This window comes from Sorangium sp. So ce590, from assembly GCF_051521365.1.
Classification (GTDB): Bacteria; Myxococcota_A; Polyangia; order Polyangiales; family Polyangiaceae; genus Sorangium.
Genome location: NZ_CP150346.1, coordinates 5,484,779 through 5,542,449 on the forward strand (window position 1 = coordinate 5,484,779; position 57,671 = coordinate 5,542,449).

Below are 57,671 nucleotides of genomic sequence, written 5' to 3' on the forward strand. Positions count from 1 at the left end.
TGCTCCACGCCGCGGCCGAGGACACGGCAGCTCAGCAGGAAGGTATCGACGACGAGCCGATCGGCCTCACGGTGCGCGATCGTCACCCCGACGAGCCCGTGCTCCCCGAACCGGTCGCTGACGTGCGTGACCCAGCACCGGTGCGTGCCCGCCTCGAGCAGAGCTCGGAGCTCCGCCTCCGACCGGCGGATCGTCGAGAAATTGAACTGATTGGTTCGTTGGGTCAGCTGCGCGGCCCGCGGCAGCTCGGCCGGACCCACCTCGGCGATACGGACATCCAGGTTGAGCCGCTCGATGAACTCGTGGAAGCTGCTCGACGACCGCTCGAGCGCCTGCCGCGCCCTGTTCTGCCGGTAGAGGAGCGTCCGCGTCCGGTCCTCTTCCGTCACGAGGAGCCGATCGAACGCCCAGACGTGCTCCAGGAAGGCCGGGATCCTGGCCGGGTCCTTCGGAAGGCAAAGGGCGAGCACCTCCGGGCACGCAGCCTCGACCTCCGCGACCTCGACCGGGTTGTCGTCGATGAAGACGAAGCTGTCGAGCCCGAGGTTGAGCTCCCTGGCGAGAGACCGCAGGTTCTCGGACTTGGGCTGCCAGTTGATCCGGTGCGCCGTGATGTGATCGAGCGTGAGCGGCATGTCGCGCCGCTCGGCGAAGACCTTGATGACGTCCTCTTCGACGTTCTTGCTGCAGAGGCAGAGCAGCATGCCCTGCGACTGCTGCTGGATCGCCGCCTCCTGCAGCGCGCGGAACGCCGGGCCGATCTCGACGCCGCCCGGGCCATCTTCGCCGCAAACGCCCTTCCACAGGGTGTTGTCGCAGTCGAGCACGAGCACCTTGGACGGGGGCGCGACGAGGCTGTGCAGCATGCGGGCGACGAGGGTGCCGAGCACGCTGAAATAGCGGGGAGTATAGGGGATATGCCCCATCTCGTCCCGCGTCTCGTCGTGGTAGTTGGCGAGCGGATAGGCGTGGGCGTAGCTCGACGCGCGGACGAGGTGGACACCGGCGATGCCCTGGACGCCGCGCTCCAGCAAAGCCTCCATCTCGCGCAGGAGGGCGGCGTGGCCGTCGCGGATCAGCAGCGCGGGCGACGGGGGGCAGAGGAGGACGAGCAGCGGCGGCGCGCCCCGCGACGTGTGATCCCGGAGCGCAGCGATCAGCTCCTCGACCGTCTGCCCGAGCTTCTCCTCGAGCTCCGCGAGCGGGCGATCGAGCGCGCGGCGAGCGCCCTCGTCCTCGTGATCGCCGTACCGGAGCCAGTCCTCGACGCGGATCAGCGCGAGGTTGACGCCGCCCGCGTTGCCGTGGAACAGGCTCGATGGAGCGAGCAGCTCCTGGAAGAGCTGGTTGTAGGGGCCGAACTGCACGGCGAGCTCGAGGCCGAGCTCCTCGCTCCAGAACTCGAGGCTTTGCCGCAGCGGCTCTGCGGTGAAGGTCGCAGCGATCGCCAGCGTCCGCGCGCGGCCAGGAGAAGGAGGAGGGCGGCCTCGCCCCGACGCCTCGGCCTCGCCCCGGCCCTCGACGTCGACGGGCGCTGCTGCGGCCGGCGCGCCGGCCGGAGCGAACTCCTCCAGGACGACCATCTCGCCGCGGGGGCGCTCGCCGAAGAGACGCCGCACGATGCTCGCCGCCACCACCTCGGGCTCCAGCGGCTCCTCCCTGGCCAGCGTGGTCTGGGTGAGATCGGTCCGCAGCCGCGGCGGGCGCGCGACGAGGAAGCCGACATCAGGGTACTGGAGCGCGGCGGTCCGGGTGAGCCCCTCGACAGCGCACTTGGCGCTCACGTAATGTGGCCACTCGGCGAGCGGGCTCCGCACCGCCGCCGACGACAGCACCACCGCCCAGCCGCCGTGTCGGCCCACGAGCGCGAGGAAGCACGACAGCGGTGCTTCCACCAGGGCGAGGCTCTGCTCGACGTACCCGGCGACCCGAGCGCCCGGCCCGGGCTCGAGCCAGAGCGGCTGAATCGGCAAGCAAGCGCTGCAGATCAGGAAGTCGAGGCGGCCGTGACGTTCGAGGATCTCGGCGCGCGTCCGGTGACACCACGCCGGGTCTCCACCGTCGCCCTGGATCGGACGAACGCCGGCAGACTCACCGCCGAGCGAGGCCGCGACCGCCTCAGCCTCGTTGCGGCTCTGCAGATAGCCGAAGTACACCGTGCACCCCTGGCGCGAGAGCGCGTGAACCAGCGCCGCACCGAGGCCTCGGCTGCCGCCGATCACCAGCGCCACCTTGCCCGTGAGCGCCCGGGAGTCGGGGAGCAGGCGGGCCATCGCCGCGACCGACACGGGCGGCGCCTCGGGGCGCACGAAGGCGCTCAGGCTCATCCGGGCCATGACCCCGGCGCTCGTCGAGACGGCGGCACGCAGCTGGACGAGGCCGAACTGCGGCTCGACGGACTTGACCTCGGCGCGGTAGCGCAAAGCCGCATCGCCGGTGACAGCGGACGTCTCGAGCTCGGCCTCGAGCCGGGAGAACAAGGAGCGTCGGCCTGGCAACTCCATGCCGATTAGGTAGCTGGTCCAGGCGAGCGCCGCGGCCTGCTGCGCGTCCACGCCCCGCTCGCCGAGGCGAAGCTGCTCCCAGAGCGCCAAGAGCTCCGCCCACCGTGGCGCGTACGCGCCGTCCAGCGCCTGCCCCTGGTGGATCGCATCGATCCCGAGCTCTGCCGGCCCCGCGCGCCACCCGACCGGCTCCGCGTCCCCGGGCGGCTGCGCCCGCTCCCCTGCGCTGAATCGCGCCGCGAGGCCGAGGAGCTGCCTCCTGCCGTCGACGATCGACAAGGTGAGCGCTTCGGGCGAGTCGTCCTCGATGACGACCTCGTACGATCGATCCAGGAAGACGGGGTTCACGAAGCGCAGCTCCAGCCGGCCGAGGCGACGCCCGCTCCGCTCGGAGGAGCAGCCCAGCGCGGCGAGCGCGCACAGCACCCCGTGCGCGATGCGCGCTCCGTACGGCGTCCTGCGGGCATACGACGCCGACAGGTGCAGCGGATTCGTATCGCCGCTCGCGCGAGCGAAGCGCTCTACCAGAGCCTCATTGAACCGAATCTCGAGCGTCTTCACCGTGTCTTGCATACAGCGTCGCCTCGCCGGTAGCCCTGGACGGGATTCACTCTGTCACGCTGGCGGACCGGGAACGGCAGGGCGCGGCACCGCCACGGGAGCCGCCGTCACGAGGCCAGCGCGCCCTCGACCGGCTGCGCTCTCATGGTGCTTTGCTGGATCTGCTTGAACAGCCCGGACAGCACGCGCCCCGGTCCGACCTCGTGGAATTCGGGCGAAGGGTGCCCCAGCAGGTACTGCACGCTTTGCGTCCATCGCACCGGGTGCGTGATGTGCTTGGCCAGCGCCTCGGCGATCTCCCCCTCTTCGTGGGGCCTGGCGCGCAGGTTCGAGATCACCGTGATCTTCAGCCGCGAGAAGTGATGGCGTGACAGGAACTCCGCGAACTGCGCCCCGGCGTCCGCCATGTAGCGCGAGTGAAAGGCCGCGCTCACCTTCAGCGGGACGACCATCCGCGCGCCCTCCCGCTCCAGGATCGGCTTGGCGGCGCGGAGGTCCTCCTGCAACCCGGAGATGACGATCTGCTCCGGGGAGTTGAAATTGGCGATATCGATCGCGCCGAGCTCGAACGTGGCGAGCACGTCCTTGATCCTCGCGGGCGCCATCCCCATCACGGCGGCCATCCCCCCGCAGGACACCTCGCCCATCAGCGCGCCGCGCATCTTGACGAGCTCGAGACCCGTGAGAAAATCGAAGGCGCCTGCCGCGAAGAGCGCATTGTACTCGCCCAGGCTGTGGCCCGCGAGGAGATCCGGCACGACCCCCGTCTCCCTCACCTTCTGCAGGTACGCGAGCGCATTGACGACGTACAGCGCCGGCTGCGTGAACCTCGTGTTGTTCAGCCGCTCGATGGGCCCTTTCAGGCATAGCTCCTCGACGGACCAACCGAGGGTGGCGTCCGCCAGCCGGATCAGGTGGGGGTACTTCGGAAACAGCTCCTTCCCCATCCCGATGGACTGAGATCCCTGCCCTGGAAAAACATAGATGGTCGTCATGAACCTCCGAGTAAAAGCTGTCGACCGCACCCCCGCGGTCAGGGTGGCTCACGCGGAGCACGTCCCGTCGAGCGCGGCGAACCGCTGGGAGAGGAGCTCTGCAGTCCTCGTCATGATAAGCTCTGCTACCTCATCGACATGGCGGTTACGCCATGACTCCATCGCCGTGCCCTTCACGTACTCGTTGAAGGCGCCCATGGCCGGACCGCACTGGATCTGGTAGTCGACCCTTTGATCCTGCGATCCCTTCATCGCCAGCCGCGTCGAGTGGACGAAGTACCACTTGAAGACCAGGGCCATCTTGTGCTTGGGATTCGCCTCTGCCTTCTGCACCTCGCCGGGCATGTGCGTCAGGTAGTAGCGTCGCGTCTCGTCCCACACCTCGGCGAAGCTGCGCTTGAAGAACTTGCTCTGGATCTGGTCGCGCGTCTTCTCGTCGATCTCGTCGAGCGATTCGCAGCGGCGGTACAGCTCGTGGAGCTTGTTCGCGCGCGCCGGGAAGAACAGCCCACGCCGCAGGACCTGCACCTTCGCCCCGATCTCGAACATGTCCCCGGCCGGCGCCAGGGTGGTATCCTGGACGCCGGCCTGCTGGAGGAGATCCTTGGCGGCGTCGCTCGTCCCGGCCTCCACCGTGCACTGGTTGATGCTGCCGGTGAGGACGAAATCGGCGCCGAGGACGAAGGCGGCCGCCGCCGCGTGCGGCGTTCCGATCCCTCCCGCGGCGCCCACGCGGATCTTCTTCTTGAATCCATATTTTCGCGCGAGCCGATCCCGGAGCATCAGCATCATCGGGATCAGCACGAACGCGACGCCCTGATCGGTGTGGCCGCCCGAGTCGGCCTCGGCGCAGAGATCGTCGGAGATCGGAACCGCCGCGGCCAGCGCCGCCTCGTCGGCCGTGATCCTGCCTGCCTCGAGCAGCTGCTTCAGGATGCGCTCCGGCGCCGGGCTCAGGAACGCCTCGGCGACCTCGGGGCGGCTGACCTTGGCGAGGATCCGATTCTCGGCGACGATCGACCCATCGGGCCGCCTGCGCAGCCCCTTGCAGCGGTACCGCACGACGCTCGGGGTCATCTGCATATAGGCAGCGGCCTCGATCCGGCGCACCCCGTACTTCAGGTACAGGTCGACGACCTCGTCCTCCTGCGCCGGCCTGTCGAGGTTGCAGAGCAGGTTGGCGCCGTACGGCGCATCCGGGCCGAGCTGCGCCTGGATGTTCCGGAGCGCCGCCTCGACACGCTCGGAGCGCAGCCCGCCCGTACCCAGGAAGCCGAGCAGGCCCGCCTTGCCCATGCGAATGACGACCGCTTCGGAAGCAATGCCCTTGTACATCGAGCCCGTGATGTAGGCGTACCTGACACCATGATCCTTCTTGAGCTCGGGACACCCCAGCGACGCGGCGGTGATCGAAGAGCCGGGGCCATGTCTGCTCGTCATCGTCCCCTTCTCCCCGAGGACAACGACGCCGGCCGCCGGAAGCGGCGGGAGATCGTGTTGCGGCGTAACCCTGGATGACGATGAAACAAAGAAGATACCATCCCTAGCATGGTTCGTTCCCGTGCGCTCTCATCCTTGTGGCCGCGCAGGGGCCGGGCTGCGGCGTTCGGCGAGTTTCCCTCTGGTTTCCCTCTAGTTTCCCTCGACGCGCCGCTTGAGCGCCGCGTTCATCGCCTCGAAGCTGCTGACAGCGCTCTGTCGCATCTTCGCGGGAAGGAATCGCACGAGCACGCCGCTGAAGCTCTCGCCTTGCTCCACGACGACCCGGTCTGGGCCGAGCTCCCTGATGCAGAGATAGTGCTCGCTCTCGAACATCCGCGGCACCGGCAGGCCCGATGTCCAGCGCAGCTCCCTGGGCTGGTCAACCGTCTTGACACGAACCTGAAACGTTGTTGAGCGCTTCCCTTCCTGCCCCACCTTCACGGTCAGCTTCGCGCCGGGGTGCGCGGCGCCGCTGACCTGCTGCAGGAATGGATTCCATTCGGCATAAGCGCCGAAATCGGCCAGCACATTCCAGACGCGCTCGGCGGACGCATCGATTTCGATTTGGGTGTGCAGACGGACGTGGCTTGATGGAAAAATCTTGCGGAGGCGGATCAAGCGCTACAACTCCCCTGCTAGACGACGGCCGGCACAGGCTCAGGACATGGGCATCCCAGCGATCCTCGCCGGCCTCGCTCGAACACACCTGGGTCCTCCAGGCCTACGTAGAGCAATCCGGCAGATCGCGTTGGATCCTGAGTGCGCCAATAGTCCGCAGCTATAATGAGCCATTGTATCCTTCACGGGTAAATGAAGTCAACCCTGATTTCGCACGGCGTGATGCGGCCGTGGGCCGGTCCTTGATTCGAGCGGTTCTCTGGCCTAGCTTTGCTAGCTTTGCTTGCGTTGAACGGTCGATCTCGGTACGGTCCGCCCGCGCCTCGGGACGGTAAAGCCGCCTGCCCGCGGCGATTCCGCGGAGCTCGGTGAAAGACCCGGCAACCATCCATGAGCCGCGTTCCCGCTTCGAGCTGCCTGGCGGCGCCGTAGCGCGAGCTGCGGCCATCGCGCGGCCCAGGCGGAGGATTCAACAGCATGATCGACGTATCGAACCTCATTTTCCGCTACCCGGGCGCCTCGGAGCCCGTGATCCGCGGCCTCTCCTTCAACGTCAAAGCGGGCTCCATTTTCGGATTTCTCGGTCCGAGCGGCGCTGGCAAGAGCACGGTCCAGAACTTGCTTATCCGCCTGCTCCGGCCGGAGAGCGGGACCGTTCGCTATGATGGAGAGGATCTCCAGAAGCTCGGCCACGACTTCTTCGGGCGCATCGGCGTCTCGTTCGAGCACCCGAACCTGTTCCCCAAGCTCACGGGCAAGGAGAACCTGACCTGCTTCGCCGGCCTCTATGCGGGACAGCACGAGGATCCCGACGTCCTGCTCGATCGGCTCGGGCTGGGCGCTGACCGGGACAAGCCCGCGGGCGCGTACTCGAAGGGCATGAAGCAGCGCCTCGTGCTGGCGCGCTCGCTTTTCCACCGACCCGATTTCCTGTTCCTGGACGAGCCGACCTCCGGGCTCGACCCGGGGACGATGCTGACGGTGCTCGATCTCCTCGAGGAGCAGCGCAAGCGCGGCGCAAGGATCCTCTTGACGACCCACGACATGGCGGTGGTCGATCGGCTCTGCGACGAGGTGGCGTTCCTGCACGACGGGAAGATCGCCGCCCAGGGGGCGCCGCGCGAGCTCAAGCTGTCTCTCGGGGAGCGGGCCGTGAAGGTGGAGCGGCGGGCGTCGGGCAAGCTGGAGAGCGAGATTTTCTTCATCGATCAAGAGGAGCAGCGGGCGAATCTCGCGCGTGTCCTGGCGAGCCCGGGCGTCGAGACGGTGCACTCCCAGGAGGCCACGCTGGCCGAGATCTTCGTGCGGCTCACCGGGCGGGGGCTCTCATGAGCGCGGCAGCTCCAGCGTTGTCCGGGGATCGACGCTCGCCGCCCCCGTCGAGGCGCCGCCCGCTGCTCACGCTGCTCGCGCTGGACGCGCGCGTCGTCCTCCGGCACCGGTTCGTGCACATCGTCGTGGCGATGGCCGTTCTCTTCGGCGGGCTGGTCGGCTTCGCGCTTCCGGAGCGCGTGGGCGGCGAAAAGCAGGCCTTCGTCTTGAGCCGCGCCCCGGTCGCCGGGGGCGCGCCGTCCGGCATTCAGCGGGTCGACGACGAGGGGGCGCTTCGCGAAGCGCTCGCCAGAGATCGGGAGGCGCTCGGCGTGGTCATCGACCGCTCGGGCGACGTTCAGGCCCTGGTGCGCGGGTACGAGAGCGCGCGCGTGCAGAGCCTCGAGGTGGCGGCGGCGCGGGTGGCCGCGAGCCGCGTGCGCGGCGACGAGGTCGAGCGCACGTACACGGTCAGCACGCTGCGCGCGCCATCTCCGACGCCGCCGTTCAATGGCACGATGCTGCCCATCTTCTATGCGGTCGACATCGCGATCATCGGCTTCCTGTTCGGCGCGGTGATGGTCCTGCAGGAGAAGACATTCGGGACGGTCCGTTTCTACCGGATCGCGCCGGGCGGGCCGCTCGTGTACATCGCGTCCAAGCTGCTCGTGAATGCGGGCCTCGCGGCGCTCGGCACGCTGGTGCTCACCGGGTTCGGGCTGCCCTCGGCCCTGCTCAACCTGCCTGCGCTCGCCCTGGTGATCGGGGCTGCGGCGGGGCTGACGCTCTTCGGCGTCGGGCTGTCGGTCTTTTTCGCGAACCTGTCGGCGTTCTTCTATCCCCTGGTGCTGGTCGGGATAGGGCTCTCGGTGCCGATGGCGGCCTATGAGCTGCCGTCGCTCGATATGCCGTTGCTCCGGCTCCTGCCCACGTACCATGTGATGTTCGGCACGCGGGAGCTCTTGTTCCCGTCGGGCAAGGAGGCCGTCGTGCTCGATGCGGCGCTCGGCATCGGCGGGTTTTTCGTGGTCGCCGCGCTCTTCGCCTATGTGGCGGTCTCGCGGCGTCTCATGCGGGAGGTGCGGTGATGTTCGGAAGGATCGCAGCCATCCTCGCGAAGGACTTCAAGGTCGGCCGGCGCGAGAGCATCATCACGTACCTCGTCATCGGTCCGTTCCTGCTTGCGATGCTGATGCGGCTGATGGTGCCGCTGATGGATGGGGTACCGCTCACGTTCGCGGTCACGCCGGATCTGTCCCCTGCCCTCCTGGCCTCGCTGAGGGACAAGGGAGAGGTCGTGGTGCTGCCGGATCGGGCGGCGGTGGTCCGACGGGTCGAGGTCATCGACGACGTGCCTGGCTTCGTTCTCAAGGACGGCGCCACGGAGATCGTGTTCGAGGGCAATGAGGCGGGGTATGTCGTGCAGCTCGCGCAGCTCGTCGCCGACGCGACCGATCTGGCCGCCGCGCCGGGGGCTCCGCAGGTCACGGTGGCGTCGCTCGGCGAGGAGCGCCCGCCGACGCGATCCATGGCGGCGTCGCTGCTCGCCTTTTCGGTGCTGCTCGTCGCGGGGCTCGCGGTGGGCTTCTCCATCCTCGACGAGAAGGAGAGCGGGACCCTGCGCGTCTACGTGGTGACGCCGTTGCGCTTCGCCGAATACCTGACGGCGAAGCTCTCGGCGGGCGCCCTGCTCGGCGTCACGCTCGCCATGACATCGACGCTGCTGGTCACCGGGATCGACGTGCCGTTCGGCCCCCTGTTACTGGCGGTCGCCGCGGCGCTCCCGGTGGGGCTCGTCCTGGGGCTCATCGTGGGGACCTTCGCGGCCAATCAGCTCGGCGCGATAGCGATGCTCAAGGGGCTCCTGTTCTTCTTCACGACGGTCCCGGTGGCGGGCTTCGTCTTGAAGGGCCCGCTCGCCTGGGTGCTCGCGCCGCTACCGAACCACTGGGCGGTGCAGGCGATCTTCGCCGCGCTCACCGGCGGGCCGCTCCTCGTGCGGGCGGCGCTCGCGTTCGGGCTGGGGCTCGTGGTGCTGATAGGGACCGTTGCGGTGATGCACCGCCGGCTCGGCTTCGCCGAGCCGAACGCCGCCGGGCTGGGGCGAGAGGCGCACCGGCCGGCGGAGGAGTGAGCGGGCTGGCGGAGGAGTGAGCGGGCTGGCGGGGGGGATCGCCAGCTCGCACCGACGCGTGGCTGGCTTGCGTGCCGACGCGCAGCCGCCTCGCCGTGGAGCAGCAGCTCCTCATCTTCTGCACCTGGCCGTCGGAGCGGCGTGGCATGTACCACCCTGCCCGCCAGGGAAAGCCCGGAGCGCTATGCGACCGGCTGAACGGCGCCGCCTTGCAGCAATCGGCGCACCACGTCGAGAGCGTCTACGCGCGGCACGCCGTCGCGAAAGGCTCGGTCTACTGCGCGAGCCCGCTGGCCCGCGTCTCGAAGCCGATGTCGAGGTGCGCGAGACGCTGAAGGTGCTCGTCGGCCTGCGGTATGGGCAGTGGAGGCTCTGCTCTCCGTCGACGATCCGGAGCTTCCTCAGCCGCTGCCTCCTGGATTCAACAGCCGGCCCGCTGTTCAAAGCCCCAGGCGTGGATGCGGACGCGAGGGCGAGCCTGGAACAGCTCGAGGAACCCGCACCGCACGACGACACGCGGCAACGTCGTGCTGCCATGCTGATGTGATCAGCCACAGCGCACGCACCGAGACCGCGGTCGAGCGGAGGGTCACCTGGGGAATCCCCTCAAATAATGCCGAAAATCTCGCGAAAGACGGCGTGCTCCCGGACGATGCGATCGAAGGCCGTCATGAGAGGCCGAAGCCAGTCCTCGCGCAGGGTGGGAATGCAGTCGTACCAGTAGAGCCCCTGGCGGTAGAGCGAATGTGTGCGGCGCTTGACGGTGTTGACCTTCAGATACCGATCGAGGCCGGCCTCCTCGCTCGCAGCGCCGAGCAGCGTCAAGAGTGCATGGGCGATGGCCGCGAGCAGCAGCAGGCGATCGCGCCGGCCGGCGTTGTGGATGTGCGTGGCGGAGAGGCCCATCCCGAAGTGGTTGTCCTTGATGTCTCGAAACGTCTCCTCGATCGTGAACCTCTTGCCGTAGAGCTTGACGATATCGCCCGCCTTGCGGCCCGAAAGCGTTGTGGCCAAACACCACGGCTCCTTCATCTTCGGCGCGTGGACAAGGACGACGGCCGGGACCTTCGCGCGGTCGGCGGTGACGCGCACCTCGCGCAGCATCGTGGCGCGGCGGCTCGCCGGCACCCACGCGCTGGCGGACCTCGCTTCCCCGGCCGCGTTCTCGACGACGATACCCCCGCGGAAGCGGATTACGAAGTCCCAGCCCATGAACTCCAAAAAGTCGTAGAGCTTGCGATCGCCGAAGCCCCGGTCGGCGAGCAGAATGACCTCGACCGTCTCGTCGATGGCCGCGTGGAGCCACTCGATGAGCTCGTATTCGTGGTCCTTCTGAGTGCCTTTCAACGCGGACTTCTTCACCGTCTTCCATGCCAGCGGCGTGGCACGACCATGCCGCGTCACAAGGTAGGCGCAGAGCGTCGTGTGATCGTCCTTCTCGAAGTCCGTCCAGTCCAACGCGACAACGATCTCTTTGCGGACCCCGATCACGAACTCTACCCACGACTTCAGGGAATGGAACACGTCGATGCCGGTATTGCCCAGCAGCCGGTCGACCTGCTTGACTCCACTCTTCGGCTTGACGTTTGCGACCTTCGCATATGCTTGGCCGATGGCATGGATGGCCAGCACCGCCGCGTGCAGGACGCCAACGACGCCGTTCGCGAGCGACAGGACGCGCATCGCGTGCAGGTCATCGCCGAACAAATTCTCGACGAAGGTCTGGATGTACTTCGGGTCGACTTTCGGGCGACTGGTCTGCGTAGATGGCGCAGGTGCGGAGTCATGTGTGGCAGGCTGATGCGCGTTCTTCGCGAAAGTCGTCATGATGTCGCTCGGACCAACGGCGCATGCGCTAGGCTCGCTGGTCGCCTCCTGCCAATATATATTCCGGTCAGCGACGACGATTTCTCACTCGCACGGCACAATTATTCGTTTCGAGGTCCATGAAGCTCGAAGATTTCGATGACTCATGTCACCAATGGACCTACGCATGCCGACCGTGGAGCAGTTCTCTGCGACCACTAATTTCCGCCACGAAAATGAGGGGATCCCTCAGGTGACGAACGACTCACCCAGCGCTCGGGCTGTCCGGAATTCCGCGGTTTGCAGCGAGCGTCAACAGCTGGCTTCTCCGCAACGCGGATACGACATCTCTGTCTCGACGACGCTGCGTTCGATGGGGTTCGCGGCGTGAGGTGTCCCTCCCCGCTATTTATACATGGGCGGCATTCTCCATCTTTGATGGGAATTACCGAGGTGCCTCCTGCCGATCAGCCCACGTAAGCTTGCGGTTGGCTGGTGCCCGGTCTCCCGCGCTCTTCTCCGGGCGACGGCATGCCGTCGACACCAGCCGCCGCGCCGTCCTCGCGCCTGTCACCAGATGCCTGGGTGGCGCGGTCGCTCGAGCGCTCTCTCCCTGGCCACAGCTGCGTCTCCACGCACGTCGACAGCTCTCGTGCCAGGCTCGCAGGATCATCCAGGACGAGCGAGTGCGTGCCGTCGAGGTGGCTCATGACAAAGCCTCCTGTCGTCACCTGACGCCACGCCTCGATGGATGACGCATCTGGGATGATCTCGTCCCTCGTCGCTGCCACGGCGAGGACAGGGACGTCCAGCAGCTTTTCCTCGGCCCACCGATAGCTCATTCCAAGCCGCGCATCCGCACGGAACGAGGGGAGGAGCGCCGCACGAAGCTCGCCGTCGTCCAGGGCTGCCTCCGGCCATGCCCCGACCGCGGCCATTCTCTTCACGACGGTGTCGTCATCCTCCTCGATCCCCACTTGCATCGTGCTCTGTCGTGCGTCGGACGGCGGGCTCATGCAGGCGACGGCGAGGCCGAGCGGCGCACGATGCACGCCACGAGACAAGGCTCCGCACAGCACCGCGTAAGCGGTCCATGTCCCGAAGCTGTAGCCGAAGAACAGCGTGGGCAAGTCGAGTCGCTCGCGCAGCGCATCGCACACCTCGCTGACGAAGACGCTCATGTCCGTGACCGGCGTCTCTGCGAGCCGATCGCCCCGAGCCGGGGCCTGGATCGCCACGAACTCCACGTCATCGGCCACATGCTGGGCGAGGGGCAAGAACAGAGAGGCTGCCCCTCCAGCGCCCGGGAAGCAGACGATCCGGACGGCGGGGACGCGCGGCGACCTGAGGATGCGAAGCCACTTGCCGGCGACCTTGTCGTTCCCCGGAAGCGAGCGCTCCCCGGCCGAAGGGAGCATGTCGAGGAGGAAAGCACCGATGGACCTGGAGTCCGGACGTGTGAAGGCCACGGTGACGGGGAGCGTGGCGCCGATCAGGCTGGAGAGCCGGTTTCGAAGCTCCACCGCCATCAAGGAGTCCATTCCGAGCTCCAGCAGGGGCTGGTCGGCCCGGATAGCAGCCGCTCCCTGCAACCCGAGCACCGCGGCGACCTCGGCTTGAACCAGAGCGACGAGCGACTTCAACCGCTCCTGCTCAGGCAGCGCCACGAGACGCTCGCGAATCGCCGAGGTGCCCTGTGATGCTGAGGAAACCCGGCGCAGGCCCGGGCGCAGCAAGGCCAGGAACAGCGGAGGCAGCGCGCCGCCGGTGTCGAGCTTGCGCTGGAGCGTCGCCAGATCGAAGCGCACCGGGGCCAGGCTCGCCTCGGGGCGCAGGAGCGCGGCATCCAGCAGCGAGAGGCCCTCCTCGATCGACATCGGCACAAGCCCTGCGCGCCGGATGCGTGACAGCTCGGCCTCGCCCAGGTGCGCTGTCATGCCCACACCCGCTTGCGCCCAGAAGCCCCACGCCAGGCTCGTCGCCGCGAGCCCGCGGCTGCGGCGGTGCGCCGCGAGCGCGTCGAGGAAGCTGTTGGCCGCCGCGTAGTTGCTCTGGCCCGACGTCCCGAGCGTCCCGGCCGCCGACGAGAACAGCACGAACGCCGAGAGGTCGAGCTCCAGCGTCAGCTCGTGCAGGTGCAGCGCCCCGTCCACCTTCGGCGCGAACACCCGTGAAATGCGCTCAGGCGTCTGCGACGACAGCACGCCGTCGTCGAGCACGCCGGCCAGGTGCAGCACCGCGGTCAGCGGGTGCGCGGCCTCGATTCCGGCCAGCACCCGCGCGACCTCCTCCCGCTCCGACACGTCACACGCCGCCACCGTCACGGTCTCGGCGCCGAGCTCCTCGAGCGATTGCACGAGCTCCCGGGCCCCGGGCGCCTCCAGCCCACGGCGCGACGTCAGCACAAGGTGCCGCACTCCGTGCTCGCGCACCAGATGCTCCGCAACGGCCTGACCCAGCTCGCCTGTTCCCCCGGTCACCAGGACCGTGCCCGTCGGGTCCAGCCCACGAGCCGGCGTGAGCGTCTCCGCTGCCGCCTGCACGCGCACCAGGCGCGCGGCCAGCGCCGCGCCGCCACGCAGCGCAAGCTCAGGCTCCGTCGTCATCACCAGCGCGCGCGCCAGCAGCTCGCCGTCCACAGCCTCGGTCCCGACGTCGATCAGGCGCAGCCGGCGCTCGGGGTGCTCGTTGCGCGCCGTGCGAACAAGCCCCCACAGCGGCGCGTGCGCCAGGTCCTGGACACCGTCGCCCGGACCGGCGCTGACCGCATCCCGCGTCACCCACACCAGCTCCACCCCCTCGAGCCAGGGCTCCGACACCCACGCTTGCAGCAGCGACAGCGCCTCTCGTGTCGCCTCGTGCGACGCCGCCACCACGCCCGACTGGCTGAGAGCGGCAGCAGTGACATCGACCACCACCCGCACAGGCGCGCTCGCGCCCTGCTCGAGGCGCGCAACCAATGCATCGAGGCTCGCGACCGCCTCCGCTTCCAGGATCTCGGCCAGTTGCCCTCGCCCCTCCGGGACCATGACAAGCATTGGCGGGGCCGGCTCCGACAAGCCGGCCACGAGGCGCACAGGGCGGAAGTCCACCCGATACAGATGCTGCGCCTCGGTACGGATCGCCGCCCTCAGCTGCTCGGCCGTCGCCCAGCGCAGCTGCAGCTCGCCGACGCTCGCCACGGGCTGGCCGGTCGCATCTGCAACGGACAAGGAAGCCGTGATCTGCCTGGAGCCCCCAGTCTCCTGGAGCTCCATCCGGACCCGGAGCTCGCTCGCTCCCATGGCGTGCAGCACCACGTCCGACCAGGCGAACGGCAGGAGCACCTCGTTCGCTCCTGGCCTCTCGGAGAGGGCCGCAACCATCGTGTGCAGCGCGGCGTCCATCAGCGCCGGATGCACGCCATAGTCCTCGGCGCTGTCCCCCGCGGCCTTGGGCAACACCACGCGGCCGAACAACGTCGTGCCTCGACGCCACAGCTCCACGAGCCCCTGGAAGGCCGGGCCGTAGTGGAGTCCACGCACCTCCAGCCGCTCGTAGAAGCCGGAGAGATCCACCGCCTCGGCGCCGGGCACTGGCCACGTCGTCAGCTCATCGAGCTCGCCAGGGGTGCCGAGGGGCTCGTCGGTCAACACGCCCGTCGCGTGCTGCACCCAGGGGGCGTCTTCCGGCCCCTGCTCCGGCTGGCTGTACAGCCCGAACTCACGCCGGCCCGCGGCGTCGGGCGCCCCGACCGAGAGCTGCAATCGCACGGCCACGTCCTCGGCGAGCACCAGCGGCTCGGCCAAGACCATCTCCGACAGCGCCCCGCTGCCCGCTGTGCGCCCGGCCGCCAGCGCGAGCTCCAGCATCCCCGTGCCCGGGAACACCACGTTACCAAACACCGCATGGTCGCGGAGCCACGGCTGCTCACCCAGCGACAGCCGGCCTGTGAACAGATGGCCGTCGCCGTCGGCCAGCTTCGTCGCCGCTCCGAGCAGCGGATGTGCTGCTGCCTTGAGCCCCGCCGAGCCCACGTCGGTACGCGCCTTCGAGATATCCAGCCAGTAGCGCTGCCGCTGGAACGCGTAGGTCGGCAGCTCCACGGACCGGCCGCCACGGCCCGACAGCACCCGTGTCCAGTCCACCTCGTGCCCCTGCACGTGCAGTTGCCCCAGCGTCCTGTACAGCTGCGACACCCCACCTTCGTCGCGCTGCAGGCTCCCCACCACCACCCCTTGCGCCTCCGCGCACGCCGTCGTCAGCGGCATCGCCAGCACCGGGTGCGCGCTCACCTCCACGAACACCCCGTGGCCGTCCTCCAGCAGCTTCGCCAGCGCTCGGTCCAGCCGCACCGTCTGCCGAAGGTTGCGGCACCAGTACTCGCCGTCCAGCCCCTCGCCGCGCGACGCCTCTCCTGTCACCGTCGAGTAAAACGGGATCTCCGTCGCCTTCGGCCTGAGCGACGACAGCTTCGCCCCCAGCTCGGGCAGCAGCGCATCCATGTGCGCGCTGTGCGACGCGTAGTCGACATTGACCCTCCGGCAGAACACACCTTCTGCCGTCAGCTCCGCCATCAGCCCGTCCACTGCCTCCACGTCCCCCGACACCACCGTCGAGCTCGACGTGTTCACCGCCGCTATCGCCAGCGCGTCGCCGTACCGCTCGATGCGCTGCTGCACCTCCGAGACCGGACGCTCGACCAGCATCATCGCCCCTGACCCCGACCGCTGACGCACCGCCTGGCTGCGCAGCGCCACGACCCGCGCTCCCTCCGCCAGCGACAGCGCTCCGCACACCACCGCCGCCGACACCTCGCCCTGGCTGTGGCCCACCACCGCCGCGGGCTCCAGCCCCAGCGACCGCCACGCCGCGGCCAGGCCCACGCACATCGCGAACAGCGCTGGCTGCACCACGTCCACCCGCTCCAGCGACGGCTGCTCCTCCCCGCCTTCTCCGCGCAGCACCGACAGCACAGACCAGCCCGTCCACGGCCGCAGCGCCGCGTCACACGCCTGCACCGCCTCCGCGAACGCCGCGCTCTGCTCCAGCAGCGCTCGGCCCATCCCCGGCCACTGGCTCCCCTGGCCGGGGAACACGAACACCACCTTGCCTCGCTCCCGCGCCTTGCCCACGGCCACCGCGCGGTGGCCGCGACCCTCTGACTGCGCGCGAAGACCCTCCACAGCTTCCGCAACGCTCGCCGCATGCACCGACGCGCGTGCCTCGAAGTGCGTACGGTGCAGCGCTGCCGTGCGCACCACGTCCGCCCACCCCACCTCCGCGTGCTCTTCCAGCCACTTCGCCCAGCGCCCGGCCTGCGCATTCACCGCAGCCTCGTCTCGACCCGACAGCACCAGCGGCATCGCCGCAGGCGCCACCTCGGCCTTGACCTCGACGGGCTCACGCCGCGCCTCGCTGGGCGCTTCTTCGAGGATGATATGCGCGTTGGTCCCGCTGATGCCGAACGACGACACCCCGGCACGACGGACCCGGCCGTTCCGCCGCCACGGACGCGCCTCTTGAAGCAGCGACAGCCCGCTCCCCTCCCACGCGATGTGCAAGCTCGGCTGCTCCGCGTGCAGCGTCTTCGGCAGCACCTCGTGCTGCAGCGCCAGCACCATCTTGATCACGCCCGCCACACCCGCGGCAGGTCCCGTGTGCCCCAGGTTCGACTTCGACGACCCCAGGTACAGAGGACGCTCGGGGCTACGCTTCGGGCCAAACACCTCCGCCAGCGCTCCGGCCTCGATCGGGTCTCCAAGGCTCGTGCCCGTCCCGTGCGCCTCCACCGCGTCGATGTCCTCGGGCGACAGACCACACGACGATAGCGCCTGCCGGATCACCCGCTGCTGGGCAGGGCCGTTCGGCGCCGTCAGACCCTGGCTGCGGCCGTCCTGGTTCACCGCCGAGCCACGGATCACCCCCAGCACTCGGTCGCCGTCGCGCTGCGCGTCAGACAGCCGCTTCAGCAACAGCATCCCGCACCCCTCGGCCCAGCCCGCTCCGTCCGCCTGCGCCGAGAAGCTCTTGCACCGACCGTCTCGGGCCATCCCCTTGAGGCGGCTGAACTCCACGAACAGCACGGGGGTGCTCATGACCGTGACCCCGCCGGCCAGCGCCAGGTCGCATTCGCCCTGGCGCAGCGCCGCGCACGCCAGGTGCAGCGACACAAGCGACGACGAGCACGCCGTGTCCACCGTGATCGCTGGGCCCTGAAGCCCCAGCACGTAAGCCACCCGGCCAGAGATCACGGAGCCAAGATTCCCCGTCATCTGGTACCCGTCCAGAGCATCCAGGACGCTCCCGGTCTGGCTGCCGTAGTCCGAGCCGGCCGAGCCCAGGTATACCCCGGTAGCGCTCCCGCTCAGCGCCGAGGGGCGCATGCCGGCCCGCTCCAGCGCCTCCCACGCCGTCTCCAGCACCAGCCGCTGCTGGGGATCCATCGCCTGCGCCTCGCGCGGTGAGATCCCGAAAAAGCCCGCGTCGAAGAGGTCGACGCCGTGAACGAAGCCTCCCTCGCGCGCATAGCTCTTGCCCACGGCGTCCGGATCAGGAGCGTAGATACTAAGGGCGTCCCAGCGTGCAGGGAAGCCCTCGATCGCGTCCTTCCCTTCCGCCAGGCCAAGCCAGTAGTCTTCCGGCGTCGCCACGCCCCCTGGCAGCCGGCACGCCATCGACACGATAGCGATGGGCTCGTCCTCCTGCCCGCGACGACGCCCCCGCGGGCGGGCCCCCGCGCTCTTCAGCTCCGAGAACGCCTGCTTCAGCAGCAGCTCCGCGACGGCCCGCGGCGTCGGGTAGTCAAAGACCAGCGTCGCCGGCAATGGAGTCTCGGTCCGGGCGGTGAGGCGGTTGCGCAGCGCCACCGCCATCAACGAGTCGAGCCCCAAATCCTTGAGCACCTGATCTGCTGCCACAGCCTCACGGCGTGGCAGCCCGAGCACCACGGCCACCTCGGCCCGAACCAGCTCGACGAGCGCATTCAGGCGCTCCGACTCCGGCAGCCTCGCGAGACGCTCACGGAGCGCCGAGGCTTCCTGGGTTCCAAACGTAGCCTTGCGCAGGCCCGGACGCAGCAGCGCCCGGAGCAGCGCAGGCAGCTGGCCGCTGGCCTCGACTCCTCTCTGCAGCCTGGCGAGGTCCAGGTACGCCGAAACCAGGCTCGCTTCAGGCCGCGAGAGCGCCGCGTCCAGAAGCGACAACCCCGCGCTGAAGGAGATCGGCATCAGACCAGATTGTTTCGTGGCTCCCGGCTCGGCGGTGCTCGGTCGGGCGGTACCCGTCGGCTCCGGCATCCACGACCCCCACGCCAGGCTCGTCGCCGCGAGCCCGCGGCTGCGGCGGTGCGCCGCGAGCGCGTCGAGGAAACTGTTGGCCGCCGCGTAGTTGCTCTGGCCCGCCGTCCCAAATGTACCGGCCGCCGACGAGAACAGCACGAACGCCGAGAGGTCGAGCTCCAGCGTCAGCTCGTGCAGGTGCAGCGCCCCGTCCACCTTCGACGCGAACACCCGTGAAATGCGCTCCGGCGTCTGGGCGGCGAGGACGCCGTCGTCGAGCACGCCGTCGTCGAGCACGCCGGCCAGGTGCAGCACCGCGGTCAGCGGGTGCGCGGCCTCGATTCCGGCCAGCACCCGCGCGACCTCCTCCCGCTTCGACACGTCACACACCGCCACCGTCACGGTCTCGGCGCCGAGCTCCCCGAGCGATTGCACGAGCTCCCGGGCCCCGGGCGCCTCCAGCCCACGGCGCGACGTCAGCACAAGGTGCCGCACTCCGTGCTCGCGCACCAGATGCTCCGCAACGGCCTGACCCAGCTCGCCTGTTCCCCCGGTCACCAGCACGGTGCCTGCCGGGTCCAGCCCGCGAGTTCGGGTGACCTCTTCCACCGCCTGCACGCGCACCAGGCGCGCGGCCAGCGCCGCGCCGCCGCGCAGCGCAAGCTCCGGCTCCGTCGCCATCGCCAGCGCGCGCGCCAGCAGCTCGCCGTCCACAGCCTCGGTCCCGACGTCGATCAGGCGCAGCCGGCGCTCGGGGTGCTCGTTGCGCGCCGTGCGAACAAGCCCCCACAGCGGCGCGTGCGCCAGGTCCTGGACACCGTCGCCCGGACCGGCGCTGACCGCATCCCGCGTCACCCACACCAGCTCCACCCCCTCGAGCCGGGGCTCCGACACCCACGCTTGCAGCAGCGACAGCGCCTGTCGCGCCGCCTCGTGCGACGACGCCGCCACGGCCAATTGGCTGGGAGCGGAATCAGTGACATCGACCACCACCCGCACAGGCGCGCTCGCGCCCTGCTCGAGACGTGCGAGCAATACATCGAGGCTCGCGACCGCCTCCGCCTCCAGGATCTCGGCCAGTTGCCCTCGCCCCTCCGGGACCATGACAAGCATTGGCGGGGCCGGCTCCGACGAACCGTCCACGAGACGCACAGGGCGGAAGTCCACCCGGTACAGATGCTGCGCCTCGGCACGGGTCGCCTCCCTCAGCTGCTCGGCCGTCGCCCAGCGCAGCTTCAGCTCGCCGATGCTCACCACAAGTTGCCCCACGGAGTCAGCGACGTACAGCGAAGCCATCGCCTGCTCTGCGCCGTGATCCTGGAGATCCATCCGGACCCGGAGCTCGCTCGCGCCCATGGCGTGCAGCACCACATCCGACCAGGCGAACGGCAACAAGACGGCGTCTTGCTCTGCCATCTCCGGGAAGGCCGCAACCATCGTGTGCAGCGCGGCGTCCATCAGCGCCGGATGCACGCCATAGTCCTCGGCGCTGTCCCCCGCGGCCTTGGGCAACACCACGCGGCCGAACAACGTCGTGCCTCGACGCCACAGCTCCACGAGCCCCTGGAAGGCCGGGCCGTAGTGGAGTCCACGCACCTCCAGCCGCTCGTAGAAGCCGGAGAGATCCACCGCCTCGGCGCCGGGCACTGGCCACGTCGTCAGCTCATCGAGCTCGCCAGGGGTGCCGAGGGGCTCGTCGGTCAACACGCCCGTCGCGTGCTGCACCCAGGGGGCGTCTTCCGGCCCCTGCTCCGGCTGGCTGTACAGCCCGAACTCACGCCGGCCCGCGGCGTCGGGCGCCCCGACCGAGAGCTGCAATCGCACGGCCACGTCCTCGGCGAGCACCAGCGGCTCGGCCAAGACCATCTCCGACAGCGCCCCGCTGCCCGCTGTGCGCCCGGCCGCCAGCGCGAGCTCCAGCATCCCCGTGCCCGGGAACACCACGTTACCAAACACCGCATGGTCGCGGAGCCACGGCTGCTCACCCAGCGACAGCCGGCCTGTGAACAGATGGCCGTCGCCGTCGGCCAGCTTCGTCGCCGCTCCGAGCAGCGGATGTGCTGCTGCCTTGAGCCCCGCCGAGCCCACGTCAGTACGCGCCTTCGAGATATCCAGCCAGTAGCGCTGCCGCTGGAACGCATAGGTCGGCAGCTCCACGGACCGGCCGCCACGGCCCGACAGCACCCGTGTCCAGTCCACCTCGTGCCCCTGCACGTGCAGTTGCCCCAGCGTCCTGTACAGCTGCGACACCCCACCTTCGTCGCGCTGCAGGCTCCCCACCACCACCCCTTGCGCCTCCGCGCACGCCGTCGTCAGCGGCATCGCCAGCACCGGGTGCGCGCTCACCTCCACGAACACCCCGTGGCCGTCCTCCAGCAGCTTCGCCAGCGCTCGGTCCAGCCGCACCGTCTGCCGAAGGTTGCGGCACCAGTACTCGCCGTCCAGCCCCTCGCCGCGCGACGCCTCTCCTGTCACCGTCGAGTAAAACGGGATCTCCGTCGCCTTCGGCCTGAGCGACGACAGCTTCGCCCCCAGCTCGGGCAGCAGCGCATCCATGTGCGCGCTGTGCGACGCGTAGTCGACATTGACCCTCCGGCAGAACACACCTTCTGCCGTCAGCTCCGCCATCAGCCCGTCCACTGCCTCCACGTCCCCCGACACCACCGTCGAGCTCGACGTGTTCACCGCCGCTATCGCCAGCGCGTCGCCGTACCGCTCGATGCGCTGCTGCACCTCCGAGACCGGACGCTCGACCAGCATCATCGCCCCCACCCCCGACTGCTGCCGCACCGCCTGGCTGCGCAGCGCCACGACCCGCGCTCCCTCCGCCAGCGACAGCGCTCCGCACACCACCGCCGCCGACACCTCGCCCTGGCTGTGGCCCACCACCGCCGCGGGCTCCAGCCCCAGCGACCGCCACGCCGCGGCCAGACCCACGCACATCGCGAACAGCGCCGGCTGCACCACGTCCACGCGCCCCAGCGACGGCAGCTCCTCACCTGCCTCACCTGCCTCACCCGCCTCGCCGCGCAGCACCGACAGCACAGACCAGCCCGTCCACGGCCGCAGCGCCGCGTCACACGCCTGCACCGCCTCCGCGAACGCCGCGCTCTGCTCCAGCAGCGCTCGGCCCATCCCCGGCCACTGGCTCCCCTGGCCGGGGAACACGAACACCACCTTGCCTCGCTCCCGCGCCTTGCCCACGGCCACCGCGCGGTGGCCGCGACCCTCTGACTGCGCGCGAAGACCCTCCACAGCTTCCGCAGCGCTCGCCGCATGCACCGACGCGCGTGCCTCGAAGTGCGTACGGTGCAGCGCTGCCGTGCGCACCACGTCCGCCCACCCCACCTCCGCGTGCTCTTCCAGCCACTTCGCCCAGCGCCCGGCCTGCGCATTCACCGCAGCCTCGTCTCGACCCGACAGCACCAGCGGCATCGCCGCAGGCGCCACCTCGGCCTTGACCTCGACGGGCTCACGCCGCGCCTCGCTGGGCGCTTCTTCGAGGATGATATGCGCGTTGGTCCCGCTGATGCCGAACGACGACACCCCGGCACGACGGACCCGGCCGTTCCGCCGCCACGGACGCGCCTCTTGAAGCAGCGACAGCCCGCTCCCCTCCCACGCAACGTGCGGGCTCGACTGCTCCGCGTGCAGCGTCTTCGGCAGCACCTCGTGCTGCAGCGCCAGCACCATCTTGATCACGCCCGCCACACCCGCGGCCGCCTGCGCATGTCCCAGGTTCGACTTCGACGACCCCAGGTACAGAGGACGCTCGGGGCCACGCTTCGGGCCAAACACCTCCGCCAGCGCTCCGGCCTCGATCGGGTCTCCAAGGCTCGTGCCTGTCCCGTGCGCCTCCACCGCGTCGATGTCCTGAGGCGACAGCCGGCACGACGACAGCGCCTGCCGGATCACCCGCTGCTGGGCAGGGCCGTTCGGCGCCGTCAGACCCTGGCTGCGGCCGTCCTGGTTCACCGCCGAGCCACGGATCACCCCCAGCACTCGGTCGCCGTCGCGCTGCGCGTCAGACAGCCGCTTCAGCAACAGCATCCCGCACCCCTCGGCCCAGCCCGCTCCGTCCGCCTGCGCCGAGAAGCTCTTGCACCGACCGTCTCGGGCCATCCCCTTGAGGCGGCTGAACTCCACGAACAGCACGGGGGTGCTCATGACCGTGACCCCGCCGGCCAGCGCCAGGTCGCATTCGCCCTGGCGCAGCGCCGCGCACGCCAGGTGCAGCGACACAAGCGACGACGAGCACGCCGTGTCCACCGTGATCGCTGGGCCCTGAAGCCCCAGCACGTAAGCCACCCGGCCGGAAAGCACGCTCGCCGCGCTCCCCGTACCCCGGTACCCGTCCAGCGCGGCGAGGTCACCGCCGAGAAGAGCACCGTAGTCCGAGCCCATCGAGCCCAGGTATACCCCGGTGGAGCTCTCGCTCAGCGCCGAGGGGCGCACGCCGGCCCGCTCCAGCGCCTCCCACGCCGTCTCCAGCACCAGCCGCTGCTGGGGATCCATCCCCTGCGCCTCATGAGGCGAGATCCCGAAGAAGCTCGCGTCGAAGACATCGATATCCCGCAGGAATCCACCCTCGCGCACGTAGCTCTTGCCCACGACCTCCGGATCGGGGTCGTAAACAGAGAACGACTCCCATCGGGAAGGGAAGCCCTCGATCGCGTCCTTCCCTTCCGCCAGGAGACGCCAGTAGTCTTCCGGCGTCGCCACGCCCCCTGGCAGTCGGCACGCCATCGACACGATCGCGATGGGCTGGGTGCGCGAGGCCTCGAGCTCTGCCATGCGCCGCTCGAGCAGAGCGATCGCCGCCATGGCGCGCTGAAGTCGGGTATCATCGGGCTTTGTCATAACTCACCACTTCAAAATTTCGTCGAGCTTACTGTCGATGTCCTGCATGGTCAGCGGGAGCGGGACATCCTCTTCTTGGCGGCTACCATTCTCGTGGTGGCTACCGTTCGTTCGGGCGAGCTTCGGCTCGGCGAGCTGGAGGAGCCGCTGGAGCACACCAGCTTGCTGCATCTGGCTCGCGGAGACCCGCTTGAGCACCCATTTCAACATTCCGTTCGGGTCCTCGGGAGGGCCGTCCTCCTGGGGGGAGAGGGCCGGGAGCAGGCGGCTGTCCAGCAGCCTCGCGATGGCCCGCGGCGTCGGGTAGTCAAAGACCAGTGTCGCCGGCAAGGACATCTCGGTCCGGGCGGTGAGGCGGTTGCGCAGCGCCACCGCCATCAGCGAGTCGAGCCCCAGGTCCTTCAGCACCTGGTCTGCCGCAACAGCCTCGCTGCTCGGCAGCCCGATCGCCGCGGCGACCTCGATCCGAACCAGCTCGACGAGCGAATTCATGCGCTCCGCCTCCGGCAGCACCGAGAGGCGCTCGCGGAGCGCAGACGCCTCTTTCTTCGTCGCGGAGGACGCCTTGCGCAGGCCCGGGCGCAGCAGGGACCTGAACAACGCCGGCAGCTCGCCGCTGGCCTCCAGCCCCCGCTGCAGCTGCGCAACATCGAGGTGCAAAGGCACCAGGGTCGCCTCGGAGCGCGAGAGCGCGGCGTCCAGCAGCGAAAGCCCTTCTCTCACGGACATCGGCACAAACCCGCTGCGCCGCATGCGCGACAGCTCGGCCTCGCCCAGGTGCGCTGTCATGCCCACGCCCGCTTGCGCCCAGAAGCCCCACGCCAGGCTCGTCGCCGCGAGCCCGCGGCTGCGGCGGTGCGCCGCGAGCGCGTCGAGGAAGCTGTTGGCCGCCGCGTAGTTGCTCTGGCCCGCCGTCCCAAATGTACCGGCCGCCGACGAGAACAGCACGAACGCCGAGAGGTCGAGCTCCAGCGTCAGCTCGTGCAGGTGCAGCGCCCCGTCCACCTTCGGCGCGAACACCCGTGAAATGCGCTCAGGCGTCTGCGACGACAGCACGCCGTCGTCGAGCACGCCGGCCAGGTGCAGCACCGCGGTCAGCGGGTGCGCGGCCTCGATTCCGGCCAGCACCCGCGCGACCTCCTCCCGCTCCGACACGTCACACGCCGCCACCGTCACGGTCTCGGCGCCGAGCTCCTCGAGCGATTGCACGAGCTCCCGGGCCCCGGGCGCCTCCAGCCCACGGCGCGACGTCAGCACAAGGTGCCGCACTCCGTGCTCGCGCACCAGATGCTCCGCAACGGCCTGACCCAGCTCGCCTGTTCCCCCGGTCACCAGCACGGTGCCTGCCGGGTCCAGCCCGCGAGCCGGCGTGAGCGTCTCCGCTGCCGCCTGCACGCGCACCAGGCGCGCGGCCAGCGCCGCGCCGCCGCGCAGCGCAAGCTCCGGCTCCGTCGCCATCGCCAGCGCGCGCGCCAGCAGCTCGCCGTCCACAGCCTCGGTCCCGACGTCGATCAGGCGCAGCCGGCGCTCGGGGTGCTCGTTGCGCGCCGTGCGAACAAGCCCCCACAGCGGCGCGTGCGCCAGGTCCTGGACACCGTCGCCCGGACCGGCGCTGACCGCATCCCGCGTCACCCACACCAGCTCCACCCCCTCGAGCCGGGGCTCCGACAGCCACGCTTGCAGCAGCAACAGCGCCTGCCCCGTCGCCTCGTGCGACGCCGCCACTGTCGTTCGACCGGCATTTGCAGCAGTGGCATCGACAAGCACCCGCACAGGTAGTCGGGCGCCCTGCTCGATCAGCGCGAGCAGCGCGTGGAGGCCTGCAACCGCCTCCACCCCCAGGGCCTCGGCCAGTCGTCCTCCCCCCTCCGGCGCACCGAGCACCACCAGCGAGCCCGTCTCCGAGACGGACGCCGCGAGCTCCGCAGGCTGGAAGTCCACCCGGTACAGATGCTGGACACCAGCATGGATGGCTGTCCGCATCTGCTCCGCCGTCGCCCGGCGCAGATGCAAGGCGCCGACGCTCGCCACCAGCTGGCCGGTCGGGTCAGCGACGTGCAGCGAAGTGACCTCCTGCTGTGCGCCCTGTTCCTGGAGCTCCATCCGGACCCGGAGCTCGCTCGCGCCCATGGCGTGCAGCACCACATCCGACCAGGCGAACGGCAACAAGACGGCGTCTTGCTCTGCCATCTCCGGGAAGGCCGCAACCATCGTGTGCAGCGCGGCGTCCATCAGCGCCGGATGCACGCCATAGTCCTCGGCGCTGTCCCCCGCGGCCTTGGGCAACACCACGCGGCCGAACAACGTCGTGCCTCGACGCCACAGCTCCACGAGCCCCTGGAAGGCCGGGCCGTAGTGGAGTCCACGCACCTCCAGCCGCTCGTAGAAGCCGGAGAGATCCACCGCCTCGGCGCCGGGCACTGGCCACGTCGTCAGCTCATCGAGCTCGCCAGGGGTGCCGAGGGGCTCGTCGGTCAACACGCCCGTCGCGTGCTGCACCCAGGGGGCGTCTTCCGGCCCCTGCTCCGGCTGGCTGTACAGCCCGAACTCACGCCGGCCCGCGGCGTCGGGCGCCCCGACCGAGAGCTGCAATCGCACGGCCACGTCCTCGGCGAGCACCAGCGGCTCGGCCAAGACCATCTCCGACAGCGCCCCGCTGCCCGCTGTGCGCCCGGCCGCCAGCGCGAGCTCCAGCATCCCCGTGCCCGGGAACACCACGTTACCAAACACCGCATGGTCGCGGAGCCACGGCTGCTCACCCAGCGACAGCCGGCCTGTGAACAGATGGCCGTCGCCGTCGGCCAGCTTCGTCGCCGCTCCGAGCAGCGGATGTGCTGCTGCCTTGAGCCCCGCCGAGCCCACGTCGGTACGCGCCTTCGAGATATCCAGCCAGTAGCGCTGCCGCTGGAACGCGTAGGTCGGCAGCTCCACGGACCGGCCGCCACGGCCCGACAGCACCCGTGTCCAGTCCACCTCGTGCCCCTGCACGTGCAGTTGCCCCAGCGTCCTGTACAGCTGCGACACCCCACCTTCGTCGCGCTGCAGGCTCCCCACCACCACCCCTTGCGCCTCCGCGCACGCCGTCGTCAGCGGCATCGCCAGCACCGGGTGCGCGCTCACCTCCACGAACACCCCGTGGCCGTCCTCCAGCAGCTTCGCCAGCGCTCGGTCCAGCCGCACCGTCTGCCGAAGGTTGCGGCACCAGTACTCGCCGTCCAGCCCCTCGCCGCGCGACGCCTCTCCTGTCACCGTCGAGTAAAACGGGATCTCCGTCGCCTTCGGCCTGAGCGACGACAGCTTCGCCCCCAGCTCGGGCAGCAGCGCATCCATGTGCGCGCTGTGCGACGCGTAGTCGACATTGACCCTCCGGCAGAACACACCTTCTGCCGTCAGCTCCGCCATCAGCCCGTCCACCGCCTCCACGTCCCCCGACACCACCGTCGAGCTCGACGTGTTCACCGCCGCTATCGCCAGCGCGTCGCCGTACCGCTCGATGCGCTGCTGCACCTCCGACACCGGCCGCTCGACCAGCATCATCGCCCCCACCCCCGACTGCTGCCGCACCGCCTGGCTGCGCAGCGCCACGACCCGCGCTCCCTCCGCCAGCGACAGCGCTCCGCACACCACCGCCGCCGACACCTCGCCCTGGCTGTGGCCCACCACCGCCGCGGGCTCGACCCCCAGCGAACGCCACGCCGCGGCCAGGCCCACGCACATCGCGAACAGTGCTGGCTGCACCACGTCCACCCGCTCCAGCGACGGCTGCTCCTCCCCGCCTTCTCCGCGCAGCACCGACAGCACCGACCAGCCCGTCCACGGCCGCAGCGCCGCGTCACACGCCTGCACCGCCTCCGCGAACGCCGCGCTCTGCTCCAGCAGCGCTCGGCCCATCCCCGGCCACTGGCTCCCCTGGCCGGGGAACACGAACACCACCTTGCCTCGCTCCCGCGCCTTGCCCACGGCCACCGCGCGGTGGCCGCGACCCTCTGACTGCGCGCGAAGACCCTCCACAGCTTCCGCAGCGCTCGCCGCATGCACCGACGCGCGTGCCTCGAAGTGCGTACGGTGCAGCGCTGCCGTGCGCACCACGTCCGCCCACCCCACCTCCGCGTGCTCTTCCAGCCACTTCGCCCAGCGCCCGGCCTGCGCATTCACCGCAGCCTCGTCTCGACCCGACAGCACCAGCGGCATCGCCGCAGGCGCCACCTCGGCCTTGACCTCGACGGGCTCACGCCGCGCCTCGCTGGGCGCTTCTTCGAGGATGATATGCGCGTTGGTCCCGCTGATGCCGAACGACGACACCCCGGCACGACGGACCCGGCCGTTCCGCCGCCACGGACGCGCCTCTTGAAGCAGCGACAGCCCGCTCCCCTCCCACGCGATGTGCAAGCTCGGCTGCTCCGCGTGCAGCGTCTTCGGCAGCACCTCGTGCTGCAGCGCCAGCACCATCTTGATCACGCCCGCCACACCCGCGGCCGCCTGCGCATGTCCCAGGTTCGACTTCGACGACCCCAGGTACAGAGGACGCTCGGGGCCACGCTTCGGGCCAAACACCTCCGCCAGCGCTCCGGCCTCGATCGGGTCTCCAAGGCTCGTGCCTGTCCCGTGCGCCTCCACCGCGTCGATGTCCTCGGGCGACAGACCACACGACGACAGCGCCTGCCGGATCACCCGCTGCTGGGCAGGGCCGTTCGGCGCCGTCAGACCCTGGCTGCGGCCGTCCTGGTTCACCGCCGAGCCACGGATCACCCCCAGCACTCGGTCGCCGTCGCGCTGCGCGTCAGACAGCCGCTTCAGCAACAGCATCCCGCACCCTTCGGACCAGATGACGCCGTCCGCCTGCGCCGAGAAGCTCTTGCACCGACCGTCTCGCGCAAGCCCTCGGGCACGACTGAACTCGACGAATCCCGCGGGCGTGGTCATCACCATCACCCCGCCGGTCAGGGCCAGATCACATTCGCCCTGGCGCAGCGCCGCGCACGCCAGGTGCAGCGACACAAGCGACGACGAGCACGCCGTGTCCACCGTGATCGCTGGGCCCTGAAGCCCCAGCACGTAAGCCACCCGGCCGGAAAGCACGCTCGCCGCGCTCCCCGTACCCTGGTACCCGTCCAGCGCGGCGAGGTCACCGCCGAGAAGAGCACCGTAGTCCGAGCCCATCCAGCCCAGGTATACCCCGGTGGCGCTCTCGTTCAGCATCGAGGGCCGCACGCCGGCTCGCTCCAGCGCCTCCCACGCCGTCTCCAGCACCAGCCGCTGCTGGGGATCCATCCCCTGCGCCTCGCGCGGCGAGATCCCGAAGAAGCCCGCGTCGAAGACATCGATATCCCGCAGGAATCCACCCTCGCGCACGTAGCTCTTGCCCACGACCTCCGGATCGGGGTCGTAAACAGAGAACGCGTCATAACGGGAGGGGAAGCGCTCGATCGCGTCCTTCCCTTCCGCCAGGAGACGCCAGTAGTCTTCCGGCGTCGCCACGCCCCCCGGCAGTCGGCACGCCATCGACACGATCGCGATCGCCTCGTCTTCCTTCGTCCGGCGACGCGCCCGCGCCTCCGTCACCTGCTGCTTCGAGAAAGCCTGTCTCAGGAGCAGCTCTGCAACGGCCCGCGGCGTCGGGTAGTCGAACACCAGCGTCGCCGGGAGGGGGATCTCGGCTCGGGCGCTGAGCCGACTGCGCAGCTCCACCGCCATCAACGAATCTAGCCCCAGGTCCTTCAGCACCTGATCTACCGCAACGGCCTCGCTGCGCGGCAGCCCGAGCACCGCGGCCACCTCGGCCCGAACCAGCTCGACGAGCGAGCTCAGGCGCTCCGCCTCCGGCAGCTCCGAGAGGCGCTCGCGGAGCGCCGAGGCTTCTTTCCTCGTGGCGGATGACGCCTTGCGCAGCCCAGGGCGCAGCAGCGCGCGAAGCAGCGCGGGCAGTTCGCCGCTGGCCTCCAGCCCCCGCTCCATCTGCGCAAGATCGAGGTGCACAGGCACCAGGCTCGCTTCGGGGCGCAGAAGCGCGGCGTCCAGCAGCGAAAGGCCCTCCTCGACCCGTATCGGCACAAGTCCGGCGCGCTGGATACGTGAGAGCTCCGCCCCGCCCAGGTGCGCTGTCATGCCCACGCCCGCTTGCGCCCAGAAGCCCCACGCCAGGCTCGTCGCCGCGAGCCCGCGGCTGCGGCGGTGCGCCGCGAGCGCGTCGAGGAAGCTGTTGGCCGCCGCGTAGTTGCTCTGGCCCGCCGTGCCAAACGTACCGGCCGCCGACGAGAACAGCACGAACGCCGAGAGGTCGAGCTCCAGCGTCAGCTCGTGCAGGTGCAGCGCCCCGTCCACCTTCGGCGCCAGCACCCGCGAGAGACGCTCGGGCGTCTGCGCGGTGACGACGCCATCGTCGAGCACGCCGGCCAGGTGCAGCACCGCGGTCAGCGGATGTGCGGCTTCGATGCCGGCCAGCACCCGCGCGACCTCCTCCCGCTTCGACACGTCACACGCCGCCACCGTCACGGTCTCGGCACCGAGCTTCTCCAGCTCCTGCACGAAGCCTCGGGCCCCGGGCGCCTCCAGCCCACGGCGCGACGTCACCACGAGGTGCCGCACCCCGTGCGCGCGCACCAGATGCTCCGCGACGGCCTGACCCAGCTCGCCTGTTCCTCCGGTCACCAGCACGGTGCCCGTCGGGTCCAGGCTGCGAGCCGGCGTGAGCGTCTCCGCTGCCGCCGGCACGCGCACGAGGCGCGCCGCCAGCGCAGCGCCGCCACGCAGCGCAAGCTCCGGCTCCGTCGCCGTCGCCAGCGCGCGCGCCAGCAGCCCGCCGTCCACCGTCCCGATCCCGACGTCGATCAGGCGCAGCCGGCGCTCGGGGTGCTCGCTTCGCGCCGTGCGAACAAGCCCCCACAGCGGCGCGTGCGCCAGGTCCTGGACACCGTCGCCCGGACCGGCGCTGACCGCATCCCGCGTCACCCACACCAGCTCCACCCCCTCGAGCCGGGGCTCCGACACCCACGCTTGCAGCAGCGACAGCGCCTGCCCCGTCGCCTCGTGCGACGATGTCACCATGTCCGAGCGCTGTGAGCTGCCAGCCGTCGTGTCGACCAGCACCCGCTCAGGCAATCGGGCTCCCTGCTCGATCCGCGCGAGCAATGCATCGAGGCCTGCAATCGCCTCCACACCCAGCGCTTCGTCCAGTCGCCCTCGCCCCTCGGGCGCGCAGAGCACCACCAGCGAGTCCGCCTTCGAGCCCGTCTCCACGAGGCTCACGGGCTGGAAGTCCACCCGATACAGATGCTGCGCCTCGGCACGCGGCGCTGCCCTCAGCTGCTCGGCCGTCGCCCGGCGCAGATGCAGGGCACCGACGCTCACCACCGGCTGGCCGGCGGCATCTGCGACGCTCAGCGAGGCGGCCGCCTGTGCCGAGTCTCCGGCTCCCGCGAGCTCCAGCCTCACCCGGAGCTCGCTCGCCCCCGTGGCGTGCAACACCACGTCCGACCAGGAGAAAGGCAGCAGCACGTCGTCCGGCGCTGAGTTCTCCGCAAACGCTGCGACCATCGTATGCAGCGCGGCGTCCATCAGCGCCGGATGCACCCCGTAGTCCTCGGCGCGGTCCGTCGCGTCTTCGGGCAACACCACCCGCCCGAAGAAGGTCGTGTCTCGACGCGACAGCTCCACGAGCCCCTGGAAGGCCGGGCCGTAGTGGAGTCCACGATCATGCAGCCGCTCGTAGAACCCGGAGAGGTCCACCGCCTCGGCGCCGGGCACTGGCCACGTCGTCAGCTCATCGAGCTCGCCGGAGGTGGCCAGGGTCTCGCCGGTCAACACGCCCGTCGCGTGCTGCACCCAGGGGGCGTCTTCCGGCCCCTGCTCCGGCTGGCTGTACAGCCCAAGCTCACGCCGGCCCGCGGCGTCGGGCGCGCCGACCGAGAGCTGCAATCGCACGGCCACGTCCTCGACGAGCATCAGCGGCTCGGCGATCGTGAGCTCCGACAGCGCCCCGCTGCCCACTGTGCGCCCAGCCGCCAGCGCGAGCTCCAGCATCCCCGTGCCCGGGAACACCACGTTACCAAACACCGCATGGTCGCGGAGCCACGGCTGCTCACCCAGCGACAGCCGGCCTGTGAACAGATGGCCGTCGCCGTCGGCCAGCTTCGTTGCCGCTCCGAGCAGCGGATGCCCCAACTCCCTCAAGCCCACCGAGCCCACGTCGGTACGCGCCTTCGGCGCTTCCAGCCAGTAGCGCTGCCGCTGGAACGCGTACGTCGGCAGCTCCACGGCACGACCGCCCTGACCGGACAGCACCCGCGTCCAGTCCACCTCGTGCCCCTGCACGTGCACCGTCGCAAGCGCCGTCACCAGCGCGCGCGCCTCGTCCTGCTCACGGCGCAGGCTCGTCACGAACGTCGCTTCCTCACCTTCCGGCAGGCAGCCCGCGCCCAGCGCGCACAGCACGCCATCCGGCCCGCACTCCACGTACGTGCTCATCCCCTCCGCCGCCAGTGTGCGCATCCCGTCGAGGAAGCGCACCGCCTCGCGCGCCTGCCTCACCCAGTACTCGGCCGACATCAGCGCTTCTTCGCCAGCCAGCTCGCCCGTCACGCTGCTCACCACCGCCAGCTGCGGCCGCGCGTACGTGCACTCCCGCGCCACCTTCCCGAACTCCTCCAGCATCCCGTCCATGTGCGCGCTGTGGAACGCGTGCGACACGCGCAGACGCCGCGTACGCCGGCCCTGCGCCTCCAACCGCCTCGCCACCGCGAGCACCGCGACCTCGTCCCCGCTCAGCACCGTCTGCTCCGGCGCGTTGAGCCCGGCGATGCTCAGTCGACCCTGCGCCCCAACCTCCGACAGCGCCCCCTGCACCTCCTGCTCCGAGGCCTCCACCGACACCATCGCTCCCCCGACCTCGCACCCCTGCATCAGCCGACCGCGGGCGCACACAAGCTTCGCTGCGTCCGCGAGGCTCAGCACACCCGCCACGTGCGCCGCGCTCAGCTCTCCTATCGAGTGCCCCAGCAGCGCAGCCGGCTTCAGCCCCCACGACTCCCACTGACGGTACAGCGCCACTTCCAGCGCAAACAGCCCGGGCTGCGTGTACTCCGTCCGCTCCAGCAGCGCTCCTTCCTCGCTGCCCGCGGCCGCGAACACCACCTCCCGCAGACCACGCGCGAGATGCGCGTCCAGCGCCTCGCACACCTCGTCGAACGCCGTGCGGAACACGGGGTATACTTCGTAAAGTCTCTTCCCCATCCCGAGCCGCTGGCTGCCCTGCCCCGTGAACAGCACCGCCAGCTTCCCGCCTCGCTTCGCCCTCCCGCTCACCACCGCCGCATCCGACCGCCCCGACGACAGCGCCCGAAGACCCTCCACTGCTTCCGCAGCGCTCGCCGCATGCACCGACGCCCGCGACTCGAAGTGCGTCCGGTGCAGCGCTGCCGTGCGCACCACGTCCGCCCACCCCACCTCCGCGTGCCCTTCCAGCCACTTCGCCCAGCGCCCCGCCTGCGCATTCACCGCGGCCTCGTCTCGACCCGACAGCACCAGCGGCAATAGCGCAGGCGCCGCCTCGGCCTCCACCTCGACGACCTCACGCCGCGCCTCCGCCGGCGCTTCTTCAAGGATGATATGCGCGTTGGTCCCGCTGATGCCGAACGACGACACCCCGGCACGGCGCGGGGGGCCCTCTGCGCGCCGAGGCCAGGGGGTCAGGCGATCGACCACCTGCACCGGCAGGTCCTCCCAGGGGATCCAGGGATTGCGCGGCGTGCTGTGCAGCGTCGCCGGCAGCGCCTCGTAACGGAACGCCGCCAGGATCTTGCACACCCCTGCGATGCCCGCGGCGGACTCGAGATGACCGATATTGCTCTTGACCGCGCCCAGCTGCAGCGGACGAGCCATATCCCGACCTCGCCCGTACACCGCGCCGAGCGCCTGCACCTCGATCGGGTCGCCCAGCGACGTGCCCGTACCGTGGCACTCCACCACATCGATGCTCGCCGGCTCCAGCCCCGCGTTCCGCAGCGCCGCGCGCACCACCTTCTGCTGCGCCGTGCCGTTCGGCGCCGTGATCCCGCTGCTCGCGCCGTCCTGATTGACCGCCGTGCCGCGCACCACACCCAGCACCCGCTTCCCCTGCTGCTGCGCCTCGGACAGCCGCATCAGCACCAGCACCCCGACTCCCTCGCCACGGCCATAACCGTCCGCCGCCTGCGAGAACGTCTTGCACCGCCCGTCCGGCGACACCGCGCGCGTGCGCGACAGCAGCACAAACCCCGCCGGGTTCGCCAGCACCTGCACACCTGCCGCCAGCGCCACCTCGCAGTCGCCCCGGCGCAGCGCGTCGCACGCCAGGTGCAGCGCTACCAGCGACGAGCTGCAGGCCGTGTCGGTCGACACCGCAGGGCCTTGCAGCCCGAGGTGGTAGGCCACCCGTCCCGCAGCAAAGCTCAGCGCCGTCCCCGTCAGCGCATACGCATCTTCGTTCGCGCTCTTTCCTCGGTAGCTCGCGTATTCGCTCGGCGCCACGCCCACGAACACTCCCGTGTCCGAGCCCTTCAGGTGCTCTGGACGCACCCCCGCGTCCTCCAGGGCGCTCCACGCCGTCTCCAGCAGCAGCCGGTGCTGCGGATCCATCGGCTCCGCCTCCCGCGGGCTTATCCCGAAGAACCCGGGGTCGAACGACGCCACGTCGTCGAGCAGCGACGCGCTCCGCACGTACGTCTTGCCATTCGCGTCGGGGTCAGGATCGTACAGCGCCTCGATGTCGAAGCGGTCGGCCGGGATCGGCCGCCGCGTATCCCGCTCTTCGACCAGCACCTGCCAGAAGCTCTCCAGGTCGCTCGCTCCGCCAGGCATGCGCAGGCCCACGCCCACGATCGCTATCGGCGTGCTCCACCCCTCTCCCCGGCTCACCTCGCGCACCACCGGCTCCGGCCGCGGCTGAGGTGTGAGCTGCTCCAGCAGCCAGCGCGCCACTTCGCTCTGTGTCGGATGATCGAAGCTCAGCGTGCTCGATACCGTCATGCCCGTGCGCTTCTGCAGCCGCTTCGACAGCTCCACCGCCATCAGCGAATCCAGCCCGAGGTCCACAAAGCCACGGTCCGGGTCAAGCCGGCTCGGGTCCGGCATGCCCAGCACCGCGGCCGTCTCGCTCGCCACCAGCTGACGAACCTGCTCGCGCCGCTCTGCCTCGCTCAGGCCCAGCAAGGTGTCTCTCAGCGCGGTCCCGCCTGCGGCCGGCTGCGGGCCGCGGCTCTCCTGCGCCCGCCGCGCCTCCTCGATCCCGTCCAGCAGCGGCCTCGGCCGCGCCGCGCTGAACGACGGCGCGAAGCGCGACCAGTCCACGTCCGCGATCGCCACCGACGTGCGCCCCAGCCGCAGCGCCATCTCCAGCCCGGCAAGCGCCTTGTCGGGCGACATCACCGCGACCCCGCGGCTCCGCAGCTGCGACTCGACCTCTCTGGTCACCATCCCTTCTCCCGCCCAGGGGCCCCAGTGCAGCACCGTCGCAGCCTGCCCTCGCGCGCGCCGGTACCGCGCGAGCGCGTCCAGCCCTGCGTTCGCTGCGCCGTACGCGCCCTGCGCCCCGGAGCCCCACAGCCCGGCGATGCTGCCATAGAGCACGAACGCATCCAGCTCCCGCTTCCCCAGCAGCTGATGCAGGTGCCACGCCCCCTTCACCTTCGCCGCGAGCTCCTGCCCGAGCTGCTCAGGCTCGAGCTCTCGCAGCGGAACACGGCGGCCTATCCCCGCGAGGTGCGCCACCGCCCTCAGCGGCGCTTCGTCCTGCTCCAGCTCCGCGAGCAGCGCCTCCAGCTGCGCCCGCTCCGACACGTCACACGCCGCCAGCGTCACCCGAATGCCCCGCGCCACAAGCTCGTCCCGCAGCTCGCTCGCCCCGGGCGCCGACGCGCCGCTGCGCGACGCCAGCACGAGGTGCTCTGCGCCACGCCCGGCCAGCCAGCGGGCAAGATGACCTCCGAGCCCGCCCACGCCTCCCGTGATGAGCACCGTGCCGCGCGGCTTCCAGCCCCCGCCCTCGCCCTCGCCCTCGCCGCGCACACGCACAATGCGCCTCACGAGGCGCCCGCCGCGCCGCACCGCCACCTGATCTTCGTTGTCCTCGGACACAAGCGTGGTCAGCACGTGCTGCATCACGCCCGCGTCCAGCTCCGCCGGCACGTCCAGCAGCCCGCCCCAGCGCTCGGGGTGCTCCAGCCCCACCGTCCGTCCCAGTCCCCACGTCAGCGCCTGCAACGGGTGCACCACCGCTTCGCTTGCCTCGGTGCTGACCGCTCCCTGCGTCAACAACCACAGCCGCGCGCCGATCCCGGCATCGCCGAGCGCCTGCACCACCGCCAGCGCCTGGTACAGACCGCGGGGCGCCTCCTCTTGCTCCAGCGCGCCTTCCTCGCCTGAGGCCGTGAGCGCGATGACGCCACGCAGCTCGCTCTTCTCCTTTCTCAGGCGCGCTTGCTCTCTCAGCCACGCTGCGAGCTGCGCTCGCTCCGCGGTCGCGATGTGCACGATCACCTCGGCCCCCGCGGCGTCGAGCGCACCACGCACCGCCTCCGCAAGCTCTCCGGCGAGCGGAGATGACACCACGAGCCAGGTGCCCCTCACATCCGGACTACCCGTCACAGGCGTCGGATGGCTCTGCCACGCTTCCTCGTACAGCCAGCTCGCCGCCGCCGCTTCTGCGTGCTTTCTCTGGCGCCACGCCGCGAGGTACGGCAGCAGCGGCCCGACGCTGGCGCGCACGTCGTCAGGCAGCTCCAGCAGCTCCGCAACGCCTTCGCCTTCCTGCACCGCGTTCCACAACGCACGCTCCGGCCACGAGACATTCACCTCCGCCGCCGTGCTCTTCGGCGCTTCCAGCCAGTAGCGCTGCCGCTGGAACGCGTACGTCGGCAGCTCCACGGCACGACCGCCCTGACCGGACAGCACCCGCGTCCAGTCCACCTCGTGCCCCTGCACGTGCACCGTCGCAAGCGCCGTCACCAGCGCGCGCGCCTCGTCCTGCTCACGGCGCAGGCTCGTCACGAACGTCGCTTCCTCACCTTCCGGCAGGCAGCCCGCGCCCAGCGCGCACAGCACGCCATCCGGCCCGCACTCCACGTACGTGCTCATCCCCTCCGCCGCCAGTGTGCGCATCCCGTCGAGGAAGCGCACCGCCTCGCGCGCCTGCCTCACCCAGTACTCGGCCGACATCAGCGCTTCTTCGCCAGCCAGCTCGCCCGTCACGCTGCTCACCACCGCCAGCTGCGGCCGCGCGTACGTGCACTCCCGCGCCACCTTCCCGAACTCCTCCAGCATCCCGTCCATGTGCGCGCTGTGGAACGCGTGCGACACGCGCAGACGCCGCGTACGCCGGCCCTGCGCCTCCAACCGCCTCGCCACCGCGAGCACCGCGGCCTCGTCCCCGCTCAGCACCGTCTGCTCCGGCGCGTTGAGCCCGGCGATGCTCAGTCGACCCTGCGCCCCAACCTCCGACAGCGCCCCCTGCACCTCCTGCTCCGAGGCCTCCACCGACACCATCGCTCCCCCGACCTCGCACCCCTGCATCAGCCGACCGCGGGCGCACACAAGCTTCGCTGCGTCCGCGAGGCTCAGCACACCCGCCACGTGCGCCGCGCTCAGCTCTCCTATCGAGTGCCCCAGCAGCGCAGCCGGCTTCAGCCCCCACGACTCCCACTGACGGTACAGCGCCACTTCCAGCGCAAACAGCCCGGGCTGCGTGTACTCCGTCCGCTCCAGCAGCGCTCCTTCCTCGCTGCCCGCGGCCGCGAACACCACCTCCCGCAGACCACGCGCGAGATGCGCGTCCAGCGCCTCGCACACCTCGTCGAACGCCGCGCGGAACACGGGGTATACTTCGTAAAGTCTCTTCCCCATCCCGAGCCGCTGGCTGCCCTGCCCCGTGAACAGCACCGCCAGCTTCCCGCCTCGCTTCGCCCTCCCGCTCACCACCGCCGCATCCGACCGCCCCGACGACAGCGCCCGAAGACCCTCCACTGCTTCCGCAGCGCTCGCCGCATGCACCGACGCCCGCGACTCGAAGTGCGTCCGGTGCAGCGCTGCCGTGCGCACCACGTCCGCCCACCCCACCTCCGCGTGCCCTTCCAGCCACTTCGCCCAGCGCCCCGCCTGCGCATTCACCGCGGCCTCGTCTCGACCCGACAGCACCAGCGGCAATAGCGCAGGCGCCGGCTCGGCCTCCACCTCGGCGACCTCACGCCGCGCCTCCGCCGGCGCTTCTTCAAGGATGATATGCGCGTTGGTCCCGCTGATGCCGAACGACGACACCCCGGCACGACGGACCCGGCCGTTCCGCCGCCACGGACGCGCCTCTTGGAGCAGCGACAGCCCGCTCCCCTCCCACGCAACGTGCGGGCTCGGCTGCTCCGCGTGCAGCGTCTTCGGCAGCACCTCGTGCTGCAGCGCCAGCACCATCTTGATCACGCCCGCCACGCCGGCGGCCGCCTGCGCATGTCCGAAGTTCGACTTCGACGAGCCCAGGTACAGCGGACGCTCGGGGCTACGCTTCGGGCCAAACACCTCTGCCAGCGCTCCGGCCTCGATCGGATCTCCGAGGCTCGTGCCCGTACCGTGCGCCTCCACCGCGTCGATGTCCTCGGGCGACAGACCACACGACGACAGCGCCTGCCGGATCACCCGCTGCTGGGCAGGGCCGTTCGGCGCCGTCAGGCCCTGGCTGCGGCCGTCCTGGTTCACCGCCGAGCCACGGATCACCCCCAGCACTCGGTCGCCGTCGCGCTGCGCATCAGACAGCCGCTTCAGCAACAGCATCCCGCACCCCTCGGCCCAGCCCGCGCCGTCCGCCTGCGCCGAGAAGCTCTTGCACCGGCCGTCTCGGGACATCCCCTTGAGACGGCTGAATTCCACAAACAGCGCGGGGGTGCTCATGACCGTGACCCCGCCGACCAGCGCCAGGTCGCACTCGCCCTGGCGCAGCGCCGTGCACGCCAGGTGCAGCGACACAAGCGACGACGAGCACGCCGTGTCCACCGTGATCGCAGGCCCCTGCAACCCGAGCACGTACGCCACACGGCCCGAGAGGATGCTCGCCGCGCTCCCGATGCCCCGGTACCCGTCCAGCGCCTTCAGATCGACGGTGTGAAGAGCACCGTAGTCCGAGCCCATCGAACCCAGGTACACTCCGGTGGCGCTCCCGCTCAGCGCCGACGGGCGCACGCCGGCCCGCTCCAGCGCCTCCCACACCGTCTCCAGCACAAGCCGGTGCTGGGGGTCCATCGACTGCGCCTCGCGCGGCGATATCCCGAAGAAGTCCGCGTCGAACAGGTCGATGCCCCGTACAAACCCACCCTCGCGCGCGTAGCTCTTGCCCTCCGCCTCCGGATCGGGGTCGTAGACCGAAAGCCCGTCCCAGCGCGCTGGGAGGCCTTCGATCGCGTCCTTCCCCTCGGCCAGGAGACGCCAGTAGTCTTCCGGCGTCGCAACGCCTCCCGGCAACCGGCACGCCATCGACACGATCGCGATCGCCTCGTCTTTCCCCGCACGACGACGCCCCCGCGCCCGCGCTTCCTTCACCTGCAGCCCCGAGAACACCTGCTTCAGCAGCAGCCCTGCAATGGCCCACGGCGTCGGGTAGTCAAAGACCAGCGTCGCCGGCAAGGACGTCTCGGTACGGGACGTGAGGCGGTTGCGAAGCGCCACCGCCATCAGCGAGTCGAGCCCCAGATCTTTGAGCACCTGATCCGCTGCCACAGCCTCGCTGCGCGGAAGCCCTATCACGGCCGCAACCTCGCCCCGCACCAGCTCGACGAGCGCGTTCAGCCGCTCCACCTCCGGCAGCGCCGAGAGGCGCTCGCGGAGCGCCAAGGCGTCTCGCCTCGTTGCCGAGGACACCTTGCGCAAGCTGGGCCGCAACAGCGCCCGAAACAGCGCCGGCAGCTCGCCGCTGGCCTCCAGCCCACGCTGCAGCTGCGCGAGATCCAGGTGCACAGGGACCAGGCTCGCTTCAGGGCGCAAAAGCGCGGCGTCCAGCAGCGAGAGCCCCTCTTCCACCGGCATCGGCACGAACCCGTTGCGCCTCATGCGCGACAGCTCGGCCTCGCCCAGGTGCGCTGTCATCCCCACGCCCGCCTGTGTCCAGAAGCCCCACGCGAGGCTCGTCGCCGCGAGCCCGCGGCCGCGACGGTGCGCCGCGAGCGCGTCGAGGAACGTGTTCGCCGCCGCGTAGTTGCTCTGGCCCGCCGTGCCAAACGTACCGGCCACCGACGAGAACAGCACGAACGCCGCGAGATCGAGCTCCCGCGTCAGCTCGTGCAGGTGCAGCGCCCCGTCCACCTTCGGCGCCAGCACCCGCGAGAGGCGCTCGGCCGTCTGGGCGGCGAGGACGCCGTCGTCGAGCACGCCGGCCAGGTGCAGCACCGCGTTCAGCGGCCGCGCCGCGTCGATGCCGGCCAGCACACGCGCGACCTCCTCCCGCTTCGACACGTCGCACGCAGCCACCGTCACCGTCTCGGCGCCGAGCTCCTCGAGCGACCGCACAAGCTCGCGTGCCCCGGGCGCCTCCAGCCCGCGGCGCGACGTCAGCACAAGGTGCCGCACCCCGTGCGCGCGCACCAGGTGCGCCGCGACCGCCTGACCCAGCTCCCCTGTCCCGCCGGTCACCAGCACCGTGCTCGCGGGATCCAGCCCGCGGGCTCCTCGGGTGAGCTCTTCCGCTGCCGCCTGCACGCGCACAAGGCGCGCGGCCAGCGCCGCGCCGCCGCGCAGCGAAAGCTCCGGCTCCGCCGTCATCACCAGCGCGCGCGCCAGCAGCTCGCCGTCCACAGGCTCGGTCCCGACATCGATCAAGCGCAGCCGGCGCTCGGGGTGCTCGCTTCGCGCCGTGCGAACAAGCCCCCACAGCGGCGCGTGCGCCAGGTCCTGGACACCGTCGCCCGGAGCGGCGCTGACCGCATCCCGCGTCACCCACACCAGCTCCACCCCCTCGAGCCGGGGCTCCGACAGCCATGCTTGCAGCAGCGACAGCGCCTCTCGTGTCGCCTCGTGCGACGCCTCCGCCTCGCCCGACTGGCTGAGAGAGGCAGCAGTGACATCGACCACCACCCACGCAGGCGCGCTCGCGCCCTGCTCGAGGCGCGCAACCAATGCATCGAGATCGGCAATCGCCTCCGCCCCCAGGGCTTCGGCGAGCCTCCCGCGTCCCTCCGCTGCACCGAGGACCACCAGCGAGCCCGCCTCCAGGGGGGCCGCCGTGAGCTCCACAGGTTGGAAGCTCACCCGGTACATATGCTGGATTCCAGAGTGAATCGCTGTCCACAGCTGCTCGGCCGTCGCCCGGCGCAGATGCAGAGCGCCGATCTCCGCCACCGGCTGCCCCGCGGAGTCTGCGACTTGCAGCGAAGCGGTGTCCTGGTGTGCGCCTCGGTCCTGGATCTCCACCCGGACCCGAAGCTCGCTCGCCCCCGTCGCGTGCAGCGCCACGTCCGACCAGGCAAACGGCACGAGCACCTCGTTCGCCCCTGGGCTCTCGGAGAGGGCCGCGACCATCGTGTGGAGCGCGGCGTCCATCAACGCCGGGTGCACCCCATACGCCTCCGCGCTGTCCTTCTCGGTCCCCGGCAGCACCACCCGACCGAAGTAGGTTGTGCCTTGGCGCCACAGCTCCACGAGCCCTTGAAACGCCGGGCCGTAGTGGAGCCCGCGCTCACGCAGCCGCTCGTAAAGCCCGGACAGGTCCACCGCCTCCGCGCCCGGCACAGGCCACGTCGACAGCTCGTCGAGCTCGTCAGGAACGCCGGGGGTCTCGTCCGTCAACACCCCCATGGCGTGCTGCACCCACGGGGCGTCCTCCGGGGCCTGCTCGGGCTGGCTGTACAGCCCGACCTCGCGCCGGCCCGCCGCGTCCGGCATTCCGATCATCACCTGCAGCCGCGCCGCGCCCTCCTCGGCCAGCACCAGCGGCTCGGCCAGAACCAGCTCCGACAGCGACCGGCTGCCCACCGCGCGCCCCGCCGCCAGCACCAGCTCCAGCATGCCCGTGCCCGGAAGCACCACCTTGCCAAACAGCTCATGATCCCGGAGCCACGCATGCTCCGCCAGCGACAGCCGCCCTGTGAACAGGTGCCCCTCGCCGTCGGCGAGCTTCATCGCGGCGCCGAGCAGCGGATGGCCGGCCGCCGTCAGGCCCGCCGAGCTCACGTCACCGCGCCCCCTCGGCGCCTCCAGCCAGTAGCGCTGCCGCTGAAACGCGTACGTCGGCAGCTCCACGGACCGACCGCCACGGCCCGACAGCACCCGTGTCCAGTCCACCTCGTGCCCCTGCACGTGCAGCTGCCCCAGCGTCCTGTACAGCTGCGACACCCCACCTTCGTCGCGCTGCAGGCTCCCCACCACCACGCCCTGCGCCTCCGCGCACGCCGTCGTCAGCGGCATCGCCAGCACCGGGTGCGCGCTCACCTCCACGAACACCCCGTGGCCGTCCTCCAGCAGCTTCGCCAGCGCTCGGTCCAGCCGCACCGTCTGCCGAAGGTTGCGGCACCAGTACTCGCCGTCCAGCCCCTCGCCGCGCGACACCTCTCCTGTCACCGTCGAGTAAAACGGGATCTCCGTCGCCTTCGGCCTGAGCGACGACAGCTTCGCCCCCAGCTCGGGCAGCAGCGCATCCATGTGCGCGCTGTGCGACGCGTAGTCGACATTGACCTTCCGGCAGAACACACCTTCTGCCGTCAGCTCCGCCATCAGCCCGTCCACCGCCTCCACGTCCCCCGACATCACCGTCGAGCTCGACGTGTTCACCGCCGCTATCGCCAGCGCGTCGCCGTACCGCTCGATGCGCTGCTGCACCTCCGACACCGGCCGCTCGACCAGCATCATCGCCCCTGACCCCGACCGCTGACGCACCGCCTGGCTGCGCAGCGCCACGACCCGCGCTCCCTCCGCCAGCGACAGCGCTCCGCATACCACCGCCGCCGACACCTCGCCCTGGCTGTGGCCCACCACCGCCGCAGGCTCGACCCCCAGCGAACGCCACGCCGCGGCCAGGCCCACGCACATCGCGAACAGCGCTGGCTGCACCACGTCCACCCGCTCCAGCGACGGCTGCTCCTCCCCGCCTTCTCCGCGCAGCACCGACAGCACCGACCAGCCCGTCCACGGTCGCAGCGCCTCATCGCACGCCTGCACCGCCTCCGCGAACGCCGCGCTCTGCTCCAGCAGCGCCCGGCCCATCCCCGGCCACTGGCTCCCCTGGCCGGGGAACACGAACACCACCTTGCCTCGCTCCCGCGCCGTGCCCACCGACGCCGCCCGGTGGCCGCGCCCCTGCGACAGCGCCCTCAGCCCCTCCACCGCCTCCGATACGCTCGCCGCCTGCACCGACGCGCGCGAGGCGAAGTGCGTCCGGTGCAGCGCCGCCGTCCTCACCACGTCCGACCAACGCACCTCCCCGTGCTCGCCGAGCCATGTCGCCCAGCGCTCCGCCTGCGCCGCCACCGAGGCCTCGTCTCGCCCCGACAGCACCAGCGGCATCGCAACACCCTCTGCCGCCGCCGCCGCCGCCGGCTCGCGCACCGCCTCCAACGGCGCCTCTTCGAGGATGACATGCGCGTTCGTCCCGCTGATGCCGAACGACGATACGCCCGCGCGGCGCGCCCGGCCGTTACGCGGCCACCGACGCGCCTCTTGCAGCAACGACAGCCCGCTCCCCTCCCACGCGATGTGCGGGCTCGGCTGCTCCGCGTGCAGCGTCCTCGGCAGCACCTCGTGCTGCATCGACAGCACCATCTTGATCACACCCGCCACGCCCGCCGCAGGCCCCGCATGCCCCAGGTTCGATTTCGACGAGCCCAGGTACAGCGGCCGCTCGGCCTTGCGCCCAGGCCCGAACACCTCCGCAAGCGCTCCGGCCTCGATCGGATCTCCGAGGCTCGTGCCCGTCCCATGCGCCTCCACCACGTCGATGTCCCCGGGCGACAGCCGGCACGACGAGAGCGCCTGCTCGATCACCCGCTGCTGCGAGGGGCCGTTCGGCGCCGTCAGACCCTGGCTGCGACCGTCCTGGTTCACCGCTGACCCACGGACCACCGCCAGCACACGGTCCCCGTCGCGCTGCGCGTCCGAGAGCCGCTTCAGCACCAGGATCCCGCATCCCTCGGACCAGATGACGCCGTCCGCTCGCGCAGAGAAGCTCTTGCAGCGACCGTCCCGTGCAAGGCCCTTGAGGCGGCTGAACTCCACGAATCCCGCAGGCGTGGTCATCACGATCACCCCGCCGGTCAAGGCCAGATCGCACTCGCCCTGACGCAGCGCCGTGCACGCCAGGTGCAGCGACACAAGCGACGACGAGCACGCCGTGTCCACCGTGATCGCTGGGCCCTGCAGTCCGAGCACATAAGCCACACGGCCTGAGAGCACGCTCGCCGCGCTCCCGGTGCCCCGGTACCCGTCCAGCGCCTCCAGGTCGCCGCCGTGAAGAGCACCGTAGTCCGAGCCCATCCAGCCCAGGTACACCCCGGTGGCGCTCTCGCTCAGCGCCGACGGGGGCACGCCGGCCCGCTCCAAGGCCTCCCACGCCGTCTCCAGCACAAGCCGCTGCTGGGGGTCCATCGCCTGCGCCTCGCGCGGCGATATCCCGAAGAATCCCGCATCGAACAGGTCGATGTCCCGCAGGAATCCCCCCTCGCGCACGTAGGTCTTGCCCACCGCCTCCGGATCGGGGTCGTAGACCGAAAGCGCATCCCAGCGCGCAGGGAAGACCTCGATCGCGTCTTTCCCTTCCTCCAGGAGACGCCAGTAGTCTTCCGGCGTCGCGACGCCCCCCGGCAACCGGCACGCCATCGACACAATGGCGATGGGCCCTGAACGGAGCTCTGAGTGGCTGGCCTGCAGCCGCTGCAACTCTTTCAATGCACGGGTCAACGCCTCACGAAGCGTAGGAGAGGCGGAGCTGCTATTCATGGAGATCCTCTGAGTTCGAAATCATTTGCAGGGCTTGCAAGGCCAGCTGCTCGTCGGCGAGATCTTCGAAATCGGAAATGGGAACCGGCACCTCGACTGAACTTTCGGACGGCCCATGCAGCTCCAAGAGCTTGGGGAGGAAGCCTGAACGACGCACGAGACTGACGGAGAGGCTGAGCATGAACGCGCGAATTTCCTCGTCGGACATGGAGTCCGCTGTACGCAGCAAATGCCGGCGCTCACCGTTTCCGAACTTTGACAGGAGGAACTTCGCGATGTGGGTGGCAGATGGGTGATCGAAGAGCAAAGTGGCCGGCAAGTTGCTTCCAACCAGCAAGGCGAGCCGGTTACGGATTTCGACGGCCATGAGCGAATCCATTCCGAGCTCCCTCAAGGGCTGGGCCGTAGGAATCGCGTCGCCGCGCTGAAGCCCGAGCACCGCAGCGACCTCGGCCCGCACCAGCTCGACGAGCGCGTTCAGCCGCTCCGCCTCCGGCAGCGCCGAGAGGCGCTCGCGGAGCGTCGACGCCTCCTTCCTCGCGGCAGAGGACGCCTTGCGCAGCCCGGGGCGCACCAGCGCGCGAAGCAGCGCGGGCAGCTCGCCGCTGGCCTCCAGCCCACGCTGCAGCTGCGCGAGATCCAGGTGCACAGGGACCAGGCTCGCTTCAGGGCGTGAGAGCGCGGCGTCCAGCAGAGCGAGGCCCTCGTCGACCGACATCGGCACGAGCCCTGCGCGCCTGATGCGCGACAGCTCGGCCTCGCCCAGGTGCGCTGTCATCCCCACGCCCGCTTGCGCCCACAACCCCCACGCCAGGCTCGTCGCCGCGAGCCCGCGGCCGCGACGGTGCGCCGCGAGCGCGTCGAGGAACGTGTTCGCCGCCGCGTAGTTGCTCTGGCCCGCCGTGCCAAACGTACCGGCCACCGACGAGAACAGCACGAACGCCGCGAGATCGAGCTCCCGCGTCAGCTCGTGCAGGTGCAGCGCCCCGTCCACCTTCGGCGCCAGCACCCGCGAGAGGCGCTCGGCCGTCTGGGCGGCGAGGACGCCGTCGTCGAGCACGCCGGCCAGGTGCAGCACCGCGTTCAGCGGCCGCGCCGCGTCGATGCCGGCCAGCACGCGCGCGACCTCCCCCCGCTTCGACACGTCGCACGCAGCCACCGTCACCGTCTCGGCGCCGAGCTCCTCGAGCGACCGCACAAGCTCGCGTGCCCCGGGCGCCTCCAGCCCGCGGCGCGACGTCAGCACAAGGTGCCGCACCCCGTGCGCGCGCACCAGGTGCGCCGCGACCGCCTGACCCAGCTCCCCTGTCCCGCCGGTCACCAGCACCGTGCTCGCGGGGTCCAGCCCGCGGGCTCCTCGGGTGAGCTCTTCCGTTGCAGCCTGTGCGCGCACAAGGCGCGCGGCCAGCGCCGCGCCGCCGCGCAGCGAAAGCTCCGGCTCCGCCGTCGTCGCCAGCGCCCGCGCCAGCAGCCCAGCGTCCACGCGCTCGGCCCCGACATCGATCAGGCGCAGCCGGCGCTCGGGGTGCTCGCTTCGCGCCGCGCGAACGAGCCCCCACAGCGGCGCGCGCGCCAGGTCCTCGACGGCGTCGTCCGGCGCCGCGCCCACCGCGTCCCGCGTCACCCAGACCAGCTCGACCCCCTCGAGCCGCGGCTCCGACAGCCACGCTTGCAGCAGCGACAGCGCCTGCCGCGTCGCCTCGTGCGACGACCCCGCCACGTCCAACAGGCTCGGGCTCGGGGCGGTGACGTCGACCACCACCCGCGCAGGCGCGCTCGCGCTCTCTTCGAGGCGTGCGAGCAGTTCATCGAGGCCTGCGAGCGCCTCCGCCCCCAGGGCTTCGGCCAGTCGCGCTCCTCCCTCCGGTGCACCGAGGACCACCAGCGAGCCCGTCCCCAAGGGAGGTGCCGCGAGGTCCACAGGCTGGAAGCTCACCTGATACATAGGTTGGCCACCAGCGTGAACGGCTGTCCGCAGCTGCTCGGCCGTCGCCCGGCGCAGACGTAGAGCGCCGATGCTCGCCACGGCCTGCCCCGTGGAGTCAGCGACGTACAGCGAAGCCGCTGGCTGCTGTGCGCTTTGTTCCTGCATCTCCACCCGGATCCGAAGCTCGCTCGCCCCCGTCGCGTGCAGCACCACGTCCGACCAGGCGAACGGCAACAACACGCCGTCTGGCCCTGACGTCTGAGAGAAAACTGCGACCATCGTATGCAGCGCGGCATCCATCAGCGCCGGGTGCACCCCATACGCCTCGGCGCTGGCCCTCGCGCTCTCGGGCAACACCACCCGGCCGTAAAGCCTCGTGCCTTGACGCCATAGCTCCACGAGGCCCTGGAAGGCCGGACCATAGTCGAGCCCATGCTCACGCAGCCGCTCGTAAAACCCGGACAGGTCCACCTCCTCCGCGCCCGGCACAGGCCACGTCGACAGCTCGTCGAGCTCGCCAGGAGCGCCGGGCGTCTCGTCCGTCAACGCCCCCGTGGCGTGCTGCACCCACGGGGCGTCCTCCGGGGCCTGCTCGGACTGGCTGTACAGCCCGACCTCGCGCCGGCCCGCCGCGTCCGGCGCTCCGACCGAAAGCTGCAGCCGCGCCGCGCCCTCCTCGGCCAGCACCAGCGGCTCGGCCAGAACCAGCTCCGACAGCGCTCGGCTGCCCACCGCGCGCCCCACCGCCAGCGCCAGCTCCAGCATGCCCGTGCCCGGAAACACCACCTTGCCAAACACCTTATGATCCCGGAGCCACGCATGCTCCGCCAGCGACAGCCGCCCTGTGAACAGGTGCCCCTCGCCGTCGGCCAGCTTCATCGCGGCGCCGAGCAGCGGATGGCCGGCCGCCTTCAGGCCCGCCGAGCTCACGTCACCGCGCCCCCTCGGCGCCTCCAGCCAGTAGCGCTGCCGCTGAAACGCGTACGTCGGCAGCTCCACGGACCGACCGCCACGGCCCGACAGCACCCGCTTCCAGTCCACCTCGTGCCCTTGCACGTGCAGTTGCCCCAGCGCCGTCGCCAGCGCGCGCTCTTCCTCCTGCTCTCGCCGCAGGCTCGCCACAAACGTCGCCTCCGCTCCCTCCGGCAGGCACCCCGCCCCCAGCGCGCACAGCACGCCATCCGGACCGCACTCGACGTACGTGCTCACCCCCGCCGCCGCCAGCGTCCGCATCCCGTCGAAGAACCTCACCGCCTCGCGCGCCTGCCTCACCCAGTACTCGGGTGACCTCAGCTCCTGCGCGCTCCACAGCTCGCCCGTCACGCTGCTCACCACGGGCAACTGCGGCCTCCCATACTCGCACTCGCGCGCCACCCTCCCGTACTCTTCCAGCATCCCGTCCATGTGCGGGCTGTGGAACGCGTGCGACACGCGCAGACGCCGCGCGCGCCGGCCCTGCGCCTCGAACCGACTCCCCACCTCCAGCACCGCCGCTTCGTCCCCGCTCAGCACCGTCTGGCTCGGACCGTTGAGCCCCGCGATCCCGAGTACGCCCTCCAGCCCCATCGCCGACAGCGCCCCCTGCACCTCCGGCTCCGACGCTTCCACCGACATCATCGCTCCGTCCGCCTGGCACCTCTGCATCAGCCGGCCTCGCGCGCACACGAGCCTCGCCGCGTCCACGAGGCTCAGCACACCCGACACGTGCCCCGCGCTCAGCTCTCCTATCGAGTGCCCCAGCAGCGCCGCGGGCCTCACTCCCCACGCCTCCCACTGCCGGTACAGCGCCACCTCCAGCGCGAACAGCCCGGGCTGCGTGTACTCCGTCCGCTCCAGCAGCGCTCCCTGCTCGCTGCCCGCTTCCGCGAACACCACCTCTCTCAACCCACGGTCGAGCTGCGCGTCCAGCGCCTCGCACACCTCGTCGAACGCCGCGCGGAACACAGGGTATGATTCGTAAAGACTCTTCCCCATCCCCGCCCGCTGGCTACCCTGCCCCGTGAACAGCACCGCCAGCTTCCCGCCGCGCCCTCCCGTCCCGCGCACCACCCCGGCAGAAGCTCGACCCTCCGACAGCGCCCTCAGCCCTTCCACCGCCTCCGATACGCTCCCCGCCTGCACCGACGCGCGCGAGGCAAAGTGCGTCCGGTGCAGCGCCGCCGTCCTCACCACGTCCGACCAACGCACCTCCCCGTGCTCGCCCAGCCACGTCGCCCAGCGCTCCGCCTGCGCCGCCACCGAGGCCTCGTCTCGCCCCGACAGCACCAGCGGCATCGCAACACCCTCTGCCGCCTCCGCCGCCGCCGGCTCGCGCACCGCCTCCAACGGCGCCTCTTCGAGGATGACATGTGCGTTCGTCCCGCTGATGCCGAACGACGACACGCCCGCAAAGCGGGGGAGGCCGTCTGCGCGTCGAGGCCAGCCGGTCAGGCGGTCGACCACCTGCACCGGCAGACTCTCCCAGGAGATCTGGGGGTTGCGCGGCGTGCTGTGCAACGTCGCCGGCAGGGCCTCATGCCGAAACGCCGCCAGGATCTTGCACACTCCGGCGATGCCGGCGGCCGACTCCAGGTGACCGATGTTGCTCTTGACTGCTCCAAGCCACAGCGGGCGAGTCGCCTCCCTGCCTTGCCCGTACACCGCGCCGAGCGCTTGCACCTCGATCGGATCGCCCAGCGCCGTGCCCGTGCCGTGGCACTCGACCACATCGATGCTCGACGCCTCCAGCCCCGCGTTCCGGAGCGCAGCGCGCATCACCTTCTGCTGGGCCGTGCCGTTCGGCGCCGTGATCCCGCTGCTCGCGCCGTCCTGATTGACCGCCGTGCCCCGCACCACGCCCAGCACCCGCATCCCCTGCGCCTGTGCGTCCGAAAGCCGCATCAGCACCACCACCCCGACACCCTCGCCACGGCCGTAGCCATCAGCCGCCTGCGAGAACGTCTTGCACCGTCCGTCGGGCGAGACCGCACGCGTGCGCGACAGCAACACAAACCCCGCCGGGTTCGCGAGCACCTGCACGCCGGCCGCCAGCGCCACCTCGCAATCGCCGCGCCTCAACGCGTCGCACGCCAGGTGCAGCGCCACCAGCGACGAGCTGCACGCCGTATCGACCGACACCGCCGGGCCTTGCAGCCCGAGATGATATGCCACACGCCCCGCTGAGAAGCTCAGCGCGGTCCCCGTCAGCGCATACGCATCTTCGTTCGCGCTCTTGCCGCGATGGCTCGCATACTCGCTCGGCGCCACGCCCACGAACACCGCCGTGTCCGAGCCCTTCAGCTGGTCTGGACGCACTCCCGCGTCCTCCAGCGCGCTCCACGCAGTCTCCAGCAGCAGCCGGTGCTGCGGATCCATCGGCTCCGCCTCGCGCGGGCTTATCCCGAAGAACCCCGCATCAAACGATGCCACGTCGTCCAGCAGCGAGGCATGCCTCACATACGTCTTGCCCTTGGCCTCGGGGTCAGGATCGTACATCGCCTCCACATCGAAACGGTCGGTCGGGATCGGCCTTAGCGTATCCCGCCCCTCCACGAGCACCTGCCAGAGGCTCTCCAGGTCGTTCGCACCGCCCGGCATGCGCAGCCCCACTCCCACGATCGCTATCGGCGCGCTCCGCTCCGGTCCACGGCTCACGCCGCGCTCGTCCGCCGCCGATCGCTCCGGCGGCATCAGCTGCTCCAGCAGCCAGCGCGTTACCTCTCCTTGCGTCGGATAATCGAAGATCAACGTCCTTGTGACCGACACCCCCGTCCGCTGCTGCAGCCGCTTCGACAGCTCCACCGCCATCAGCGAGTCCAGCCCGAGGTCCAGAAAGCCTCGCTCCGGGTCCAGCCCGCTCGGGTCCTTCACGCCCAGCACCGCCGCCGTCTCGCTCGCCACGAGCTCGCGCAGCCGCTCGCTCCGCTCCACCCCCGGCAGGCCGAGCAGCATCTCCCGCAGCGCCTTGTCCCCCGCTCCGCCCGCGGCCTGCTGCGGTGTCCGGCCCTCCAGCGCCTGGCGCGCTTGCTCGATCCCGTACAGCAGCGGCCTCGGCCGCGCCGCGCAGAACAGCGGCGCGAAGCGCGACCAGTCCACGTCCGCGATCGCCACCGATGTGCGCCGCAGCCCAACCTCCAGCGCGCAAAGCGCCTTGTCCGGCGACATCGCCACCAGCCCGCGGCTCCGGAGCTGCGACTCGTCCTCGTCGCTCACCATCCCGCCTCCGGACCACGGACCCCAGTGCAGCACCGTCGCCGTCTGCCCCCGGGCACGCCGGTAGCGCGCGAGCGCGTCGAGCCCTGCGTTCGCCGCGCCGTACGCGGCCTGCGTCCCAGAGCCCCACAGCCCAGCGACGCTGCCATAAAGCACGAACGCATCCAGCTCGCGCTCTGCCAGCAGCGCCTGCAGGTGCCATGCTCCCTTCACCTTCGCCGCGAGCTCCTGCGCCAGCATCTCGGGCGCGAGCTCTCGCACCGGCACGCGGCGGCCTATCCCCGCCAGATGCGCCACCGCGCTCAGCGGCGCTTCATCCTGCTCAAGCTGCCTCACCAGCGCCTCGACCTGCGCTCGCTCCGACACATCGCACGCCGCAAGCGTCACGCGCACGCCCCGCCCCTCAAGCTCCTCCCGGAGCTCGCGCGCGCCCGCAGCCGCGGCGCCACGGCGTGACGCCAGCACCAGGTGCTCTGCTCCCCGCTCCGCCAACCAGCGAGCCAGATGGCTCCCGAGCCCTCCCACTCCACCCGTGATGAGCACCGTGCCACGCGGCTTCCACCCCGCTCCGCCGTCGTCGCCACTCACCCGCACGATGCGCCGCACAAGACGCCCACCGCGTCGCACCGCCACCTGGTCCTCGTTGTCCTGGGCCACGAGCGTCCTCAGCACCTGCTGCACCGCTTCCGCGTCCACCTCCGCCGGCAGGTCTACCAGTCCACCCCAGCGCTCGGGGTGCTCCAGCCCCACCACCCGCGCCAACCCCCACGTCAGCGCCTGCGCAGGGTCGGACACCCCTTCGCTTGCCTCCGTGCTCACCGCTCCCTGCGTCAACACCCAGAGCCGCGCATCGAGCCCAGCGTCGCCGAGCGCCTGCGCCAGCGCCAGCGTCTGGTACACTCCGGAAGGCCCTCGCCCTTCCTCCAGCGCACCTTGCTCCCCAGGCCCGCTCAGCGCCACGACGCCACGCAGCTCGCCCTCCAGCCCTCTCAACGTCGCCGCCAGCTGCGCTCGCTCTTCGGTCGCCGGCTCGATGATCACCTCTGCACCCGCAGCTCCGAGTGCATCGCTCACCGCCGCGGCCAGCCCTCCGGCACGCGGAGATGACACCAGCAGCCATCTGCCCCTCACGTCCGGCTTACCCCTGGCAGCGCTGGCTTCCCTTTGCCACGCCTCCTCGTACAACCAGCCAGACACCGCGGCTTCTGCGTCCTTTCTCCGGCGCCACGCCGCAAGGTACGGCAGCAGCGGCCCGACGCTCTCGCGCACGTCGTCAGGCAGCTCCAGCAGCTCGGCAACGCCTTCGCCTTCCTGCACCGCGTTCCACAACGCACGCTCCGGCCACGAGGCATTCACCTCTGCCGCCGTCGTCTTGGGCGCCTCCAGCCAGTAGCGCTGCCGCTGAAACGCGTACGTCGGCAGCTCCACGGGCCGGCCGCCACGGCCCGACAGCACCTGGGCCCAGTCCACCTCGTGCCCTTGCACGTGCAGTTGCCCCAGCGCCGTCGCCAGCGCGCGCTCTTCCTCCTGCTCTCGCCGCAGGCTCGCCACAAACGTCGCCTCCGCTCCCTCCGGCAGGCACCCCGCCCCCAGCGCGCACAGCACGCCATCCGGACCGCACTCGACGTACGTGCTCACCCCCGCCGCCGCCAGCGTCCGCATCCCGTCGAAGAACCTCACCGCCTCGCGCGCCTGCCTCACCCAGTACTCGGGTGACCTCAGCTCCTGCGCGCTCCACAGCTCGCCCGTCACGCTGCTCACCACGGGCAACTGCGGCCTCCCATACTCGCACTCGCGCGCCACCCTCCCGTACTCTTCCAGCATCCCGTCCATGTGCGGGCTGTGGAACGCGTGCGACACGCGCAGACGCCGCGTGCGCCGGCCCTGCGCCTCGAACCGACTCCCCACCTCCAGCACCGCCGCTTCGTCCCCGCTCAGCACCGTCTGGCTCGGACCGTTGAGCCCCGCGATCCCGAGTACGCCCTCCAGCCCCATCGCCGACAGCGCCCCCTGCACCTCCGGCTCCGACGCTTCCACCGACATCATCGCTCCGTCCGCCTGGCACCTCTGCATCAGCCGGCCTCGCGCGCACACGAGCCTCGCCGCGTCCACGAGGCTCAGCACACCCGACACGTGCCCCGCGCTCAGCTCTCCTATCGAGTGCCCCAGCAGCGCCGCGGGCCTCACTCCCCACGCCTCCCACTGCCGGTACAGCGCCACCTCCAGCGCGAACAGCCCGGGCTGCGTGTACTCCGTCCGCTCCAGCAGCGCTCCCTGCTCGCTGCCCGCTTCCGCGAACACCACCTCTCTCAACCCACGGTCGAGCTGCGCGTCCAGCGTCTCGCACACCTCGTCGAACGCCGCGCGGAACACAGGGTATGATTCGTAAAGACTCTTCCCCATCCCCGCCCGCTGGCTACCCTGCCCCGTGAACAGCACCGCCAGCTTCCCGCCGCGCCCTCCCGTCCCGCGCACCACCCCGGCAGAAGCTCGACCCTCCGACAGCGCCCTCAGCCCTTCCACCGCCTCCGATACGCTCCCCGCCTGCACCGACGCGCGCGAGGCAAAGTGCGTCCGGTGCAGCGCCGCCGTCCTCACCACGTCCGACCAACGCACCTCCCCGTGCTCGCCCAGCCACGTCGCCCAGCGCTCCGCCTGCGCCGCCACCGAGGCCTCGTCTCGCCCCGACAGCACCAGCGGCATCGCAACACCCTCTGCCGCCTCCGCCGCCGCCGGCTCGCGCACCGCCTCCAACGGCGCCTCTTCGAGGATGACATGTGCGTTCGTCCCGCTGATGCCGAACGACGACACGCCCGCGCGGCGCGCCCGGCCGTTGCGCGGCCACCGACGCGCCTCTTGCAGCAATGACAGCCCGCTCCCCTCCCACGCAACGTGCGGGCTCGGCTGCTCCGCGTGCAACGTCCTCGGCAGCACCTCGTGCTGCATCGACAGCACCATCTTGAGCACACCGGCCACGCCCGCCGCAGCCTGCGCGTGACCGAGATTCGACTTCGACGAGCCCAGGTACAGCGGTCGCTCGGCCTTGCGCCCAGGCCCGAACACCTCCGCAAGCGCTCCGGCCTCGATCGGATCTCCGAGGCTCGTGCCCGTCCCATGCGCCTCCACCGCGTCGATGTCCTCCGGCGACAGCCCGCACGACGACAGCGCCTGTTCAATCACCCGCTGTTGCGCGGGGCCGTTCGGCGCCGTCAGACCCTGGCTGCGACCGTCCTGGTTCACCGCTGACCCACGGACCACCGCCAGCACACGGTCCCCGTCGCGCCGCGCGTCCGAGAGCCGCTTCAGCACCAGGATCCCGCACCCCTCCGACCAGCCCGCGCCGTCCGCCTGCCCGGAGAAGCTCTTGCAACGGCCGTCGCGGGCCATCCCCTTGAGCCGGCTGAACTCCACGAACAACGCGGGGGTGCTCATCACCGTCACCCCGCCGGCCAGCGCCAGGTCGCATTCGCCCTGACGCAGCGCCGTGCACGCCAGGTGCAGCGACACAAGCGACGACGAGCACGCCGTGTCCACCGTGATCGCTGGGCCCTGAAGCCCGAGCACGTACGCCACGCGGCCTGAAAGCACGCTCGCCGCGCTCCCGGTGCCCCGGTACCCGTCCAGCGCCTCCAGCCCGCCCCCCTGGTAAGCGCCATAGTCCGAACCCGCGGCCCCCAGATACACCCCGGTGGCGCTCCCGGTCAGCGCCGACGGGCGCCCGCCGGCCCGCTCCAAGGCCTCCCACGCCGTCTCCAGCACAAGCCGCTGCTGGGGATCCATCGACTGCGCCTCGCGCGGCGATATCCCGAAGAAGTCCGCGTCGAACAGGTCGATGTCCCGCAGGAACCCACCCTCGCGCGCGTAGCTCTTGCCCGCGGCCTCCGGATCGGGGTCGTAGACCGAAAGCCCGTCCCAGCGCGCTGGGAGGCCCTCGATCGCGTCTTTCCCCTCGGCCAAGAGGCGCCAGTAGTCTTCCGGCGTCTCGACGCCCCCCGGCAGCCGGCACGCCATCGACACGATCGCCACCGCTTCGTCTTTCCCCGCACGACGACGCGCCCCCCTGCGGGCTTCCGTCACCTGCAGGCCCGAAAAGGCCTGCTTCAGGAGCAACTCCGCGATGGCCCGCGGCGTCGGGTAGTCGAAGACCAGCGTCGCCGGCAAGGACGTCTCCGTCCGGGCGGCGAGGCGGTTGCGCAGCTCCACCGCCATCAACGAGTCGAGCCCGAGGCCCTTCAGCACCTGCTCTGCCCCCACAGCCTCGCTGCGCTGGAGCCCGAGCACCGCGGCGACCTCGCCCCGCACCAGCTCGACGAGCGCATTCAGCCGCTCCGCCTCCGGCAGCGCCGAGAGGCGCTCGCGGAGCGCCGAGGCGTCTCGCCTCGTTGCCGAGGACGCCTTGCGCAGGCTGGGGCGCAACAGCGCCCGAAACAGCGCCGGCAGCTCGCCGTTGGCCTCCAGCCCACGCTGCAGCTGCGCGAGATCCAGGTGCACAGGGACCAGGCTCGCTTCAGGGCGCAAAAGCGCGGCGTCCAGCAGCGAAAGCCCCTCTTCCACTGACATCGACACGACCCCGTAGCGACTGAACCGTGCCAGCTCCGCGGCTCCCAGCTGTGCCGCCATGCCACCACCGGCCGGTGTCCAGACACCCCAGGCGAGGCTCGTCGCCGCGAGCCCGCGGCCGCGGCGGTGCGCCGCGAGCGCGTCGAGGAACGTGTTCGCCGCCGCGTAATTGCCCTGGCCCGCCGTGCCCAACGTACCGGCCGCCGACGAGAACAGCACGAACGCCGCGAGATCGAGCTCCCGCGTCAGCTCGTGCAGGTGCAACGCCCCGTCCACCTTCGGCGCCAGCACCCGCGAGAGGCGCTCGGCCGTCTGCGTCTGAATCACGCCATCATGGACCACGCCGGCCAGGTGCAGCACCGCGCTCAGCGGGCGCGCCGCGTCGATGCCGGCCAGCACGCGCGCGACCTCCTCCCGCTTCGACACATCGCACGCCACCATCGACACGGTCTCGGCGCCGAGCTCCTCGAGCGACCGCACGAGCTCGCGTGCCCCGGGCGCCTCCAGCCCGCGGCGCGACGTCAGCACAAGGTGCCGCACCCCGTGCGCGCGCACCAGGTGGAGTGTCACCGCCTGCCCCAGGCCGCCCATGGCTCCGGTCACCAGCACGGTACCCGCGGGGTCCAGCCCGCGGGCTCGGGTGAGCTCTTCCGTTGCCGCCTGTGCGCGCACCAGGCGCGCGGCCAGCGCCGCGCCGCCGCGCAGCGAGAGCTCCGGCTCCGCCACCGTCGCCAGCGCCCGCGCCAGCAGCCCAGCGTCCACGGGCTCGGTCCCGACGTCGATCAAGCGCAGCTGGCGCTCGGGGTGCTCGCTGCGCGCCGTGCGAACGAGCCCCCACAGCGGCGCGTGCGCCAGGTCCTCGACAGCATCGTCCGGAGCCGCGCTGACCGCGTCCCGGGTCACCCACACCAGCTCGACAGCGTCGAGCCGCGGCTCCGACAACCACGCTTGCAACAGCGAAAGCGCCTGTCGCGTCGCCTCGTGCGACGACCCCGCCACGTCCGAGCGCGGTGAGCTGGCAGCGTTCGTGTCGATCACCACCCGCACAGGCGTTGGCGCGCCCCGCTCGATCCAGGCGCGCAATGCATCGAGATCGGCAATCGCCTCCGCCCCCAGGGCTTCGGCCAGCTGCCCTCGTCCCTCCGCTGCACCGAGGACCACCAGCGAGCCCGTCTCCAGGGGGACTTGCGCGAGGCTCACGGGCTGGAAACTCACCCGGTACAGGTGCTGCTCATCGGTGCGGGTGACCGCCCTCAATTGCTCGGCCGTCACACGGCGCAAACGTAAAGCACCGACGTTCGCCACCGGCTGGCCCGCGGCATCTGCAGCGCACAGAGATGCCGTTGCCTGAGTGGAGCCGTCTGCCTCTTTGAGCTCCAGGCGCACCCGAAGCTCGCTCGGCCCCGTGGCATGCGTCGCGACGTCTGCCCAGGAGAAGGGCATCAACAACGCGTCCGCCTCCCAATGCCCCTCGCCGGCTGCGCCAAGCACCTGCAGTGCTGCATCCATCAGGACGGGATGCAGGCCATACGCCTCCGCGCTGTCCCTCGTGCTCTCGGGCAACACCACCCGGCCGTAAAGCCTCGTGCCTTCGCGCCACAGCTCCACGAGCCCCTGGAACGCCGGGCCGTAGTGGAGCCCGCGCTCACGCAGCCGCTCGTAAAACCCGGACAGGTCCACCGCCTCCGCGCCCGGCACAGGCCACGTCGACAGCTCGTCGAGCTCGTCAGGAACGCCGGGGGTCTCGTCCGTCAACACCCCCGTGGCGTGCTGCACCCACGGGGCGTCCTCCGGGGCCTGCTCGGGCTGGCTGTACAGCCCGACCTCGCGCCGGCCCGCCGCGTCCGGCATTCCGATCATCACCTGCAGCCGCGCCGCGCCCTCCTCGGCCAGCACCAGCGGCTCGGCGAGCGTGAGCTCCGACAGCGACCGGCTGCCCACCGCGCGCCCCACCGCCAGCGCCAGCTCCAGCATGCCCGTGCCCGGAAACACCACCTTGCCAAACACCTTATGATCCCGGAGCCACGCATGCTCCGCCAGCGACAGCCGCCCTGTGAACAGGTGCCCCTCGCCGTCGGCCAGCTTCATCGCGGCGCCGAGCAGCGGATGGCCGGCCGCCTTCAGGCCCGCCGAGCTCACGTCACCGCGCCCCCTCGGCGCCTCCAGCCAGTAGCGCTGCCGCTGAAACGCGTACGTCGGCAGCTCCACGGGCCGGCCGCCACGGCCCGACAGCACCCGCGACCAGTCCACCTCGTGCCCCTGCACGTGCAGTTGCCCCAGCGTCCTGTACAGCTGCGACACCCCACCTTCGTCGCGCTGCAGGCTCCCCACCACCACCCCTTGCGCCTCCGCGCACCCCGTCGTCAGCGGCATCGCCAGCACCGGGTGCGCGCTCACCTCCACGAACACCCCGTGGCCGTCCTCCAGCAGCTTCGCCAGCGCTCGGTCCAGCCGCACCGTCTGCCGAAGGTTGCGGCACCAGTACTCGCCGTCCAGCCCCTCGCCGCGCGACACCTCTCCTGTCACCGTCGAGTA

12 protein-coding genes and 1 pseudogene (2 of these 13 running past the window's edge) are annotated in these 57,671 nt (G+C 70.8%); 5 read left to right on the plus strand and 8 right to left on the minus strand.

Annotated elements, in window-relative coordinates; translation table 11 throughout:
• From WMF28_RS20500 to WMF28_RS20515, 4 genes are all read right to left on the minus strand, one after another.
• Positions 1-3,077, minus strand: partial view of an SDR family NAD(P)-dependent oxidoreductase gene (locus tag WMF28_RS20500; protein ID WP_437603948.1) — the start only. 11,035 nt of this gene lie to the left of the window's left edge; the window shows 3,077 of its 14,112 coding nt (coding positions 1-3,077); its start codon is at positions 3,075-3,077; its stop codon lies off the left edge, out of view.
• Positions 3,078-3,172: 95 nt separating this feature from the next.
• Entirely contained in the window at positions 3,173-4,060 is an 888-nt protein-coding gene (fabD, locus tag WMF28_RS20505; protein ID WP_437603949.1) for an ACP S-malonyltransferase, read from the minus strand.
• A gap of 48 nt (positions 4,061-4,108) precedes the next feature.
• A complete protein-coding gene (locus WMF28_RS20510; RefSeq protein ID WP_437603950.1) occupies positions 4,109-5,500 on the minus strand; it encodes a PfaD family polyunsaturated fatty acid/polyketide biosynthesis protein in 1,392 nt (463 codons plus the stop codon).
• A gap of 192 nt (positions 5,501-5,692) precedes the next feature.
• On the minus strand, positions 5,693-6,160 hold the full coding sequence (locus WMF28_RS20515; RefSeq protein WP_437603951.1) for an SRPBCC family protein: 468 nt from the start codon (positions 6,158-6,160) through the stop codon (positions 5,693-5,695).
• A 477-nt stretch (positions 6,161-6,637) separates the two neighbouring features.
• Here WMF28_RS20515 and WMF28_RS20520 point away from each other — a divergent pair, with 477 nt between their 5' ends.
• The 5 genes from WMF28_RS20520 (at position 6,638) to WMF28_RS20540 (ending at position 10,152) form a co-directional block, all read left to right on the plus strand.
• On the plus strand, positions 6,638-7,492 hold the full coding sequence (locus WMF28_RS20520; RefSeq protein WP_437603952.1) for an ABC transporter ATP-binding protein: 855 nt from the start codon (positions 6,638-6,640) through the stop codon (positions 7,490-7,492).
• Positions 7,493-7,509: 17 nt separating this feature from the next.
• Positions 7,510-8,559, plus strand: a complete 1,050-nt coding sequence (locus WMF28_RS20525) for an ABC transporter permease (RefSeq protein ID WP_437603953.1) — start codon at positions 7,510-7,512, stop codon at positions 8,557-8,559.
• Positions 8,559-9,605: an ABC transporter permease gene (locus tag WMF28_RS20530; protein ID WP_437603954.1), complete on the plus strand. Its 1,047-nt coding sequence runs from the start codon at positions 8,559-8,561 to the stop codon at positions 9,603-9,605. Before WMF28_RS20525 ends, WMF28_RS20530 begins: the two co-directional genes overlap by 1 nt.
• A gap of 71 nt (positions 9,606-9,676) precedes the next feature.
• Positions 9,677-9,940: a hypothetical protein gene (locus tag WMF28_RS20535; RefSeq protein WP_437603955.1), complete on the plus strand. Its 264-nt coding sequence runs from the start codon at positions 9,677-9,679 to the stop codon at positions 9,938-9,940.
• Positions 9,925-10,152, plus strand: coding sequence for a hypothetical protein (locus WMF28_RS20540; RefSeq protein WP_437603956.1), 228 nt, complete (start codon positions 9,925-9,927; stop codon positions 10,150-10,152). The genes WMF28_RS20535 and WMF28_RS20540 overlap by 16 nt, the downstream gene beginning before the upstream one ends.
• 59 nt (positions 10,153-10,211) lie before the next feature.
• Here WMF28_RS20540 and WMF28_RS20545 read toward each other — a convergent pair whose 3' ends face one another.
• The 4 genes and pseudogenes from WMF28_RS20545 to WMF28_RS20560 form a co-directional block, all read right to left on the minus strand.
• The gene (locus WMF28_RS20545; RefSeq protein ID WP_437603957.1) at positions 10,212-11,432 is read right to left on the minus strand and encodes an IS4 family transposase; all 1,221 of its coding nucleotides are present in this window, start codon (positions 11,430-11,432) and stop codon (positions 10,212-10,214) included.
• Positions 11,433-11,878: 446 nt separating this feature from the next.
• A pseudogene (locus WMF28_RS20550) lies at positions 11,879-23,446 on the minus strand (SDR family NAD(P)-dependent oxidoreductase); the annotation flags it as partial.
• A gap of 87 nt (positions 23,447-23,533) precedes the next feature.
• The gene (locus WMF28_RS20555) at positions 23,534-44,338 is read right to left on the minus strand and encodes a type I polyketide synthase (RefSeq protein ID WP_437603958.1); all 20,805 of its coding nucleotides are present in this window, start codon (positions 44,336-44,338) and stop codon (positions 23,534-23,536) included.
• A 112-nt stretch (positions 44,339-44,450) separates the two neighbouring features.
• On the minus strand, positions 44,451-57,671 hold the end of the coding sequence (locus WMF28_RS20560) for a type I polyketide synthase (RefSeq protein WP_437603959.1). It continues 14,472 nt past the right edge of the window; only the last 13,221 of its 27,693 coding nucleotides appear in the window; the start codon falls outside the window, past its right edge; its stop codon occupies positions 44,451-44,453.

What these genes read in the sequence shown, in the direction of transcription:
- WMF28_RS20510 (WP_437603950.1), bottom strand. Translation starts at nt 5,500, where the DNA reads ATGACGAGCAGACATGGCCCCGGCTCTTCGATCACCGCCGCGTCGCTG.
- WMF28_RS20555 (WP_437603958.1), bottom strand. Translation starts at nt 44,338, where the DNA reads ATGGCGTGCCGGTTGCCGGGGGGCGTCGCGACGCCGGAAGACTACTGG.
- WMF28_RS20530 (WP_437603954.1), top strand. Translation starts at nt 8,559, where the DNA reads ATGTTCGGAAGGATCGCAGCCATCCTCGCGAAGGACTTCAAGGTCGGC.
- fabD (WP_437603949.1), bottom strand. Translation starts at nt 4,060, where the DNA reads ATGACGACCATCTATGTTTTTCCAGGGCAGGGATCTCAGTCCATCGGG.
- WMF28_RS20545 (WP_437603957.1), bottom strand. Translation starts at nt 11,432, where the DNA reads ATGACGACTTTCGCGAAGAACGCGCATCAGCCTGCCACACATGACTCC.
- WMF28_RS20520 (WP_437603952.1), top strand. Translation starts at nt 6,638, where the DNA reads ATGATCGACGTATCGAACCTCATTTTCCGCTACCCGGGCGCCTCGGAG.